A 55,577-nucleotide genomic window follows, 5' to 3' on the forward strand; every position below is an offset into this window, starting at 1 on the left:
ACACTGTCCGGCACGACGACCACGGTCTGAGGCACCTCGCGAAGAGGCGTGTCGGTACGTGTCGCGCTGACGCTCTCACGAGCAAGGTAGCCATCCACCTTGCGGGGCGGCCCGTTAGCCGTTCCGCTATTGCCTACGACGGACAGCTCGTCGAGCTGCACCTCCTGCGAAGCGTCAGTTGCAAGCTGGGCTACCGCAGAACTGGGTCCGAAGCTAACTAGCGAGCCTGATTGGGCCAATAATACTAATGCGGTTGACGCTGCGAGATGGATTACGCTTCGGAATTTTGGGTGCGGAAGAGTCACAGACGATAACCAACCTTTATTGAGGCGGCTTCGTTACAATCCAGAAACAAAATCGGTCAAGGCGGCATTAATCTATGTGAACACGAGTTGTTTGTAGAAGCTTCAATGTGGGCCATGATGCGTCTGGAATCATTCTAAAAAGCCAGCCCTTATGCATTCGCGTGTGGCCCTAGCGTGACAGTGATCAGGGCGATTGAGGAGCAACGATAAGTCGAGACCCGTCCGCTCTACGACTGGCTTGGGTGAATAGTCGCCGGTCCACTTTCGGCCGGTTTCTTGGCGATGCAGACGCCCAGAGAGCAGGACAGGCCGGCCTCTTAGCCGAGTTTCCCCCTGCGCAGGATACGGCCCGTTGACAACATCGTTCGCGCGTGAATGATTAAGGTCTGAACGGAGCAGCGGTCAGTGCCGACGTCGACGAAGCAAACTCGCCTGCGGCTGGACGACCAGCTTTGCTTCGCCCTCTACGCAGCGACGAACTCGGTCGTGCGCGCCTACCGGCCGTTGCTGGGCGAGCTAGGGCTCACCTACCCGCAGTACCTTGTCATGCTGGCGCTCTGGCAGGACGGCGTGACGGCGGTGCACGACCTGGCTGCCCGGCTGCAACTCACGTCCAGCGCAATCACGCCCCTAGTCGACCGGCTGGAGGCGGCGGGCTTCGTCACCCGGACCCGCGCGGTGGACCGGCGCATCGTCCTCGTCGCCCTGACGGAGATGGGCCGGTTGCTTGAGGACCAAGTCGCGACGGCGCAGCAGGCCGTAGTCTGTCGCACCGGCCTCGGCGACCGCGAACTCGCCGACCTACGCCAGGAGTTGAAGGATCTCGCCGACCGCGTCGCCGCAGCGGGCATGGCCCAGGGCGACGAGCCGGGCTGAGAATGCCCCGCACGCAGACGTGCGGACGAGGCTTCCCGCGGCAACGAACCGATACGCAAGGGTTCAACGGCGGCTTGGCCGGCGGCCCAGGCGAATAAATCGAGGGCCATGCGCAACTGCAGGCGCCTTCCATCCTGTCGGCTCGCGATGAGCCGGACGATGCCCGCACGCCATGCGGGTCGAATACGAGGAGGATACATGGACGCGCAAGCGACCGGGGATCCGGGGGGCGGCCAGCCCTGGGGACCCCACAACACGGTGACGGTGGTCGACCCGTCCCCGGTGAACTGGCTTTCCATCACCTGGAACACGATGGAGGAAGCCAACCGCGTCGACCACGACGGCATCGGCCAGCCGAGCCTCGCCGAGAGCTGGCGCTGGCTCGATGGCGAAACCCTCGAACTCAAGATGCGGGACGCGGTCTACCAGGACGGCGAACCCTTCAACGCTGCGATGTTCAAGCTCGGGTTCGACAAGGTCCAGGAATGGACCAACCCGCACCCGCCTGGCGCTTTCCTTAACTTCGCCCGGGACGTGACTTGCGAGACGGTCGACGACCGCACCGTGCGAATGCGCTTCCCCGGAGGCGACTCAGCGGCGCTGATGAAGCTGCGCGGCATGCACCTGCCCTCGACGCGGTTCTGGAACGAGTGGGGCTTCGTTGACCCAAAGACGGGGTCGGCAGAAGGCCATTGGTGAGTGATCGACGCGCCTGGTCCGTGGGGGACTGGCCCGTTTGTGCTCACCGAGGGCGTCTCGCTCATCGATAGCCGCTCCGACCGCGTGGTCATGGAGCCCAACCCGACGTACTGGAACCCGGCTCGCAGGCCGACGGTCCGGATCGTCTACGACAACGTCATCGGCAAGGACGTGGGCATCAAGTCGGTCGCGGTCGGTGACGGCCAGGTCGACGTCGTGTTCGACCTGACGCCGGACGAGGCGAAGTCCTTCCCGGACAGTGCGCACGGGAGAATCCAGACGAAGAAAGCGAAGGCGATCCTCACAGGCGTCTTCAACGAGAACCGTCCGGACTCGCCTTGGCGCAACCCGAAGGCCCGCCGGGCGATCAACCTCGCCATCGATCAGGCCTTCGTGCTGGAGCACGGAGCGCATGGCTACGGCACGGTGATCCCAGCCTTCATACAGCCCGGCCGCTACGGCGCAGATCCGGACTTGAAGCCGATGCCGCACGACCCCGAGGGTGCCAGACGCACGCTCGACGGCCTGGGGCTCGGGGGAAGGGAACTGGTCTTCGTCGCCTCACCCGCCTGGAAGGGCGTAGTGGACGCCATCGGCCAGTGCCTTGCTAAGGTCGGCCTGGGCTACCGCTTCGTCAGCGCCAAGGACGAAACGCCGGCCGAGTTCGACGTCAAGCTCGAATGGTACTTCGACTGGACGCCGCAATATCCGGTGGCGTGCGTGCACCGGGAGTTCTTCGGACGTGACGCGACCCTGCGCCAGGGTCCGGAGGATCCGAAGTTCGACGCCCTCTACGAGAAGCTCCTGCATACGCCGGAGACCGAAACGGAGGGGGTGGTTCGCGAGGTGGAGCGCTACCTGCAGAACGAGGCCAAAGCCCTGTTCCTGTACGCGCCCTACACGCTGTTCGCGGTGTCGAACCGGGTGGAGTTCACCCCCTACGACACCTGCATGTCCGAACTCGCCGAGACCCGGATCAAGGGTTGAGGCGGAAGGCGGCGCGGGGTTTCCCGCGCCGCCACCTCTCGCGGGCATGAAGGCCATATGATCGTCGCCACCGCCGGGCATATCGACCACGGCAAGACCGCGCTGGTGAAAGCCCTCACCGGCATCGACGCCGACCGGCTGCCGGAAGAGAAGGCCCGAGGGATCACCCTCGACCTGGGCTTCGCTTACGCGCCGAAAGGCGGTCGCCTCCGTATCCCGCTCGGCTTCGTCGATGTTCCCGGCCACGAGCGGTTGGTGCGCACCATGGTGGCAGGAGCCACCGGCGTAGCCTGCGCGTTGCTCGTGGTCGCCGCCGACGACGGGGTGATGCCCCAGACCCGCGAGCACGCCGCCATCCTCGACCTTCTCGGCGTCGACCGCGGCGTCGTCGCCATTACGAAGGCCGACCGCGTCGATCCGGACCGTGTTGCGGCGGTGACCGCGGAGATCCACGCCCTCCTCGCCGAAACTGGGCTCGCAGCAGCGCCGATCGTCGCCTGCTCCGCGCTGACGGGATCGGGCATCGATGACCTAGCCCGCTTGTTGGAGGCCGCGGCGGCCTCCCATGCACCGGCAGGTGCGGATCGCGACTTCCGGCTTGCCGTCGACCGGCGCTTCACCGTGTCCGGTGCCGGTGTGGTCGTGACCGGGGCGGTGCACGCGGGCACGGTACGCGTGGGAGATCGGCTCCTCGTCTCGCCAGGCGGGCGCGAAGTTCGGGTGCGCGGTGTGCGCGTCCATGACACGGTTGCCGAGACCGCGTGCGCCGGGGAGCGCTGCGCCCTGAACTTAGTCGGTCCGCGCCTAACCCTCGACGATGTGGGTCGGGGCACGTGGATCCTCGCACCGTTCCTGCACGGACCAGCGACCCGCCTTGACGTTTCCATGCGCGTGCTGCAGCACGAGGGTCGGCCCCTGCGCCACCGTACACCGGTGCATCTTCATCTCGGCGCGGCCGCGGTGACGGGACGGTTGCTCTTCCCTGGAGCCGGATCGGTCGAACCCGGCGCGTCCGCCCAGGCGGTAATCACGCTCGACCGCGAGATCGGCGCCCTAGCCGGGGACCGCTTCGTCCTGCGCGACGTCTCGGCTGTGCGCACGCTCGGGGGTGGTCGAGTGATAGACCTGGACGGACCGCGCCAGGGCACTTGGACGCCGGAACGCCGGGCGGTCGTCAACGCACTCGACACCCCGGACGACGGTCACGCCCTTCGAGGTCTCCTCGCCTCATCCCGCCCTGGAGTCGACCTCGCCCGCCTCGGCCGCCTTCGCAACCTGCCCGCGGCCACTCTTGATGCGCTCGTTGCGGATGCGGGGGCGGTCGTTGCAGAGGATGGCCGGCAGCTCGCGTTCCAGGGTTCACGGATCGAGGCGCTGGCCGCGTGCGTGGTGTCCGAACTCGCCCAGACGCACATGGCGCAGCCTGACAACCCCGGGCTTACGCGCGATGAGATTGCGGCGACGGTAGAGGCCGGGGACCGTTCGGCCGTCGCGGCCGCCCTCGATGGCCTCGTCCGGGAGGAACTGGTCTTGCGCCGCGGCTCGGTCCTGCACCTGCCCGGCCACACGGCGCGCCTTCGTCCGGCCGACGCTGTCGTCTACAATGCCGTTTACGCTTTGCTGAAGGAGGCGGGCTTGGACCAGCCCCGTCTCACCGTCCTCGCCGACCGCCTAGGCCGCGAGCCGAACGATCTCAGAAACCTCCTCGACAAGGTCGGCCGCCTCGGCTGGCTTCAGCGCATCTCGAAGAGCTACTACGCGTTGCCGGAGGCGGTCGCCGAACTGGCACGGATCGCGGACGCGGTGGCAAGCGAGCATCCCGAGGGCCTGCTGACGGTCGGGCGATTCCGCGAGACCGCCGGCATCGGTCGCAACATGACCATGCCGCTCCTTGAGTTCTTTGACGCGAGGGGTTTCACGGTGCGGATCGCGGAGGGACGTCGCATCAGGGGCGACTGGTGCGTTCTGGCCCCCTCGAACTTGTAGTCATGGCAGTCCAACAGCGACGCCGCCGATCCGTTTTCGGTCGGATATGCGAAGTCTTCTCGCCCGACCCAAACGGACATCATTTCGTGAATTCGGCGACGGGGAAACCGCATGAAAGAAGCTGCCCGGACCGAGCCCGGGCAGCCTCGACAAGCCGCGTCGATGCGAGAGTTACTTCGGCATCAGGACGGTATCGACGACGTGGATCACGCCGTTCGACTGCATCACGTCGGCGATGGTGACGGTGGACATGCCACCCTTGCCGTCGACGAGTTCGATCTTGCCGCCCTTCTCCTCAGCGGTCAGGCTACCGCCCTCGACCGTCTTCAGCATGGCCTTGCCGCCGCCGGCCTTGATCGCCTTCTGGAGATCGGCCGCCGTCATCGTACCGGCCACCACGTGGTAGGTCAGGATTTTGGTCAGCGTCGCCTTGTTCTCCGGCTTCACCAGCGTGTCGACCGTGCCGGCCGGCAGCTTTGCGAAGGCGGCATTCGTGGGCGCGAACACCGTGAACGGACCCTTGCCCGAAAGCGTGTCGACGAGACCGGCAGCCTTCACGGCCGCGACCAGGGTGGTGTGGTCCTTCGAGTTGACCGCGTTCTCGACGATGGTTTTCGACGGGTACATCGGTGCGCCGCCGACCATCACCGTCTTCTCTTCCGCCGCCTGGGCCGCCGTGCCGAACGCGCCGACGCCGCTCAGCGCCATGGCGAGGGTAAGGCTTGCGACCTTGAACATGCGAGTCATGCGTATCTCCGAGCTGCGAATCCGTCATGCGGGTTCGGAGCTCGTTACGGACGTTCGCAGAGAAAGGTTTCAGGCTGATGTCGCGGAGCGGGGTACGACGCCTCGACATCCGCCCCCTTAAGTGGAACGCGGCCGGTCGTCGTTGTCATGGATCTCTGCGACCGGATGCGGGAGGATGACGGGGACGAGATTCAGTTCGAGGTCCGTGTGGTGATGGCACGGTCAACGTTCATATGCGCTGACCAGTCCTTGGTGCCGTCCTGGCCCTTAAGTGCGCGTCCGCACGGAACAACGGAGGCCTATCCTCGGCCATATCGAAGTGGGTCAGGCGGCCTCGATGATGGACCTGATGCGCATCTTAGCTGTGCGGACCGACGTCCGCTTTCGGCAAAGACGAAATTTGCGCGCTATGGCGTGGTTGGGTCGGAAGGAGACCGCCCGCTTTTGCGAACAGTCTGGTTCGAAGCAGACATTCCCCTCAAGGTCAGGTCCGGCCATTCCTGATTGCCCAGCGAGGTGCCGTGATGGATTGAAAGCAGCTTTTCGAGGGTACCCTGTCTAGGCATCGTATGGGTCTGAGCTGGTGGCGGTGTACCAGCTACCAGTCTCCGCTCTCGCCGCCACGAACACGGGTCGCCAACGCCAGTTCGAAGCCCGATTGGTCCGCCCAATCGGGAAGTCAGTGAAACCGGTTTCATTGGGATGCGGCGTAGGTAGATGGCCCATCGGCCGGGATTGATAATTGCTACACCGGGCTGCTACACCGTGAGAGCAGCGCTCCTGTCTAAGTCGTTGATTTCACTGATTCTCGCGGCCGGGGACGATTGTCCCACCCCTTCCGCCACTCCAAAGGTCGCCCGCGTGATCTTTCGGTGGCGAAAGGCGAGCGCCCTATCGCCATGCCGTGATTTCTTTCCGGCAGATCGATCCCTTGGTTCAAGGACGAACGCCGACGACCCTGCGCCGGGAACGAGTCCTCGCGGCGGGCGCTATACTCGCTTGTCCCTCACCTCGGACGCTCCCGCCTTGGATAAGTTCGCCTACTACCTCGTCACGTTGCTCGAATCCGCGCTGGGCGTCTTCGGCGTGCGGTCCTTCTACGATCAGCCGCGCTACGCCGTCGTCGAGCGGCTCGAGCGCGGCGTCGAGATCCGGTCGTACGAGGCGCGGGTCGCCGTCGAGACCGATGCACGTGGCCAGGGGGACGGCGAGGCGTTCGGGCGGCTGTTCCGCTACATCACCGGTGCGAACCGGGACGGCGGGCGCATCGCCATGACGGCGCCGGTGGAGACGGCGGGACGTCGGATCGCGATGACGGTGCCCGTCGAGCAGGGCCCCGCCGGGACGATGCGGTTCTTCCTGCCTCACGACGTCGCGCGCGCCGGCGCTCCGGAACCCACCGAGGCCGGCGTCCGGCTGGTTCGCCTTCCGCCCGAGCGGATCGCGGCGCTGCAGTTTTCGGGCACCATCACGCCGCAGGCGCGGTCGGAGCAGGAGCGCATCCTCGCGGACGTGCTGGCGAAGGCGGGCCGCCGGACCGAGGACGTCCCGCTCCTCATGGGCTACGACCCGCCCTTCGCGATCCCGTTCCTGCGCCGGAACGAGGTGGCCGTGCGGCTGCCGGCCAATTGAGACCGGCGCCGCCGGGATCGGCCGGCGGCGCCAGAGGGGACTTTCGTTCCGCGCCGAGCTTGGCGCGGCCATCGAGGCCGTTGAGTCGGTTCACGTGAGCTGCGCCCGGCGGCCCCTCGACAGGCCTCTCGGGCGAGCCCCGTCCCACCGGATGGCGGGACGGGGGCGCGGGCTGCAGCGCCCTGGTCGATCAGGCGGCCATCGGCCCCTGGCGCCGGTGGCCCTTCACGTCGTAGCGGTCGAGCATCATCACCTTGTCCCAGACCCGGACGAAGTCGGCCACGAAGCGCCTCTGGCCGTCGCTGCCGGCGTAGGCGTCGGCGATGTTGCGCAGCTGCGCGTTCGACCCGAAGACGAGGTCGTTGCGCGTGGCCTCGTACTTGGCCTGCCCGCTCTCGCGGTCCTTCAAGGCGAAGGACGTGCCTGCCGCGTCGGCCTTCTCCCAGATCAGGTTGGTGTCGGTCAGGGTCCGGAAGAAGTCCGTCGTCAGCACGCCGACCCGGTCGGTGAAGACGCCCCGGGTCGAGCCGTCGTGGTTGGCGTTCAGCGCCCGCAGGCCGCCGGTCAGGACCACCCATTCCGGCGCGGTCAGCGTCAGCAGGTTGGCCTTGTCGAGGAACATCTCCTCCGGCGAAAGGCGGGGCGCCATCGCCGCGAACCCGTCGTCGACGTAGTTGCGGAAGCCGTCCGCGACCGGCTTCAGCCAGGTGAACATCTCCACGTCGGTGAGCGCCTGCGTGGTGTCGACGCGGCCCGGCGTGAACGGCACGCGCGCCTCGACCCCGGCGTCCCGGGCCGCCTTCTCCACGGCGACGCAGCCTGCGAGCACGATCAGGTCGGCGAGCGAGACCTGCTTGCCGTCGCCGCGGCCACCGTTGAACCCGGACATCACCCCGCGGAGCGCCTCGACCACGGGTACGGCCCGGCGGTTGACGGCCCAGTCTTTCTGCGGCGCTAAGGCGAGGCGGGCGCCGTTGGCGCCGCCGCGCTTGTCGCTGTCGCGGTAGGTCGAGGCCGCCGAGAAGGCGGTGAAGGCGAGGTCCGAGACCGAAAGACCCGTGGCCAGGATCGCCTGCTTGAGGGCGGCGATCTCGGCCTCCCCCACCGGGGCGTAGGCGGCATCGGGGATCGGATCCTGCCAAAGCAGGCCGTCCTCGATCGTCGCTTCCGGGCCGAGGTAGCGGTGCTTGGGGCCCATGTCGCGGTGGGTCAGCTTGTACCACGCCTTGGAGAAGGCCTGGGTGAAGGCGTCGAAGTCGCCGAGGAACTTCTCGCAGACCTTGCGGTACTCGGGATCGACCTTGAGGGCGATGTCGGAGGTCATCATCATCAAGGGATGCGACTGGCCCGCGACGTGGGCGTCGGGGGTCCGCGGCGCGTTCGGGTCCTTCGGCGTCCATTGCAGGGCGCCGGCCGGGCTCTTGGTCTGCTCCCAGTCGAACTTGAAGAGGTTCTCCAGGTAGGCGTTGTCCCACTTCGTCGGGTCGGGGGTCCAGCTCCCCTCGATGCCGTTGGTCATCGTGTCCTTGCCGGCGCCCTTCGGGTTGTGCCAGCCGAGGCCCATCGCCTCCATCGGCGCCATCTCCGGCGGCGGCCCGATCTCCTTGGCCGGGACCATGCCGTGGCTCTTGCCGAAGGCGTGGCCGCCGGCGATCAGCGCGACGGTCTCCTCGTCGTTCATCGCCATGCGGGTGAAGGTCACCCGGATGTCGTTGGCCGATCCCTGCGGGTCGCCGTTGGCGTAGGGGCCTTCCGGGTTCACGTAGATCAGCGCCTGGTGCGAGGCGGCGAGCGGGTTCTCCAGGTCGTACTCGGCGTCGCCGTTCTTCCCGCGCCAGCGCTTGTCGCGGTTGACCATCTCGTCGAAGCTCGAGACCGAGCCCATCTCGACGACCTCGGGACCCCAGTAGGTCGCGTCGTCCGCCTCCCAGGCGTCGAGGCGCCCGCCGGCGAAGCCGTAGGTCGGCAGGCCCATGATCTCCAGGGCGCAATTGCCGGTGAGCACCATCAGGTCGGCCCAGGAGAGGGCGTTGCCGTACTTGTGCTTGATCGGCTGCAGCAGGCGGCGCGACTTGTCGGTGTTGCCGTTGTCCCACCAGCTCGAGATCGGCGCGAAGCGCTGCATCCCGGTGCCGGCGCCGCCGCGCCCGTCCGCGATGCGGTAGGTGCCGGCCGAGTGCCAGGCCATGCGGATCATCTGCGGGCCGTAATTGCCGTAATCGGACGGCCACCACGACACCGACGAGGTCAGGAACTGCTTGATGTCGCCTTTCAGCGCGTCGAGGTCGATCGCCTGGAAGGCGGCCGCGTAGTCGAAGTCGGGTCCGAGCGGGTCGGCCGCGAGCCCGTTCTGATGCAGCAGCTCGACCCGTAGCCGGTGCGGATACCAGTTCTCCAGGGCAGGACGGCTGCCGAAGGCCCCGCCGATGCGGTCGCCTCCGAACGGGCACTGGCCCGCCATCGGGTAGGAATCGGTGTTGGTCTTGTCGATCGTCGTCGTGCTCATCAACATCCCCCGTGGCGCAGGACCGGCGGCGCCGGGCGTGCCGCTCTCGCGACATGCCACGCTTCTACGATCCTGCATCGCGAGCGACATCAGGCGCCCGCGTCGAAAATCAAGGTGCCGCCGCCTGCGCGCGCGCGACGGCCGCGGATGCGCCTAGGAACGAAGCGCCTCACGTTTGCGCGAGCCGATCGTGGACAATTCAAACGCCCGCTGGGGTTCGGCCAATCACGGCGCGCAGCGGATCGCCGCCCGCGCCGTCCGGGACGACGACCTGCATGGCGATCTCCGGGAAACCGGCATGGCGCAGGTAGAGTGCGATGAGCCGCGCCTGGTCGTCCCCACGCACCGCCTGCCAGATCGCCACCGCCTTGGTCGGGAAGCAGCGATTGGAGAAGGTGACGATGACGGGCGCGCCCGGCACGAGCACCCGGGCGACCTCGCGCAGGACGGCGACGGGATCCTGCAGGTACTGCACGCCGACGCAGATCAGGACGGCGTCGACGCTCGCGGTCGCGATCGGCAGCGACGGGTCGCCGTTGAGGTCCTGGACGAAGGACGTTGTCAGGCGGGGGTTGGCCGCGAGTTCGCGGGCGTTGAGGCCGTGGCCGATCACGGCCGCGAAAGGCACCTCCGGGGGCAGGTGGCTGACCCAGCTCGACATCAGGTCGAGGATGCGCCCGCCCGGCGGCAGCAGGTCGCGGTAGAGGTCGGTGACGGCCTGGATCGCCCCGTCGTCGATATGCGTCACGAAGCGGGGCTGGGCGTAGAACAGGGTGTCCGGCGCCGGGTCCTGCTTAGCGAAGGCTTCGGGCGGTAGCTCGGGCAGGCTGGTCACACGCGGTTCCCTCGTCGTCGGTCTCGCTCCCCAACGCGCGACGCGGCGACGACGGGGCCGCGACCGAATCGATGGCATCCGATCCCTGCGCAGGGCCGGTGTGCCAGGCCGTCAGGCGCCGCGCGCGACGGCGTCGGCCGGCGGCCGGAACGGCAACACAAGCACGTTGCGCCCGCGCAGGTCGTGGACGCTGACCTGCCACCCGCGCCAGTCGGTGCCGTCGTCGAGCGTCACCATCAAGGCCTCGGCGACGCCGCGGGCCCTGTCGGCCAGCCGCCCGGGAACACGGATCTCCTTGCCCACCGCGTCGAAGACGCATTCGAGGCCGTTGGTGCAATGGAAACGGTAGCGTGCCATGGCGGTGCGACCCCCTCGTGACGACGTCAGACATCGTTCACTCTATGTTCCAATTTCGAGAAGGCAAACGCGGGACGGTGGATAAGGTGGCACGGGGCGTGAACAAATCGGTCGCGGCCACGCCCGAGGCGCCGCCTCGGCTCGACGACGGGCGCTCCGCGGCCGGCTCGGCCGACCCCTCGGCCTACGGGCGGCGGCTGGTCCCGCGCCCGCACCAGGTCGAGGCCGCCGAGGCGATGCTGGCGGCGCGCGCGGCCGGCCGGCCCGGCTTCCTGCTCGGCGACGCCACCGGGCTCGGCAAGACGCTGTCGGTCTGGACGGCCCTGGCCGCGATGCCCGAACGCGACGTGCTGATCGTCTGCCCGAAGGGCGCCATGCCGCAATGGCGCCGCACCCTGGCGCTGTCCGGGTTGCCGGAGAAGGCGGTGACGCTCGTCAACTACGAGCGCACCAAGGGGCTGATGGCGCCGCCGGCCGCGGGCACGCGGCGGTCGGCCCGCGCCAAGAACAACGCGCTCGCCAAGCACGGCAGCCTGCGCCGGGCCTGGCCCCTGGTCGTGTTCGACGAGAGCCATCGCCTGCGCAACCCGTACAGCCAGCAGAGCCTCGTCTGCCGGCACCTCGCGGATGCGGCCGTGTTCACGAGCTACGTCAGCGCGACCGCCGGCCAGGCGCCGCACGAGCTGTCCTATCTCGGGCGGCTGCTCGGCGAGGCCGCCGACGCGCCGACGGAGACGCTCGCCGAGTTCAGGGTTCTGATGCAGCGCCTCGGGATCGGCCGGGCCAAGGGGCGATGGGTGAACTGGTCCTGGACCAGCAACGCGCAGGACTGCGCCGTGATGGCCGACCTGCTCTACACCGGCCCCCGCGCCATCGGCCTGCGGCGTCGGCCGGGCGACATCGCCGGCTGGCCGGAGGTGGAGCGCGCGCTCGCTCCGACCGAGCTGACCGCCAACGCGCGCCGCCTCTACGCCGCGACGTGGCGCGAGTTCCGTCGCGAGTTCGGCCTCCTGGGCGGAAGCACCCGGCGTCCGACCGGGTGGGCCGCGGACCTGCGCTTCCGGCAGAAGGCGAGCCTGCTGCGCGTGGACGGGACGGCCGACTTCGTCGAGCTCCTTCTCGGGGCCGGCGAGCAGGTCGCGATCTCCGTCGCCTTCCTGGAGACGGGGGCGGCGCTGCGGGCGAGCCTGGAGACGCGGGGCTGGTCGGTCGGCAGCATCGACGGCCGGCAGGACGCCGAGGCGAACGAGGCGACGCGGCGGGCCTTCCAGACGGGGGCGCTCGACGCGGTCGTGTTCACGGTCACCGAGTCGATCTCGCTCCATCGCAACGAGCTGCCGGGCGGCGAGCGCACCCGTGCCCTGGTGATCCACGACATGCGCCACAGCGCGATCCAGCTGGCCCAGATCGAAGGCCGCTGCCACCGGGACGGGCAGGCCGCGATCATCCACTACGCCTACGCCGAGGGCACGGTGGAGGAGGCGATCACCCACACCGTGATCCAGCGGATGGCGACGATGGGCGCGATGGCCGGCGAGGACACCGACCTGCTCGAGGCGATCATGGCCCGCCTGCTCGAGGACGATCCCGGCGAACCCGGCTGACGGCGATCAGCCGGAGGTTGGCTCAGTCCTCCCAGGACCGCAGCCCGCACACCCAAACCGTCACCACGACGGGGCCGGCGATGAGCAGCGACAGGGTGAGTTGATCCGTCGGGTCGCTGGTGAAGGCGCGGGCCACCGCGGGCCCGATCAGGGCGCAGCCGGCGCCGGCCAGGATCGCGACCGTTCGTGGGGTCATCACGTCACCTCGCAAGCGATCGGCACCTGTCGTCCACGCCCGCCCAGAAACGGGGGAGAAGCTGGGTACGAGGGGCGCGGACGGTCGATCCTCGGACCGACCCTTGCGTAAGCGTCGAAGGCGCGATTCGTTCGCGCCGGCGCGCAGATGCCGCGGCTCCCCGACCGGCCAGGGCACCGGACCGATCGCCGGGACGCCCTGCCGTCGGCAGCGCCCGCGCTACGCCGGAAGGACGACGACCTTGGTCTTCACCGGCGTCCGCGCATAGAGGTGGATCATGTCCTGGCTTAGCAGGCCGACGCAGCCGCTGGTGATGCCGCTGCCGATCGTGTCGGGCTCGCTCGAGGCGTAGATCGTGTAGAGCGTGTAGGCGCCGTTCTGGTAGAGGTGCAGGGTGCGGGCGCCGAGGGGGTTGTCGAGGCCGCCCGGCATGCCGCGGGCGTACTTGGCCGCCTCCGGCTGGCGGCGGATCATCTCCTTGGGCGGCGTCCAGGTCGCCCACTCGGACTTGCGCCCGACATAGGCGTCGCCGTGCCACAGGAAGCCGTCGCGTCCGACGTTGGCGCCGTAGCGGGTGGCGTTTCCGTCGCCCTCGATCCGGTAGACGTAGAAGTTGGCGGGGTCGACCACGATCGTGCCGGCGGCCTCCTTGGTCTCGTAGCGGACCGTGCGGCGGTAAAACTTCGGATCGAGCTTGCTGATGTCGGCCGCCGGGATCGGAAACTTCTCGTCCGGCATCGGCCCGTAGGTCCGCGTCGCCTCGGCGAGCAGGATGCCGTCCGTCGTCGCGCAGCTGCCGAGGCCGATGGCGCCGAGCCCGACCGCCGAGCCGGCCAGGAACGACCGGCGGCTCAGGATCGCCGGCCGGCCGAGTGCGGTGCGATCGCGTTCGCCGGAATCGGCATGCCCACCGTTGACGATCATGATCCCGAACGTCCCATATCCTGCGGTGCGGTTTCGCGCACGCGCAGGGCTGCGTTGGTCCTGGTGTACCGCCGGACCGGACCGGCGAAACCCGACCGTATCGGCAAGCTCGGCTTTTGCGTCGGGAGTGTGGCAAAAGTCCCGCGGCGCCGCGACTGTCCACCGGAGCCGCGCGATCACCGGCAGCGCGGGGCGTCCGGGTCGCCCGGGATCAGGGGCGGCCGTGCTGCCGGCCCGCGAGACGGTCGAGGAGCACGTGCGGCACGCCGGGACCGGCATCTTCCTCGCCGAAATGCAGGACCGACAAGGCCAGGAAGCCGGCGAGCGCCGCAAGCGGCGCGAGCTGCCAGGCGAGGAGGACCAGGGCCGAGAGGCCGAGATAGGGGATGGCGAAGACCCCGAACCACGCCCGGCCGTAGCGGGGACGCAGAAGCGGTGCCGCGATCGCGCCGTCGAGCGCCCCGTGGGGTACACCGAGGACGATCACGACCGAGAGCGCCGCGAGCCAGGAGGCTTCGCGCGGCAGGAACGCGGAGGCGACGAGCCCGAGCGCGACGAGCGCGACGAGCGCGGCGGCCAGGTGTGGCAGCCGGGCCGTCGCGGCGCGAAGGCGGCCCGCGGCGTCGGCCGCCGCGAGGGGCGGACGAGACGCGCGGACCGTCATGCGGTTCAAGCCGCCCGGCGCAGCGGCTTGGCGGCGGCCGTTCCCTCGGCCAGGTCGCGATCGACGGCGCGGGTCGTCTCCATCGTCGCCATGATGCCGTAGGCGACCTTGGCGGTCAGATCGAGGAGCGCGACCACGGCGAGCGCGACGGCGGGCGAGAGTAGGCCGAGGCCATCCTGGCCGACGAGGAGCACCACCGGGTAGGCGCACCAGACTCCGGTGAGGAACACGGCGTTGCGCAGGAAGGCTTTTCGCACGTCGGCCCGCTCGGCGGCGTTTTCCTCGCGCAGCTGCACGAAGATCCCGTAGAACACGGCCAGGAACGCGCCGCAGGAGATGGCGAACCAGGTCCACTTCACCGCGGCGACCTCGGACAGGCCGAAGGCCAGCGCCGTGACGATCATGATCAGGTCGGAGCCGACGAGGCCCCAGACCACGGCCTGCCGGCGCATGCCGGAATGCATCGCGGTGCGCGCGAGCCCGACGAGCAGGAGCGGCGTGGTGAAGGTCCAGTCGATGTAGCGCGCGACGTAGAATTGCCGCGCGACGTCCGCCGCGTCGGGGCCGGCCGGGAGGGTGATGCTGCCCTGCCCCGTCGCCATGGCGAAGTAGGAGCATGCGGCGATGATCGGCACGATCCCGTGGATGATCCCGTCGGCTTCCTCGGTGGGCGTCCGCCGCTTCGCCAGTAACAGGATCGCGGCAGCTCCGGCGGCCATGCCGGCGCAGCCCAGCCACAGCCAGAATTGAGGCGTCATCGTTGTCTCGTCGGTCGGGGGATGAAAGCGCGTCCGGGAACGTGGCAGCGCCCGAGCCCAATCCCCCTCACCCCCGATCGTTGCGCCGGCGCGTTGTCGCGGGCGCGGCACCATCACGGGCGCGGGACCCTCGCGGGCGGACGGGTGCCGAGGTGGTCGCGCAGGGTGCGGCCCGCGTACTCCGTGCGGACGAGGCCGCGCCGGCGCAGCTCCGGCAGGACCAGCTCGATGAAGTCGTCGAGGCCGCCGGGCAGGGTCGCCGGCATGACGTTGAAGCCGTCGGCCCCGCCGGCGCGGAAGCGCGCCTCCATCTCGTCGGCGATCTGCGTGGGCGTCCCGACGATCTGCGAGTGGCCCCGCGCCCCGGCGATCCGCAGGTAGAGCTGTCGCAGGGTCAGGCCCTCGCGGCGGGCGAGGTCGAACATCAGCTGCTGGCGCGACTTGGCGCCCTCGGCCTCCGGCAGCTCCGGCACCGGGCCGTCGGGATCGAAGCCGGAGAGGTCGAAGCTGCCGACCATCCGCTCGAGCAGGGCGAGGCCCACCACCGGGTCGATCAGGTCCTGCAGCGCCTCGAACTTGGCCCGCGCCTCCGCCTCGCTGCGCCCGACCACCGGGAACAGGCCCGGCATCACCTTGAGGTCGTCGGGGCTGCGGCCGAACCGCGGCAGGCGCGCCTTGAGGTCGCCGGCGAACTCGACCGCCTCGACAAGCGTCTGGTTGGCGGTGAACACGACTTCGGCGGTGCGGGCCGCCAGATCCTTGCCCGGCCCCGACGAGCCCGCCTGCACCACCACGGGCTGGCCTTGCGGCGTGCGCGAGATGTTGAGCGGTCCGCGCACCTCGAAATGCGTCCCGCGATGGTTCAGCGGGCGGAAGCCGTCGGGCTTCGAGAACTGGCCGCTCGCGCGGTCGATCACGACCGCGTCGTCGTCCCAGGTGTTCCACAGCCCGAGCACCACGTCGACGAATTCCTCGGCCCGGGCGTAGCGGTCGCCGTGGCGGGCGATGCCGGCCTCGCCGAAGTTGGCGGCTTCCGCGTCGGTGGTCGAGGTGACGAGGTTCCAGCCGGCCCGGCCGCCGCTGAGGTGGTCGAGGGAGGCGAAGCGCCGGGCGACGTTGTAGGGCTCGTTGAAGCTGGTGGAGGTGGTCGCCACGAGCCCGATCCGGTGGGTGACCGCGGCCAGCGCCGAGAGCAGCGTCACCGGCTCGAAGTGGGTGGAGCGGGCCGTGCGCTCGGACGAGCGCAGGTTGCCGTCGCGGATGCCGGAGCCGTCCTCGAGGAAGACGAGGTCGAACTTGGCCGCCTCGGCCCGCTGCGCCCAGCCGACGTAGCGTTCGAGGTTGAGGCCGCCGTCGGCCTCGCTCGACGGATGGCGCCAGCCCGCCACGTGGTGGCCGGTGGCGTAGAAGAACGCACCGAGGCGCATCGTGCCGTGTCTCGCGGTGTCCTGTCCCAAGGTGCCCTACCCCGCCATCCTGTCGTGAAGCTCGCGCGAGCCTGGAGTCCCACCGCCCGCCTTGCGAGAACGCACCGGGCGGCGGGCCGTTTCAGCCGAGCCTGCGCACGCACCGGAGAGCCCGGCTCCAGCCTCGCCTTACGGGTGCTTGTGGATCGGGTCGACCCAGTGGACGGCCTCGGGGCGCTCCACCGGCTCGACGTCGGGGATGTTGACCACCACCGCCTCGTTGTCGGAGCGCACCAGCACGCATTGCAGGGTCTCGTCGGGCGAGGCGTTGATCTCCTGGTGCGGCACGAAGGGCGGCACGAAGATGAAGTCGCCGGGGCCGGCTTCCGCGACGTATTCGAGCCGGTCGCCCCAGCGCATCCGGGCGCGCCCCGACAGCACGAAGATCACGCTCTCCAGGACGCCGTGATGGTGCACCCCGGTCTTGGCGTCGGGCTCGATCGCCACGGTGCCGGCCCAGATCTTCTGCGCGCCGACGCGGGCATGGTCGATCGCCACCTGCCGGAACATGCCCGGCGTCTGCGCGGTGTTGGCGTCGAGCTTGTCGCCGGGGACCACCCGCACGCCGTCGTGCTTCCAGCGCTCGGTGCCGGCGGCCGGCGCCTCGCCTTCGTGCGGATGGCCGTGGGACGTGTCGTCGTGGGGCGTATCTTGGTGAGGCGCATCTTCGTGAGGATCGTGCATCGCAAGGCTCCCGCTCGCCGGCCGTTCGGCGCATCCTAGCTGGTTGCGGGCCGCCGGTGCGAGCGGGGCGTCGTCATCGCCGCCGCGTCCTCAGGGCGAGCGCCAGGGCCGCCGGCCAGAACGCGAGGCTGAGGGCGATTACCGGGCCGACGTTTCGCCCCTTCCACAGCGCGATGCCGACCGGAAGGAACAGGACGGGGATCGCGACCGCGAGAAACAGCCAGAACGCGCGGTCGCCCATGACGTCTTCAGGCATGTCGCGACCGGCTTGGCGTTCTTCGGGGAATGGCCTGAAGGTCCGAGCGTCCGACGGTGCCCGTGATCGAGCGGGCACGCCGAACGCTTCGGAGTCCGCGTCGATCAGTATCTGGCGGCGCCGGCCGGCGGGTCAGCTCAGGCCGTGCTTGCACGCGTTGCGGAATTTCTTGCGCGCCTTGCCGTGCAGACCCTGCTTGTCGGCCTGCATCGAGCAGTCCTTCGACTTGGCGGTCCGCTCCGCACTCGGGACGGCGGGCTTCCCCGTCGGCGCCGGTGCAGACGCCGCCGAGCCGGGCACCACGCCGGGGCTGGGGGCCGTGCCCTGCGCGTAGGCCGGGACCGCGAGGAGGAGGCTGCCGGCGACGACGGCGGCGGCGCGATTGAACGTCATGACGGGATGCTCCGGTGAGGCGCCAGAAACGGCTGCGCGCTGGCCGGCGTTCCACCCCACACGGATCGTTGATCGCCGGCGCCCCTCGCCCACCGTGGAGTCCGGAGGCATCGGTCATCCTTCCGAAACCTGTCCGGCGCATTCTGGTGAACGCTGCATCGCCAGCCGGCAGATCCGCCCGATCCGCTGCGGCGGCCCTGCTCGCTCCGGCGACGCGGGGCCGCCCCGTTCGGGTTTTGGGACGGTCGCCCAGCGGGTCCGCCGGCCACACGCGCCTTACCCCACCGGAATGTCAGGATCGTCCCGTTGCGGCCCGTCCGCTGCGTCGAGGCGTTCCTCGGCCGGCGTCTCCTCCGCGATGGGTGTGCGCAGCCAGGTCGCGATGCGCTGCAGGGCTTCGAGGGACGGGTCCTCCGGGCGGGGGCTGGCTGCGAGCGCCGCGCGGACGTCGCGCAGAAACGCTTCGGTGTCGTCATCGGACATCGCTGCTCGTCGAAGCTTGCGGAACGCCGGTCGCCGGCTTGGTGCAAGGGCGCGTGCCTGGCTGTCGGCCGGCCTCGCCGCGGGCCACGCCGAACGCGTGCGACCCACTATGGAGGCCGCGCGCGTCGCGCGCGGCCCAACTCGCTCGGTCAGGAGGTCGACCACTCGCGCTTGACCTCCTCGGCCGGGCGGTCGAGGCGCACCATGTCGCCCTCGACGGACTGGACGAAGTCGACGGGGATGTAGTGATGCAGGCCGCCGGCCGCGGCGTCCTTCTTCGTCAGCTTGATCTCGCCCTTGTCGACGTGGTCGACCGTGCCGACGTGGGCTCCGTCCGAACCCACGACGTCTGCGTGTTCCTTGATCTCTGCGACGTCGACCATGCGTTTCACTCCCGATCAGGCCCTCTCAACCGGGCCCGCGGGGCCGATGTTCCGGGAGCGTGAACTCTCGGAGGCCGGCGACCGGCCCGCCGCCCGCGGAACCGCCGCCACCGGGTGAGGTTGCGCTCATCGGGGACCCGACGACCCGTGAGGATCATGTGCGCGACAGCCGACGACCGTCACGCCGTGTCCTGCTGCGATCCGGGGGCGCCGTCGCCGCCGGGGCGATGCTCGGGATGGCGGCCGCGCAGGCCGGGGCGCAGGAGCCGGCCGTGACGGAGTCCGGCCGGCGCGCGAAATCCCTCGACACGGACTACTTCAAGGGCATGTACGCCACGGAAGCCGACCCGTGGAAGTTCGCCACCAGCGCCTACGAGCGCGCCAAGTACCAGGCCACCCTCGAAGCCCTGCCCCGGCCGCACTACGCCTCCGCCCTGGACGTCGGCTGTTCCATCGGCGTGTTCACGCACCAGCTCTGCGGGCGCTGCGACGCCGTGCTCGGGCTCGACGTGGTGCCCTCCGTGCTGGAGGCCGCGCGCGCCCGCTGCGCCGACTGCCCGAACGCGCGCTTTCAGCTCGCCGCCGTCCCCGGCCAATGGCCCGACGGGCGCTTCGACCTGATCGTGATCTCGGAGGTGGCCTACTACCTCGACCGCGCCGACCTCGCGCGCTTGGTCGCCCGGGTGGAGGGCGCGGTGCTGCCCGGCGCCGACATCGTCCTGGTGCACTGGCTCGGGGTCGCCCACTACCCGCTCTCGGGCGACGACGCGGCCGAAGGCTTCATCGTCGGCGCGAAGGGATTCGCGCAGGTGCTGAAGCAATCGCGCACCGCCGAGTACCGGCTCGACGTGCTGCGCGCGAACGAGGCGGCGCCCGCGCGCTGATCGCGTCGTGCCGCCTCGTCGCCCCGGCGCCCGGCCCCTGCGCCGGGCATGCCGGTCCGCAACGCGGAACAGTACCAGGCCGACCCCCATCAGGAGCAGGCTCGCCAGCGCCTGGACCGGGCGAGAGGCGACGAGGTGGGCCAGCATGAACAGCGTCACGCCGAGGAAGACCAGTGGCGTGACCGGATAGCCCCAGGCGCGAACCGGCCGCGGCAGGTCGGGCCGCGCGACGCGCAGCCGGATCACGCCGAGGACGGCGAGGAACGAGGACAGGATCAGGCCGAACTGGATGAATTCCAACACCGCCTCGAAGCTCCGCGTGAGGAGGAGGAGGCTGGCGATTGCGGCCTGGAGCAGGGTCGCGGCCACCGGCACGCCGGTTCGGGAACGCCGCGCGAAGAACGCCAGCAGCGGCACGTCCTCGCCCATCGCCACGGTGACGCTCGGGCCGATCCACATCATCGCGCTGATCGTCGGAATCAGGCCGAGGCAGATCAGCAGGCCGACGAGCCGGCCGCCCGCCTCGCCGAACACGTGCCGCCCGCTGATCAGGGCGACCTCGATCTGCCCGGCGAGCTCCGCCGTCGGCGTCGTGTAGAGGAACACCGCGTTCAGGGCGACGTAGAGCACGAGGACAATGCCCGTGCCGACGAACAGCGCACGCGGCAGGCTGCGCGGCGGGTCGGCGAGGTCTCCGACGATGTAGGTCGCCGCGTTCCAGCCGGTGTAGGCGTACATCACGAAGACGAGGCTCACCGCGAAGCTGGCGCTGAAGATCTGCCCCGGGTCGGAGGCGCTCGGCAGGAAGCCGATCGAACCACCCCCGCCGCCGGCAAAGCCCGCGACGATGAAGAGCACGATCAGCGCGAGCTTCACGAGCGTGAAGCCGACCTGGATCGCGTTGCCGTGGTGCCCTCCCCCGAGGCGCAGCGCCGTGGTCGCGGCGATCGCCGCGAGGCCGAGGGGCAGCGGCGGCGCCCCCGGCAGGATCGCCTGCGCGTATTGCCCGAACGCCATCGCCGCCAGCGCCACCGGCGCGCTGAACCCGACCGTCGCCGAGAGCCAGCCGGCCATGAACCCGAAGGCCGGCCCGTAGGCGCGCGTCAGAAAGTTGTACTCGCCGCTCGAGCGCGGAAACATCGCGGCGAGCTCGGCGTAGCTGAACGCCCCGCACAAAGCCACGACGCCGCCGACGAACCACAGCAGCAGCGTGAACCCGGACGTGATGTCCACGACCTGGAAGCCGAGGCTGGTGAAGACGCCGACCCCGACCATGTCGGCGATCACGATCGCCGTCGCCGCCCGGGTCGTGACCGCCGGCGCCGGCTTCGCGGTGGGCGGATCGCCGGCGTCGGACATGGGCGCGATCATCGCCTCGGCGTCGCCCGCGATCAAGCGACATCATCCCGGCGATCCGGTGTTCCCGTCGGCGATGCCGGAATCCCCTGGCTTAGGCGAGGATCGCGACGCCGGCGAAAGGCGGCCACCACGCAGCCGTCGCTGCGCGCCTCGCGGCCCCCCGGCTTTGCTGGCCGGCCCCATACCGCGGTGGCGACAAATGCCGAAGGCCGAGGGCGCGACGCTCGGCCCTTCCGCCCTGTTCGACGGGCGCGACCGCATCTCCGTATCGCCTCTATCGGTGATCGCCCTCGCCGGCCTCGGCGCGGACGTGGCCCTCAGCCGGCGTCGAACGTCTCGATGTCGAGGGAGAGGCGGGCGCGCAGGACCACTTTCCGGTTCTCGTCGCGGACCACGGCGAGGTAGTCCTGGCGCTCGGGCACGGCCGTGAAGCCGAGGGCGATCTTCGACATGATCCGCACCAGCTTCTCGCGCGCGGCGTCGGCGTCGGGCAGGTCGAAGCCCTCGGTGTCGCGCACGAAATGCGCGCCGTCATGCAGGTCGATGGTGTAACGCGGCATTGCGTGCGATGTCCGTGGGATTTTATCCCACAACGATATGGGATTTGCGCGTCCATGGGAACGACCGTTCGGTCGCAGGCGACCGCGATCGGGACGTCCGGTGCCGGACGTCCGCAACGAGAACCGAAGGCTCGGTTAGGAAGAAAGATCGTATCAGCGTGATGGACCGGTGAACAGGCGCGAGGACTGATCTCGCCATCACGAAGCGGCGGGTTCGTCGCGTCTGGACTGAAACCGCGATCCGGCTCGGCCGTATCCATCGCGGCGTCCCGGTGGCATCGAAGGGGCCCGGGCGGTTGCGCCGCGGCGCCCGCCCCGCGATGGTGGTGCGGCTCGACCGATGCGGACCTCGCCCATGGACACCCTCTCGCTCGTCCTCGACGCCTTCGCGCCGATCGCCGGGCGCCGCCTCCTCGACGTCGGCTGCGGTCCCGGCGCGATGGCGGCCGCGCTCGCCGGCCACGGCGCATGGATGACCGGGATCGATCCTGGAGCGGCGGCGATCGCGGCCGCCCGGGACCGCGCACCGAATTGCACCTTCGAGGCCGGCTCGGCCGAGAGCCTGCCCTTCGCCGACGGATCGTTCGACGGCGCGGTGATCCTGAACGCCCTACATCACGTCCCCGACCCGCGCGCCGCGCTCGGCGAGGCGGCCCGGGTCGTCGTGCCGGGGGGCCGGATCGTCGTGGTCGAGCCGTTGGCAGAGGGCAGCTTCTTCGTGGCGCTCAGGCCGGTCGAGGACGAGACCGCGATCCGCGCGGCGGCGCAGGCCGCCATCGCCGACGCGATCGCGGCCGGGCGGTTCCGCTGCCTTTCCGACACGACGTTCGTGCGCCGCGAGACTTTTGCCGACCGCGACGCCTTCCTCGAACGCGTCGCCGCGGTCGACCCGGCGCGGCGGATCGCGATCCGCGACAACGCGGGAGCGATCGCCACCGCCTTCGCGGCTGCGATCGAGCGCGATGCGAACGGGCGTTGCGGGCTATCGCAGCCGCTGCGGGCGCACGTCCTCGTCGCAGTGCGCGAGCCGGCTTGAGGTTTGCAGTTTGCGCCCGGGTCCTACGCCCGCGCCTTGGCCAGCCGATCGAAGGCCAGCAGCTCGGACAGGAGCGCCGGCATGTCCCGCAGCGCCACCATGTTCGGGCCGTCGGACGGGGCGCGGTCGGGATCGGGATGGGTCTCGATGAAGACGCCGGCGACGCCGACCGCGACGGCGGCCCTGGCCAGCACGGCGACGAAGCGGCGCTCGCCGCCCGAGCTTCCCCCCTGCCCGCCCGGCTGCTGCACCGAGTGGGTGGCGTCGAACACCACCGGCGCGCCGCCGGTGACCGCGGCCATGATCGGCAGGCTGCGCATGTCGGAGACCAGGGTGTTGTAGCCGAACGAGGCGCCGCGCTCGGTGACCATCACGTTCGGGTTGCCGGCTTGGGTCACCTTGGCGGCCACGTGCTGCATGTCCCAGGGGGCGAGGAACTGGCCCTTCTTGACGTTGACCACGCGGCCGGTGGCGGCGGCGGCAAGCAGCAGGTCGGTCTGGCGGCACAAGAAGGCCGGGATCTGGAGCACGTCGACCACCTCGGCGGCCGGCCCGCACTGCCCGGCATCGTGCACGTCGGTGAGCACGGGCAGGCCGTAGCGGTCCTTGATCTCGGCGAAGATCGGCAGCGCGCCGGACAGGCCGACACCGCGGGCGGCGCCGCCCGAGGTGCGGTTCGCCTTGTCGAAGGACGCCTTGAACACGAGGCCGAGCCCGTGGGCCTCGGCCATCTCCTTCAGCGCGGCGGCGATCTCGAGGGCGTGGTCGCGGCTCTCGAGCTGGCACGGGCCGGCGATCAGCGCGAGCGGCAGGTGGTTGCCGAAGGCGACCGCGCCGGCGCGGACGGTCTTGGGCTCGTGGGTCTCGGTCGAATCGGGCATGGGCGGAGGCTTAGCCCGCCCTCGCCCCGTGCGAAAGTCCGGCCCTGCGGCGCAAGGCCGGCGGCCGGTTCGGTACCAGGACGCAGACCGTGAGGTCGCCGGCGAGCGCGTCGTCGCGCGGCCCGGTCTCGCAGCGGAGCGCCGCCTTGCCTGCGATGCCCTGGCGCGGCGCGTCGGCGAGCAGCGAATCCTGGTGGACCTGCCGCGCCAGCACCTCGGCGGCCTCGGCGGCCGCGCCGGTGAGCGCGCGCGCAGCCCGGCCGATCAATTCATAGTAGCCTCGGGTCGGCTCGCGGTCGCGGGAGGCGAACACCATCCGCGCCGGCGCCCGGCAATCGAGGCTCATCCGCTCGGCGTCGGTGGCGCGGAACACCGCGAGCGAGCCGGCGCGCCCGGCGAGCGAGGCCCCGGTGGCCCGGATCATCGTGGCGGCGAGCCGGTCGCAGGCATCGACGCGGGGGGCGGCGGCGGCCGGGATCGACGTGGCGAGCACGAGGAAGGCGGCCGTCCGCAGGAGGCCGCTCATTGCTGCGGCGCCGCCCGCACCGCCCGCTCCGATTCGATCGCGGCGAGCAGGATGCAGAGCGCGATCCCCTCGGCCGCCTCGCGGACCTCGGACAGGCTCGGGTAGGAGGGCGCGAGGCGCAGCGCCGCGTCGCGCGGGTCGCGGCCGTTGGGGAAGGTCGCGCCGGCCGGCGTCAGGCCGATGCCGGCGCCCTTGGCGAGCGCGACGATGCGCTCGGCGGTGCCGACGCCGGCGTCGACGCTGACGAAGTAGCCGCCCTCGGGCCGGCTCCAGATCACGTCGGTCCCGGTGAGGTGGCGTTCGAGCGCCTCGGTCACGGCCGAGAACTTCGGGGCGAGGAGCTCGCGCTGGCGCTCCATGTGGGCGGTGAGCCCGGCCGGGTCGCGCAGGAAGCGGACGTGCCGAAGCTGGTTCAGCTTGTCCGGCCCGATGGTGCGCTTGCCGGCCCGCGCCAGGTACCAGCGCACGTTCTCGGGAGAGCCGGCGAAGAACGCCAGCCCCGCGCCGGCCAGCGTGATCTTCGAGGTCGAGGCGAAGACGAAGGCGCGGTCGGGGTTGCCGGCCTGCTTGCAGACATCGAGGATGTCGGGAATTGCGTGGTGCTCGGGCGTGAGGTGGTGGACGGCGTAGGCGTTGTCCCAGAACAGGCGGAAGTCCGGGGCGCCGGCCTTCATCGCCGCGAGCCGCCGGACGGTCTCATCCGAATAGATCTCGCCGGACGGGTTCGAATATTTCGGGACGCACCACATCCCCTTGACCGCCGGGTCCGCGACCAGGGCCTCGACCACCTCCATGTCCGGCCCCTCGGGGGTCATCGGCACCGGCAGCATGCGGATGCCGAACTCCTCGCACAGGGCGAAGTGGCGGTCGTAGCCCGGCACCGGGCAGAGGAAGGCCGGCGCCGCCTCCTTCGACCACGGGCGCTCGGAGCCGGGCACGCCCTTCAGCATCGCCCAGACGATGCAGTCGTGCATCACGGCGAGACTTGCGTTCTCGGCCACGACCACCTGCTCCGGCGGCGCGCCGAGGAGCGCCGGGCCGAACAGCGCGCGGGCCTCGGCCAGGCCCTGGAGGCCGCCGTAGTTGCGCGCATCCTCCCCCGACGCCGTGGTGTGGTCGCCGTTGCCGGGCAGCGCCAGCATCCCCGAGGCGAGGTCGAGCTGCTCGGGCGCGGGCTTGCCCCGGGTCATGTCGAGTTTCAGCCCGCGGGCGCGGAACGCCTCGTAGGCGCCTTGCGCCTGCGCGTAGCGCGCGGCGAGGTCGGCGGGGGACAGGTCTGCGAGTGCGGTCATCGGAACACGGGCCGGGTTGTTCGGGCGTCGGCACGTGTCATAGGCCGATCCGTGTTCCAGCGCACGCGAAAGCCGCGGCCGGGACCGGCCGGCCCTTCCCGGATCACGGATCGGTGATCTAAGCTCGCCGCGAGGGGGCGGTCGATTCGAGAGCGCCATGATCGACGACGTCTTCACCTACGGCGGGCAAGGCCTGGGTTTCGTGGCGATCGGCCTGTGGGCCTGGCTCGCCATGACCGCGCCCGCGCTCCAGGCCTGGATCCTGGCGCGCTACGAGGACGAGCTCGGGTTCGGCGCCTCGCCGTCCGCTTCCGCCCCCGCACGCTCGGCCCGCATGGGGCTCGTCGCCGGCGGGGTGACGATGGTCGCGCTCCTGTGCCAGTCGATCGGGTTCGCGATCCCGGATTGACCTTGCCGCGATTGACCTTGCCCGGATTGAATTTGCCGCGATCGACCCTGCGCCGCCCCGCTCAGCGCCGCCCGAACAGCCGCTCGATGTCGTGGCGGCCGAGCGCGACGTAGGTCGGGCGGCCGTGGTTGCACTGGCCGGAATTCGGCGTCGCCTCCATGGCGCGTAAGAGCGCGTTCATCTCCTCCGGGCGCAGGCGGCGGCCGGCGCGGATCGAGCCGTGGCAGCTCATCCGCGAGAGCACCGCGTCGAGGCGGCGCCCGAGGGGGCCGTCCTCCAGGGCGCCGGCGCCGCCCTCCTCCACCCCGCTGGCGTCGAGCGCGTCGAGGATGTCGGCGACGAGGTCGCGCACCGAGGCGCCGGCGAGCGCCGCCGGCACGGCGCGCACCAGCACCGCGCCGGGGCCGAAGCCTTCCAGCGTCAGGCCGAGCCGTTCGAGTTCGGGGGCCGCCGCGGCCAGCCGCTCGGCGGCCTCGGGCGCCATCTCGATCACGTCGGGGATCAGCAGGCCCTGCCGCAGGATGCCGCCCGACGCGCGCTCGCGCTTCATCCGCTCGTAGACCAGGCGCTCGTGCGCCGCGTGCTGATCGACGATCACCACGCCGTCGCGGGTCTGGGCGACGATGTAGGTCTCGTGCAGCTGCGCCCGCGCGGCGCCCAGCGGGTGGTCGAGGGCGTCCTCGGCCGCGTCGAGGCTGCGCAGGTCGGCGGCCGGCGGCGCCAGGTCGGCCGTCGGTTCCGCCAAGCCGGCCATCGGGTCCGACAAGTCGCTGGCCGGCTCGAACGCCGCCTGCGCCGCCTCGCCGAACCCGTAGGCCGGGTCCGACGCGGGCCGGTGGAAGCCGGACGGCGCCGCGACCGACGGGATGCCGGGCCGGAACGCGCCGGTTCGGGCGGCCTGGAACAGGCTCGGGCTCGCCGCCCCGCCATGTTGAGTCAGGGCATGCTGCGTCAGGGCATGCTGCGTGAGCGGAAGCCCGCCGGAGGGGCGTAGGGCGTCGAGGGTGCGGGCGGCGACGCCGGTCGAGGCCCGCACCCCGCCCCGGCGCAAGGCCTCGTGGATCGCGCTGACGACGAGCGCCCGCACCAGCCCCGGATCGCGGAACCGCACTTCGGTCTTGGCCGGGTGGACGTTGACGTCGACGAGGCCGGGCTCGCAGGCGATCGCCAGCCCGAGCACCGGATGCCGGTCGGAGCGCAGGGTGTCGGCGTAGGCGCCGCGCACCGCGCCGAGCAGCAGTCGGTCGCGGACGGGACGGCCGTTCACCGTGAAATGGATGTGGTTGGCCGCCCCGCGATGGAAGGTCGGCAGCCCGACATGGCCGGTGAGCGAGAAGCCCTCGCGCGCCATCGCCACCGGCAGGGCGTTCTCGGAAAAGTCCGACCCCAGCACCTGCGCCAGCCGGGCGAGGTTGGCCGCCGGGTCGTCCGGCCCGGCGCCGGCGAGCGCCGGCAGCACCAGCGGCGTGCCGCCCTCGCTCGTCAGCGTGAAGCGGATCGCAGGCTGCGCCACGGCGAGCCGGCGCAGGATGTCGGAGACCGCCGCGCTCTCGGCGCGGTCCGACTTCAGGAACTTCAGCCGCGCCGGCGTCGCAGAGAACAGGTCGGTCACCTCGATCCGGGTGCCGCGTGCGGCCGGCGCCGGCCGCACCGCGCCGCGCAGGCCCGCCTCGACGACGAGGGCCGCGCCGGATTCGGCCTCCGCCGTGCGCGTGGTGATCGACAGCCGCGAGACCGCGCCGATCGAGGGCAGCGCCTCGCCGCGGAAGCCCAGCGTGTCGATCCGCGTGAGGTCGCCGCCCGGCAACTTCGAGGTGGCGTGGCGCTCGACGGCCAGGACGAGGTCGTCCGCCGACATGCCGGCGCCGTCGTCGACCACCCGGATCAGCCGCCGGCCGCCGGCCTCGATCGTCACCGCGACCGAGCGGGCGCCGGCGTCGATCGCGTTCTCCACGAGCTCCTTGACGGCGGAAGCCGGCCGCTCGACCACCTCGCCCGCGGCGATGCGGTCGACGAGGACCGGGTCGAGACGGCGGACGGGCGCGGGGGCGGACATGATCGTCCGCTTATAGACCCGCCGCACGCGCCGATCCATCGGCGTCGCGGGTCCGCCCCCATCCGCCGTTGACGCCGCATTAACTACGCCCGGCTAGCCTTCGTTAACCATGCGGAAGCGGTGCGGCGATCCTCGCGCGCCCAGCCAGGGGAGTCGGGATCCGGTGCTGGGGGTGGAAGGCGACGGGCATGCGCGACGGGAGGCAGGCCGTGCCTGCGGCCTCGCACTTCTGCTCGCCGGCCTCCCGGCGGCGCTCGCGACCCTGCCCGGCGCGGCGCAGGCGCAAGGCGCGCGCTTCGAATCCCTCAGTCCCGTCGGCGGCCAGCCCGACAACCCCGGCATCGGCCAGGAGCCCGGCCAGGACGGATTGCCGACCTTGCGCCGCCGCCCCATGGACGGTCCGCCCCGCCTCGGCAACGGCACGTCCGGCGAGACGTCCGGCGGCGAATCCTCCGGCGGCCTCACCTCGGGCGGCGCCAGCCTGTCCGGGCCGACCGGCGCCGAGGCCGGCGCCTCGACCTTCGACACGCGCGTCCGCTCCTCCGGCAGCCGCACCGGCGGCGCCACCTCGGGCGCCAACAACCGCGCGCCGATCAGCCTGCTGCGCCAGCGCGCGGCACCGCCCCGGCGCCAGGGGACGGCGACGCGGCGCTTGACCCAGGACGTCACCCAGATCCCGCCGCCGTCCCTGCGGCTGTCGCCGGTGATCCAGAACCCGGTCGTCGGCGTGCCCCTGCCGCCGGAGGCACCGCGGCCGCAAGGGGCGGGGCTGCCGCTGATCAATCCGCTGAGCGGCGTCCTCACGCCGGGCGCGCTGCTGGCCAACAGCCTGCGGCGGCCGCTCGCCACCGACGACGCCTACGCGCCGCTCGGGCTGAAGCTCGGCAGCTTCACGGTGCTGCCCTCCTTCACCCAGAGCCTCGGCTACGACAGCAACCCGGACCAGACGACGCCCTCCCTCGCCAAGGGCTCGGTGGCGCTGAGGAGCGAGGGCGAGCTGAACTTCCGCTCCGACTGGTCGCGGAGCGAACTCGCGGGCGAGCTGCGCGCCGGTTACCTCGAGACCCCGCAGAACGAGGTGGCGAGCCGCCCGAACGCGGCCGGCACCGTGCGCCTGCGGATCGACGCCAACCGCGACCTGCGGATCGACGCCGAGACCCGCTTCCTCGTCGACACCCAGCGCACCGGCAGCCCCAACCTCCAGGCCGTGACGGCGACCAACCGGCCGATCGTGGCGACCTATGGCGGCTCGCTCGGCGCGACGGAGACCTTCAACCGGCTGTCCGTGTCCCTGCGCGGCTCGGTCGACCGCTCCGAGTTCGAGGATGCGCGGCTGTCCGACGGCACCGTGATCAGCCAGGCCGACCGCAACCAGAACCAGTACAGCATGCGCCTGCGCACGGCCTACGAGGTGTCGCCGGAGATCAGCCCCTTCGTCGAGCTGCTCGCCGACACCCGGGTCTACGACCTGCGCCGCGACGCCAGCGGCCTGCGCCGCGACTCGGACGGCATCGCCGCCTCGGTCGGCGCGACCCTGAACTTCACCCGCTCGATCAGCGGCGAGATCTCGGGCGGCCTGCAGCACCGCACCTACGTCGACCCAGCCTTGCGCGGCCTCGACGCGCCCATCCTGGCCGCCGCCCTGATCTGGGCGGCGAGCCCCCTCACCACCGTGCGCCTCAACGCGCAGGCCGGCGTCACCGAGACGACGGTCCCCGGCTCCAGCGGCATCCGCACCCAGACGGCGACGCTGGAGGTGCAGCACGACCTCCTGCGCAACCTCTCGATCATCGTCGGCGGCGCCTACCTGCACAACGACTACCAGGGGGTCTCGATCCGCGAGACCGGCTTCTCGGCGACCGCCCGGCTCGATTACCGCTTCAACCGCTGGCTAACGCTGCGCGGCACCTATCTCTACCAGGAGATCAACAGCTCGGTGGCGACGGCGAGCTTCTCCGACAACACCTTCCTGCTCGGGCTGCGGGTGAGCCCGTAGCCCCACACGCGGCCGATACCGGACCTCGGTGAGCGCGACTCGTCGCGGTCCGGCCGCCGCGACTACGGGGCGGCGGCAATCCGCCGGACCTCATCGGTCCTGACCCGTGAGACTTGGTGTAAGCCCTCAGCGCACCAGCGCGAGGGAGGCACCGGACTTGGTCAGCGCGCCGTCGAGGGCGCCGCCGCCCTGGCGCAGGCGCGCGGCCACCGTGCCGCCCTGCTGGTACAGGTAGACCTCGCCGTCCCGGAAATCCCAGGCCGTGACCTTGGCCAGATCCTTGTTCGGGCAGCCCGCGGCGGAGGCCTTGTAGAGGTCGAGCGCCGGCGCGCTGGACAGCGTCACCTTGCAGCTCGCCCCGGTCGCATCCTTGGCGTCCCAGGCGCCGACCACCGAGGCGCGCCCGCTCGCCACCACCGGCGGGGCAGGCGGCGGCGCGACCACCGGCTCGGGGATGACGTTGGAGGCCGGCGGCGGGGCGATCGAGGCCTGCGCGCCGATCGGCGCCCCGTCCGGCGCGGCCGAGGCCCCCGGCGGCGGCGCGAGCGGCGCGGAGGTCACGGCGCCCGAGGGCATCGCCGGCGCGATGTTGTCGATGGCGGCCTGCTGTGCCGGCGCGCGGACGCGAGGTCCGTCGAAGCGCTGCGACGAGCAGGCGCCGAGACCCGCGGCCAGCGCGAGGAGGGCGATCGTCGAACGGTACTGGCGCGGCATCGGTCTCGGCTTCCCCGGCGCGCGTGCGGCGCCCCTTGCGGGTCCTTGCGTCGGGGGCAAATGCGATGGCCGCAAGGCGGGGGATCGGGGAACGCCCACCCGAGTGCCCGCGCACGGGGCTTTTCGGGGCGAGTGTGGCGGGGCGGCCTCAGTGCCGCGCCCCGCCGGATCAGACCGTGCGCTCGACCATCATCTTCTTGATCTCGGCGATGGCTTTGGCCGGGTTCAGGTTCTTCGGGCAGGTGTTGGCGCAGTTCATGATCGTGTGGCAGCGATAGAGCTTGAACGGGTCGTGCAGCGCGTCCAGGCGGTCGCCGGTGTTCTCGTCGCGGCTGTCGATCAGCCAGCGGTAGGCCTGCAGCAGCGCGGCAGGCCCCAAGAACTTCTCGCCGTTCCACCAGTAGCTCGGGCACGAGGTGGTGCAGCAGGCGCACAGGATGCACTCGTACAGTCCGTCGAGCTTGGCCCGGTCCTCCGGGGTTTGCGGCCATTCCTTCTCGGGCGCCAGGGTGTCGGTCTTGAGCCAGGGCTCGACCGAGGCGTGCTGGGCGTAGAAGTTCGTCAGGTCGGGAACGAGGTCCTTCAGCACCGGCATGTGCGGCAGTGGATAGATCTTCACCGCGGCGGTCTTCCGGCCCTTGGCGTGCTCCTGGCACTCGTCGATGCCCATGGTGCAGGCGAGCGCGTTCTGGCCTTCGATGTTCATGGCGCAGGAGCCGCAGATGCCCTCGCGGCAGGAGCGGCGGAACACCAGCGTCGAGTCGACCTTGTTCTTGATCCACAGGAGGGCGTCGAGCACCATCGGCCCACAATCGTCGCGATCGACCTGGTAGGTGTCGATCCGCGGGTTCTTCCCGTCGTCCGGGTTCCAGCGGTAGACGCGGAACTCCTTGAGGTTCTTGGCCCCCGTCGTCGCGGGCCAGGACTTGCCCTCGGTGATCTGGGAGTTCTTGGGGAGGGAGAATTCGGCCATGGCTGTCGTTGGCTTCCGCTAGAGTCGATCGAAGCAACGATCGGCAAGACGCATCGAGGGCGCGGCCTCGCCGATCGGCTTTCCGAAGCGCAGCTTAGTAAACGCGCGCCTTCGGCTCGATGTACTGGATCTCGTTCGACATCGTGTAGGTGTGGACCGGGCGGTAGTCGATGTTCACCCGGTGGGCGCTCTCGTCCAGCCACGACAGGGTGTGCTTCATCCACTCCTTGTCGTTGCGGTCGGGGAAGTCCTCGCGGGCATGCGCGCCGCGCGATTCTTCGCGGTTGGCGGCCGATTCCATCGTGACGACCGCCTGGCCGATCAGGTTGTCGAACTCCAGGGTCTCCAGGAGGTCGGTGTTCCAGACGAGCGACCGGTCGGTGATGCGGATGTCGGCCGACGCGCTCCAGACCTTGTGGATCAGGCCCTTGCCCTCCTCCAGCACCTCGCCGGTGCGGAACACGGCGCAGTTGTTCTGCATCGTCTTCTGCATCTCGAGCCGCAGGTCCGCGGTCGGCGTGCCGCCGTCGGCGTAGCGGAAGCGGTCGAGGCGGGTGAGCGCCTTGTCGGCCGAGTCCTTGGCGAGGTCCATCGGCCGGCCGTTCGGCTCGACGATCTCGGCGCAGCGTTGGCCCGCCGCGCGGCCGAACACCACGAGGTCGATCAGCGAGTTCGAGCCGAGGCGGTTGGCGCCGTGCACCGAGACGCAGGCCGCCTCGCCGATCGCCATCAGGCCGGGCACCACGGTGTCGGGGTTGCCGTCGCGCAGCGTCAGCACCTCGCCGTGATAGTTCGTCGGGATGCCGCCCATGTTGTAGTGCACCGTCGGCAGCACCGGGATCGGCTCCTTGGTGACGTCGACGCCGGCGAAGATCTTGGCCGATTCCGAGATGCCCGGCAGGCGCTGGTGCAGGATCGCCGGGTCGAGGTGGTCGAGGTGCAGGAAGATGTGGTCGCCGCCCTTGCCGACGCCGCGGCCGGCCCGGATCTCCATGGTCATCGAGCGCGAGACCACGTCGCGCGAGGCGAGGTCCTTCGCCGACGGCGCGTAGCGCTCCATGAAGCGCTCGCCCTCGGAGTTGGTGAGGTAGCCGCCCTCGCCGCGGGCGCCCTCGGTGATCAGGCAGCCGGCGCCGTAGATGCCGGTGGGGTGGAACTGCACGAACTCCATGTCCTGCAGCGGCAGGCCGGCGCGCAACACCATGGCGTTGCCGTCGCCGGTGCAGGTGTGGGCGGACGTCGCCGAGAAGTAGGAGCGGCCGTACCCGCCGGTGGCGAGGATCACCATCTGCGCGCGGAAGCGGTGGATCTCGCCGGTGGCCTGGTCCATGGCGACGACGCCGCGGCAGCGACCCTCGTCGTCCATGATCAGGTCGAGGGCGAAGTACTCGATGAAGAAGTTGGTCTGGTTCTTCACCGCCTGCCCGTAGAGGGTATGGAGCATCGCGTGCCCCGTGCGGTCGGCGGCCGCGCAGGTGCGCTGGGCGGTGCCCTTGCCGTAATCGGTGGTCATGCCGCCGAACGGCCGCTGGTAGATCTTGCCCTCCTCCGTGCGGGAGAACGGCACGCCCCAGTGCTCGAGCTCGTACACGGCCGCCGGGGCGTTGCGCACCAGGTACTCGATCGCGTCCTGGTCGCCGAGCCAGTCCGAGCCCTTCACGGTGTCGTACATGTGCCAGCGCCAGTCGTCCGGCCCCATGTTGCCGAGCGAGGCCGAGATGCCGCCCTGCGCCGCCACGGTGTGCGAGCGGGTCGGGAACACCTTGGTGATGCAGGCGGTGCGCAAGCCGGCCTGCGAGCAGCCGACGGTGGCGCGAAGCCCTGCGCCGCCCGCGCCGACGACGACGACGTCGAAGGTGTGGTCGGTGATGGAATAGGCGGGTCCCTGCCCGTTCTGTCCGTTGGCGGCCATGGAAGGCTCCTTCAAGATCGCGGGAAGCAGGTCAGACGAGGCGGCCGAGCCCCACGCGCAGGATGGCGTAGAGGCAAGCCACGGCCACGACGACCGCGTAGAAGTTGTTGGCGAACACCGCGGCGATCTTCAGCCCCGGGCTGTGGATGTAATCCTCGATGATCACCTGCATCCCCAGACGCATGTGGATCGCGACCGAGGTCACGGCCAGGATCAGGACGATCGCGACGAAGGGGTGCGACACCAGGGCCACCGCCTCTGGATACGGTCGGCCGGCCATCAGGGCGATGATCACCACGAAGGCGAGCATCAGCGGCGCGTTGGCGGCGGCGGTCAGGCGCTGCATCCACCAATGCCCGACGCCGTGGTGGGCGACGCCGAGGCCGCGGACGCGGGCGCGGGGGGTGCGGATCGAGACCTGCGGGTTCTGAAGGATCTTGGCCTTGGCCATGGCGGGAACTCCTCAGCGCGCCAGAAGGGCGACGGCCCAGACGACGACCGTCAGCGTCGTCGAACCGATCAGGGTGGCGCGGGCCAGCGCCATGCGCTTGTCGCGGTCGAAGCCGTAGCCGGCGTCCCACACGAAGTGGCGCAGACCGCCCAGCATGTGGTGCAGCAGGATCCAGGTGTAGGCGAACAGCACGATCCGCCCGATCCAGGACCCGAAGAACCACGCCACCCAGGCGTAGGCCGCCGGGCCGGAGGCGAGCGCCACGAGCCAGATCGCGACGAGCGCGGTGCCGCCGTAGAGGGCGGTGCCGGTGACGCGGTGGAACACCGACATCGCCATCGTCCAGGTCCAGCGGTAGATCTGGAGGTGCGGCGAGAGCGGCTGGGCCACGGTGGGGCGTGCGGTGGGTGCCATCGTGCGGGGGGCCTCGTGTCGTTCTCGGAATGGGCTTCGAATTGGACCGTCTCTAATCTGTAGCGCTAGAGGTCCAGGCGTTTCGCCGCAATGCGGCATGGCGGGGCGGTGTTGACGATTCCGCCGGGATATCGCCTTCCCATTGCTGTCCCGGGGGCTCTGCTTTCGCGATAGGCTGCCTTGTCATGGCAGCCGTCCGATCAGTCGCCACCACAGGTAGTCGAGGGGTGCGGCGACCAGCAGCCCGGCGATGCCGTAGGCGAAGGTCGCCCGCGTCGCGTCCGCGAGGGACACCCCGCCCAGCTCGCGCGCGAACACGATGGGCGGCGCCTGGTAGGGGAAGAACAGGGTCGCGTAGCCGACCACCTGCACCATCACCACGTCGAGCAACGGCCAACCGCTGGCCTTCGCCATCTCGCCGGCCAGCGCCGTGTAGAGCGCGGGCGCGCCGTTGGCGGTGACGACCAGGGCGAGCGCCGTCGCGATGCCGACGAGCACGGCGAAATTCTGGACCGGGGCGCCGGGGCTGAGGGGCGCGACCGCCAGCAAGGCGTGGCCGAGGCGCTCGCCCAGGCCGGTCTCGTTGACCAGCGCGACGAGGCCGAGGAGGGCGGCGATGTAGAAGCAGGTGCGCAGGGAGACTTGCGTGAACGCCTCCGCCGGCAGCACGCCGACCCGCGGCATCAGGCAGATCACCGCGGCCGAGAGCCCGACCCAGGCCGGGGCGATCCCGTGCAGCCCGTCGGTGGTCCACAGGACCAGGGTGCCGACGAGGATCGCCGCGAGGCGGCGCTCGGCGGGCGAGGCCGGCGGCAACGCCGGCAGGGCCGCGGCCTCGGCCTCGAGCCGGTCGGGGAACAGTTTTACGAGCAGCAGGACGAGGAGCGCGCCCTTGACCAGCGCGAGCACCGGCGCGTGCAGCCAGAGATAGGGCAGGTAGGTGAGGTGCAGCCCCTGGAGCCGCTCGGCGGCGCCGGCCATCACGAGGTTCGGGACGTTGGCCGGCAGGATCGCCGCCGACAGGATCGGGGTCGCGAGCCCGATCGCCATCACCGCGCCGACCCGGCCCTTGCGACCGGGCGCCAGCCCGAACGCGTCGCAGAGCGACAGCGTCACCGGGATCATCAGGGCGATGCGCCCGAGGTTCGACGGCATCACGAAGGCGAGAAGGAAGCTGAACCCCACGAGCCCGGCGATGAAGCGCGCATAGGAGCCCGAGAGCCGGCCGCTCAGGCCCTGCGCCAGGCGCGCGCCGAGGCCGGTCCGGGTCATCGCGAGGCCGACCACCATCCCCGACATCACCAGCCAGAAGGCCGACGACGCGAAGCCCGAGAACACCGTCGCCGCCGCGCCGAGCTTGAGCAGCATCGCGAGCGCGAAGAACAGGAGCGCGGTGACGATCTCGGGCAGCAGCGCCGTCGCCCACAGCCCCATGCAGAGCACGAGCAGGCCGGCGGTCGCCAGGATCGTCGTCTCGCCTCCCATGTTGCTTTGCTCCGCCGCGTTCGGTTCCAGGCTCGTTTAGGGGCCGGATTGGAACGGTTCGCAATACGGCATCCTTTGACGGTGCCTTCGCGAACGGCGAAGGATGTGGACCGCGGTCGCCCGTCGCGCAGGCTCGGCCCAGGGATTCGCACAGGGCGGCTTCGCGCCCGGCGAACAAGGAGGCGTCCTGCGATGATGCGCTTCGACCTGCCCGACCTCACCCTCTTCCGTCACGTGGTCGAGGCCGGCTCGATCACCCACGGGGCTGCGCGGGCGAACCTCGCGCTCGCCGCCGCCTCGACGCGCATCCGGGCGATGGAGACCTCGCTCGGCGCGGCCCTCCTCACCCGCAGCCGCCTCGGTGTGGTCCCGACCCCGGCCGGGCGGACGCTGCTGGCCCATGCCCGCGGGCTGATCGCCGGCATCGAGCGGATGCAGGGCGAGCTCTCGGCCTATTCCGGCGGCACCGTCGGGCAGATCCGGGTCCTGGCCAACACCAACGCGCTCACCGAATTCCTGCCCGATGCGCTCGCCGCCTACCTGACAAGGAACCCCGGCGTCAGCGTCGAGATCGACGAGCACACCTCGGACGAGATCGTCGGCCTCGTCGCCGACGGGCAGGCCGACCTCGGCATCCTGTCGGGCACGGTCGACACCGGCACCCTGCAGACGTTTCCGTTCCGGAAGGACCGGTTCGTGCTCGTGGCGGCCCGCGGCCACGCCCTGGCCGAGCGCGAGACCGTCTCCTTCGGCGAGGTCCTGGCGTACGACCTCGTCGGCCTCGACCGGGCGAGCGCGCTCACGCGCTTCCTCGCCGACAAGGCGGCCCGCGTCGGGCGCCCGATGCGCCTGCGGGTGCAGCTGCGGGGCTTCGACGCCGTCTGCCGCCTCGTCGAAGCCCGCGTCGGGGTCGGCATCGTGCCCGAGAGCATGGCCCGGCGGGTGGCGCGCGGCCTCGACATCGCCGTCGTGCCGCTGGTCGAGCCCTGGGCGACCCGCGCCTTGACCCTGTGCCTCCGCAGCTTCGAGGGACTTCCGGCCTTCGCGCAGGACTTCGTCAGGCACTTGCGCGATGGTGGTGAGAACCGAGCGTAGGTCACAAGCTCTCATTGTTCGAGATAATGAATACATTCTACCTAGGGTAGAATGTTTCCGAATTTTTCAGACCGTGCACGTTTCGTTGATCGCGGAGGACTACGCAAAGACCTTTTTTCGGGATGGAGTCTGCCATCTCTACCGTGCGGGCGTCGCGAAGACGCTGGCTGCCAGACGGATGTCTTCGATGATGCCTGCTCAAACAGACTGCTTCGACGTCGTGGTGATCGGCGCCGGCCTGGCCGGAACCTGCCTCGCCGGCCGCCTCGCCAGCCAGGGCCGCAGCGTGGCGCTGATCGACGCCCACGCCGTCCACCCGCACGATTTCCGTGCGGAGAAGTACGGCTCGGCGCAGATGACGCTGTTCGAGGCGCTCGGCTTCGGCGACGCCACCCGCGGCTGCACGACCCGGACCGATTCCGTCCGGGTCGTCCGCTTCGGCCGCCTCGCCCACTGGGAGCGGACCACCGAATACGGCGCCGCCTATCCCGACCTGATCAACGCCCTGCGCGCCGCCCTGCCCGCCGGGCTGCTCACCGTCGGCCGGGTCGCCGACCTCGACCTCGGCCCGGACCGGCAGGTTGTCACGCTCGCCGACGGGCGCCGGTTCGAAGGCCGGCTCGTCGTGCTGGCCACCGGCCTCGGCGACGTGCTGCGCCGCAAGGCCGGGATCTCACGGCGCGTGATCGGCGAGCGACACTCCCTGGCCGCGGGCTTCGACATGGCCGCGCCGCGTTCCGCCTTCCCGTTCCCGGCGATGACCTACTTCTCCGAGCGCTTCGGCGGCGGCGACGCCTACCTCACGCTGTTCCCCCTCGGCGAGACCATGCGGGCGAACCTGTTCTGCTACCACCAGCCGAACGCCCCCTGGACGAAGGCGCTCCGCGCCGACCCGGAGGGCGCCCTGCGCACGCTGATGCCGGGGCTCGCCGCCCATTGCCCGGACCTCGCGATCGCGGGCGCGGTCGAGGTTCGCCCGATCGACCTGATGCGGGCCGAAGGCCACGTGCGCGACGGGCTCGTCCTCGTCGGCGACGCGTTCCAGACCGCCTGCCCGATTCCCGGCACCGGGATCGGCAAGGTGCTGACCGACGTGCGCCAGCTCGCCGAGGCGCACCTGCCGGGCTGGCTCGCGACGCCGGGGATGGGCGCCGACAAGGTCGCCGCGTTCTATGCCGACCCGGTCAAGGTCGCCTGCGACGCCGCGAGCCTGGAATCCAGCCTCTACGCCCGCGCGCTGGCCACCGAGACGACCCTGCCCTGGGCGGCCCGCCGGGTGCGCAACCGCGTCGCGCGCCACGCGATCCGCTACGCGACCGACGCCTCGCGCGGGGCGATGCGCGCAGCCTCGGTGGTCGTGGCCCACTTGGCGGTGTGAAGCGGGCTTGGCCGTGTGACGCGAACTCGGCCGTGTAATACTAAGTCTCATGGGTCAGGACCCATGACGTCCGGCGGATTGCCGCCGCCCCGCAGTCGCGGGGGCGAGACCTCGATGAGTCGGGCTCATCGAGGTCTGGTATAACGCGGACTCGGCCGTCCGACGCGCGCCGCGCGGTTGCCCCGTCCCACCGTTGGCGTAGCCTCGGTGGCGCGACGGAGGGGACGGCGATGGCGATCACCAATGTGGAGTCTCTGGGCAGCCGCCGCGGGGCGATGGTGCTGCTCGAGGTGCTGCGCTCCGAGGGCGTGCGCTACATCTTCGGCAATCCCGGCACCACCGAGCTGCCGCTGATCGATGCGCTCACCGACACCCCCGACATCGCCTACGTGCTGGCGTTGCAGGAGGCGAGCGCGGTGGCGATGGCCGACGGCTACGCGCACGCCGCGCGTCGGCCCGCCTTCCTCAACCTCCACACCGCCGGCGGCCTCGGCCACGGCTTCGGCAACCTGATCAACGCCCACGTCTCCGGCACGCCGCTGGTGGTGACGGCCGGCCAGCAGGATTCGCGGCACGCGATCACCGACCCGCTGCTGTTCGGCGACCTCGTCAGCCTCGCCACCCCCGCCGTGAAGTGGGCGCGCGAGGTGACGAACGCCGACCAGCTGCCGACCCTGCTGCGGCGCGCCTTCCACGATTGCTCGGCCGCCCCCTCCGGCCCGGTTTTCCTGTCGCTGCCGATGGACGTGATGGAGGCGATGACCCAGGCGCCCGCCGGCGGCGTCTCGACCATCGACCGCTGCGCCGTGGCGGGCTCGCTGGACCGGCTGGCCGACCATCTCGCCGCGGTGGCGCCGGGGCGCCTCGCCCTCATCGCCGGGGACGAGATCGACGCCAGCGACGCGTCCAGCCAGGCCGTGGCGCTCGCCGACCTCCTCGGCGCGCCGGTCTACGGCTCGTCCTGGCCGGCCCACATCCCCTTCCCCACCGCCCACCCGCTCTGGGCCGGGAGCCTGCCGACCAAGGCGACCGAGATCGCGAAGATCCTCGGCGCCTACGACGCTGTGTTCGCCCTCGGCGGCAAGTCGCTGATCACCGTGCTCTACACCGAGGGCTCGGCGGTGCCGGCCGGCACGCAGGTGTTCCAGCTCTCGGCGGACGTGCGCGACCTCGGGCGCACCTACGAGACCACGCTGTCGATGGTCGGCGACGTCCGCGCCTCCCTCGACGCGCTGCTGCCGCTTCTGAAGCCGCGCCTCGCTGGCCGCGCCGACGCCTACGCCGCCCTGCGGGTCGCGGCCGCCCGGAACTACGCCGTCCGACGCGAAAGACTGATGGAAGCGGCCGACGCCGCCTTCGCCGACCCGGTGATCGCGCCGCTGGTGGCGGCCCGCGAGATCGCCCGCGCGGTGGGGGCCGACACCGCCATCGTCGATGAGGCGCCGGCGACGATGGCGCACCTGCGCACCTTCCTGCACAGCGAGCGGACGCACCAATACGCCTCGATGCGCGGCGGCGTGCTCGGCTGGGGCATGCCGGCCTCGGTCGGCACCTCGCTCGGCCTCGACCGCGCGCCGGTGGTCTGCGTCGTCGGCGACGGGGCGGCGATGTACTCGCCCCAGGCCCTGTGGACCGCCGCGCACGAGAATTTGCCGGTGACGTTCGTCGTCATCAACAACGCCGAGTACAACATCCTGAAGAACTACATGAAGTCGCAGACGCACTACGCCTCGGCGCGCGCCAACCGCTTCATCGCCATGGACCTCACCGACCCGCGGATCGACTTCCCGGCGCTCGCCGCCTCGATGGGGGTGCCGGCGCGGCGCGTGACCCGGGCGGGCGACATCGCGGCGGCGATCGAGGCCGGGATCGCCTCGGGCGGGCCGAACCTCGTCGAGGTCGTGGTGCGGGCGACCTGAAGCGTCTCACGGGACCAGCAGGATCGCCCCCGTCGTCGCCCGCGCCTCCGCCGCGCGATGCGCCTCGGCGACGTCCGCCAAGGGGAACCGCGCCCCGATGCGCGAGACGATCGCCCCGGAGGCGATGGCGGCAAAAACTTCGGCGGCGTTGGCCCGCAGGGTCGTGGCGTCGGCGTTGTGCGGGAAGACCGAGGGGCGGGTGAGGAACAGGCAGCCCTTCTTGTTCAGGAGTTCCGGCTCGATCGCCGGCGCCGGGCCGGAGGCGGCGCCGTAGAGCACCACGAGGCCGAAGGGCGCGGCGAGGTCGAGGGAGTGCAGGAAGGTGTCGCGGCCGACCGAATCGTAGACGACCCGCGCCTTGCGCCCGCCGGTGGCGGCGAGCAAAGCCTCGGGCCAGCCCGCTTGCGAATAGTCGATCGCCACGTCGCAGCCGGTCTCGCGCGCCACCGCGCACTTCTCCGCCGAGCCGGCGGTGCCGACGACGACGGCGCCGAGCGCCTTCGCCCAGCGGCACAGGATCTGCCCGACGCCGCCGGCGGCTGCGTGGACCAGCACCATCTCGCCCGGCTGCACCGCGTGGGTGCGCCGGAGCAGGTACTGCGCGGTCATCCCCTTGAACAGCAGGGCGGCGGCGTCATCGTCCGAGACGGCGTCGGGGATGGCCACCAGCTTGTCGGCCGGCACGATCCGCCGGTCGGCGTAGGCGCCGAGGCCGGCGTTCATGGTCGCGACCCGGTCGCCGACCCGGAAGCCCGCGACGCCCTCGCCCAGCGCCTCGATCCGCCCGGCGGCCTCGTGGCCGAGCCCGGTCGGCAGCGGCAGCGGGTAGGCGCCCTTGCGCTGGTAGACGTCGATGAAGTTGAAGCCGATCGCGGTCTGGCGCAGCAGCACGCTGCCCGGCCCCGGCGGCGGCAGCTGGACCGGCTCGAGCCGCATCGCCTCGGGGCCGCCGAAGTCGCGGAGGATGACGGCGTTCGCGTCGGTCATGGCGTTTCTCCGAACTTCGGCCGCGTTCATGGGCGCCGTCTTCGCGTAGACCTAGCCCCGCGCCCGGCCTCTGCCTAGAAGGCGCTCGATGCAACCGGAAAGGGAGAGTGCGATGGCCGTCGCCGACGTCGCCGCGGATTCGCTCGCCGCCCTCGACACCCCCTGCCTGCTCCTCGACGAGGCGCGCCTGACCGCCAACGTCGCGCGGATGCGCGAGCGGCTTTCCGGCCTCGGCGTCGCGTTCCGGCCTCACCTCAAGACCGCGAAGTCGCTCGCCGTCGCGCGGCGCGCGATGACCGGCCCGCACGGTCCGGCCATGGTCTCGACGCTCCGCGAGGCCGCCTACTTCGCCGAGGGCGGCGTCACCGACCTGACCTACGGCGTCGGCATCGCGCCGCAGAAGCTCGACCGGGTCGGCGGCATCCGCCGGCAATTCGGGGCCGACCTTGCGATCATCCTCGACAGCGTCGCGCAGGCCGAGGCCGTCGCGGCCTGGGTGGCGGCCAACCGCGATCCCTCCTGCGCCCCCTCCTGCGCCTCCCTGCCCTGCCTCATCGAGGTCGACGCCGACGGGCACCGCTCCGGCGTCGCCCCGGACGACGCCGGCACGCTCGTCGCCATCGGCCGCATCCTCGTCGACGGCGGCGCCGAGCTGCGCGGGGTGCTGCTGCATGCCGGCGACAGCTACGGCCTCGACGACCCCGAGCGAATCGCGGCGGCGGCCGAGGCCGAGCGCGCGGCGGCCGTCGCGGCGGCCGGGCACCTGCGCGCGGCCGGCCTCCCCTGCCCCGTGGTCAGCGTCGGCTCGACGCCGACCGCGCGGTTCGCCGGGGATCTCGACGGCGTCACCGAGGTGCGGGCCGGCGTGTTCATGTTCGGCGACCTGTTCCAGGCGGGCGTCGGCAGTTGCGGCGCCGACGACATCGCCCTGTCGGTGCTCGCCACCGTGATCGGCCACCAGGCGGCCAAGGGTTGGATCATCGTGGATGCCGGATGGATGGCCCTGTCGCGCGACCGCGGCACCGCGCGCCAGGCCGTGGACCAGGGCTACGGCATCGTCTGCGATCCCGCGGGGCGCCCCTACCCGGACCTGATCGTGCGCGACGCCAACCAGGAGCACGGCATCGTCGCCCTCCGCCCCGGGTCGAGGGCGGCGCTGCCGGAGCTTGCCTTGGGCGCACGCCTGCGCATCCTGCCCAACCATGCCTGCGCCACGGCGGCGCAGTACGCCTGCTACCACGTGCTCGACGCGTCCGGGCGCGTCTCGGCCACGTGGCCCCGCATCGCCGGCTGGTGACCTTTTCCATGACGCATCCAATCGCCAAGACGCATCCAATCGCCAAGACGCATCCGATCGAACGCATCGCGACGAAGGCTGTACCGGAGCCCGCCGGCCATTACGCGCAAGCCACCGCGTGGCGCGACCTCGTCTTCGTCTCGGGCCAGCTCGGGCCTCGCCCCGACGGCAGCCACACCTTCGATCGCCCGTTCGAGGAGCAGGCGCGGCAGGCGCTCGCCAACGTGCTCGCCATCCTCGGCGAGGCCGGATGCGGGCCGGAGCGCGTGCTCAAGGTCACCGCCTACCTCGTCGGAGTCGAGAACTGGCCGGCCTTCGACCGGATCTATGCCGAGGCGTTCGGCGAGGCCCGCCCCGCCCGCGCGGTGGTGCCGGTGCCGGGCCTGCATCACGGCTACCTCGTCGAGATCGAGGCGATCGCCGCCCGGCCCGACCCGGCCTGATCACCGGTCCGCGCGGAGCCACCCCCTCAGAACCCATCGCCTCTCAGTACCGCTCGACCCAGGGGCGCAGCTCCAGCTCCTGGGTCCAGGCGCTGCGGTCCTGGCGCAGCACGTCGCGGTAGCTGCGGGCGATGGCCTCCGGGTCGAGGTGGCTGTCGGGCGCGTCCGGCGCCTCGGGCGCGCGGGCCGGATTCCGGATCGCGCCATCGATGACGAAGTGCGCGACGTGGATGCCCTGCGGCTGCAATTCGCGCGCGAGGCTCTGGGCCAGGCCGCGCAGGGCGAATTTGCCCATCGCGAAGGCCGAGGAGCCGGCGAATCCCTTCACGCTCGCCGAGGCCCCGGTGAGCAGGATGGCGCCGTGGCGGGCGGGCAGCATCCGCTTGGCGGCGGCCTGCGCCACCAGGAAGCCGCCGAAGGCCGAGACCGCGAGCGCCTGCGCGGCGGCTTCCGGATCGAGCTCGGCGATGCCGCCGCGCACGCGTCCGCTGGCGTTGTAGACCACCACGTCCGGCGCTCCGCCGAGCGCCGGCTCGATCGCGGCGAACAGCGCCTCGACCTCGGCCGGCCGACTCGCGTCGCAGGCGTGGACCGACGCACCGGTCTCGCGGGCCAGCGCGTCGAGTTTTTCGACGTTGCGCGCCGCCAGGCCGACCCGCAGCCCGTCGGCGGCGAGTTGCCGGGCGAGCGCCGCACTCAAGCCCGAGCCGGCCCCGACGATCAGGGCGCGATAATAGGTCGGCGTCATGGATGCGGCCTCCGGGCTGTGCGAGCCGGCAACGTCGGGCACGCGGGGCGGTTCGCGCCGCGCGATGGATCAGTCGCGCCGCGCGCGGAAGAAGTTGCGCAGCATCTGCGCCGCCTCGTCCTCGCGAAAGCCCCCATACACGTCCGGCGCGTGGTGGCAGGTCGGCTGGTTGAACACGCGCGCACCGTTCTCGACACCGCCGCCCTTGGGGTCGGCCGCCCCGTAATAGAGCCGCCGGATCCGCGCGAAGCCGATCGCGCCCGCGCACATCGGGCACGGCTCCAGGGTGACGTAGAGGTCGCAGCCCGACAGCCTTTCGTCGCCCAGCGCGGCGCAGGCGGTGCGGATGGCCAGGATCTCGGCATGCGCCGTCGGATCGCGCAGCGCGCGGGGCCGGTTGTGCGCCACCGCGAGCACCACGTCGTCGCGCACGACCACCGCGCCGACCGGCACCTCGCCGGCCTCCGCCGCACGGCGCGCCGCCGCGAAGGCGAGGTCGAACGGCGTCTCGCCCGGCCGGCCGGCGAACGACGTCGTGTTCGCGGCGAGGCGCGTTTTCGCGGGAGGGATCGAGTCGGGCACGACGACGTTCCTAGCGGTCGCCGCCGCCGCCGGGAAGCGCGCCGCCGCCCCCAACACAGGTCAATGTTAATCGGCGGAACATTAATCCGCCTTCCGCCGTTTCTCCCCCAGCGCGGCAAGGCCGCATTCAGGACGAGGAGCCGGCGATGAGCAGCACCACCGACAAGATCAAGGGCGCGGCCAACGAGGCGATCGGCAAGGCCAAGCAGGGCATCGGCAACGCGACCGACAACGCGAACCTGAAGGCCGACGGCGTTGCGCAGGAGGCCAAGGGCAAGGCCGAAGGCGTCAAGGGCGACGTGAAGTCTGCCGTCGGCAAGTAAGCGACAGAAGTAAGCGAGCCGCGGATGCAATTGTCCCGACCCGGACCCGGAGATCGGGTCCGGGTCGGGGCCCCATCAGCCTTGCATTGAAGAATTCGTTTTGAGGAGGTCTGCATGATCGGTTGGGCCATCACCTTTCTCGTGGTCGCGTTGGTCGCGGCGCTCCTCGGTTTCGGCGGCATCGCCGGGACGGCGATGGCGGCGGCCAAGATCGTGTTCTTCGTGGCCATCGCCCTATTCTTGATCTCCGCCGTGTTCGGCGTGATGCGCGGGCGTGCGCCGAGGCTCTGACGGGCCGGATTTGTTCTGCGTCGTGAGAGGGGTGGTCTGACAAGGACCGCCCCTTTCGCGTTCGGGGGTGCGTTGCGCTGCGCCAAGCCTTAGGATCGCGGTCGCGCCACCGCGATCGTCCCCAATGGCCCCCTACCCATGAATCCCCACACCTGGGCGCTCTTCCTCGGCGCCGTCTTCCTGCTGTCCGGCACGCCTGGCCCGAACATGCTGCACGTGATGACGCGCAGCCTCCGCTTCGGGTTCGGTGCCAGCCTGTTCGCCATGGCCGGGTGCCTTTCGGCCGTGGTGCTGGTGCTCTGCGCCTCGGCGACGGGGCTCGGGGCGGTGCTGGCCGCCTCGCCGAACCTGTTCGCGTGGCTGCGCTATGCCGGCGTCGCATACCTGATCCTCCTCGGGATCCAGGCCTGGCGCGGAGTCGGCGGCGCGGTCGAGGTCGGCGCGGACCCGGTGGCGCCGTCGGCCGCCCGCCTGTTCCGGGGCGGCTTCCTGATCGGCGTGAGCAACCCGAAGCTGCTGCTGTTCGCGGCGGCGTTCCTGCCGCAATTCATCGATCCCACCGTCGACCAGGGGCTGCAGCTCGCGATCCTGGTCGCGACCTTCGCCGCCGCGGAAGGCTTCTGGTACGCGGCCTACGCGCTCGGCGGCCGGCACCTCGCGCGCCATCTCGCCAGGCCCGCCCTCCGGCGCCTGTTCGACCGTGCCACCGGCGCGATCTTCGTCGGCTTCGGGCTCGGCCTCCTCGCGGGCCGCCCCTGAGCGACAAGGCCATCGCTCGACAGCGCTGGCCCTGATTGTCTTCGGCCTCAATCGCCGGCGCCCGCCTTCGCGGGCTCAGGCTTTCGCTCCGCGGGGCGCTCTTTGCGCCCTGAAGCCGCCGAACGCGGCTTCAAGTGATCGCCGTGCCCTGGCGACGATCCGTCTCGCGTGGCGGAGCCGGCTCTGTTATGGGCTTGGCGATGAGCGACAATCCGACCACCCCCTCCGCGGACGAGCCCGTTCGCGGGACCGACACCACGCAGGCCCCCGAGACTCCGGCGAAGGCACGGCCCGCACGCCGCACGGCCGCCGCGCGGGACAAGGCCTCGCAGCAGGAACCCGCCTCGCACGAGCCTTCGAGCCAAGAGCCTTCGAGCCAAGAGGCTTCGAGCCCGGCGGCTTCGTCACCGGAGCCTTGGAGCCCGGCCACCGACGCCAACGTCCGCTCCGCCGACGACGAGGCGCCGCGCGAGCGCGTGGCCCGCGCCCGGCCGAAGGACCGCCACGCCAACGAGCGTCCGGCCAAGGACGCGACGAAGGATGCGGCCAAGGAGTCGGCCAAGGCGCCGACGAAGGCCGCCAAGGCCCCGAAGGAGCGCGGCGGCGACGCCCCATTGCGTCGCCGCCCGGCTGCGGCCGTGCCGGCGCCGGCCGATCCGGCCTCCCTCGACCCAGCCTCGGTCGACGCGGCCCCCGCCGACTTGGCTCCTGTCGATTCGGCTCCCATCGACCTGGCCCCCGCCGCCATGTCTCCCGTCGATTCGGCTCCCGTCGAAACCCATGCGGACGCGGACTTCGACGACGCGCCGGAGACGGTCGCCGTCGAGGCCGCTCCGAAGGCCGAGACCGCCGCGAAGGCAGAACCTGCCGCGCCCGAGACCTACGAGGGCGAGCGCATCGCCAAGGCGATCGCGCGGGCCGGCATCGCCTCGCGCCGCGACGTCGAGGCGATGATCGCCGAAGGCCGCATCACCCTGAACGGCCGCGTCCTCGACACGCCGGCGATCAACGTCACCGATTCGGACGCCATCACCGTCGACGGCGAGCCGCTGCCGACGCGCGAGCGCACCCGGCTCTGGATCTTCCACAAGCCGCGGGGCCTCGTCACCACGGCCCGCGACCCGGAAGGCCGCCAGACCGTGTTCGAGGTGATGCCCGAGGAGATGCCGCGCGTCGTCGCGATCGGCCGCCTCGACATCAACACCGAAGGCCTGCTGCTGCTCACCAACGACGGCGGCCTCGCCAAGGTGATCGCCCACCCCGACACCGGTTGGCTGCGCCGCTACCGCGTCCGCGCCTTCGGCGACATCACCCAGATGGAGCTCGACCAGCTCCGCAAGGGCGTGACCATCGACGGGATGGAATACGGGCCGGTCGAGGCGACCCTCGACCGCGCCACCGGCGACAACGTCTGGCTGACGCTCGGCCTGCGCGAGGGCAAGAACCGCGAGGTCAAGCGCATCCTCGAGCATCTCGGCCTCTCGGTGAACCGGCTGATCCGGCTGTCGTTCGGGCCGTTCCAGCTCGGCGACCTCGAGGTCGGGCTGACCGAGGAGATCAAGACCAAGGTGCTCAAGGAGCAGCTCGGCAAGGGCCTGTCCGCGCAGGCCGGCGTCGACTTCGAGAGCCCGGTGCGCGAGCCGATCGCACCCTTCGGCGCGCCGAAGAAGGAGGCGCAGGCCGAGCGGCCGCGCCGGGACGAGGCCCCCCGCGGCCGTGCGCCCTCCGGCGGCGCGCGTCCCATGCGTGCGGCGACGCCGGCCCGCGTGCCGACCGGCGGCATGGGCGCGGGCCCGCGCCGTTCGGTCTGGCGGGCCGACGAATCCGACAACCCGGAGGGCTTCCGGCCCTCCAAGGTGCCGCGCCGCGGCGCCGACCCGAAGGCCGAGCGGGCCGCCGCCGCGGAGAGCCGCGGGCGCGAGCGCGTCGGCGCGATCAACACCGGCGACCGGCGCGTGCTGGTCGAGCGCCTGTCGGCGAGCCCTGCGCCTGCCGAGGAGGCGGCGCCGCAGCGCCGCTACGCCCGCGACGAGAACGGCGCCAAGCCGCAGCGCCGCCGGGACGACCGCGACGCGGGCGCCCGCCCGGACCGGCCCTACACGCCGCGCTTCAACGAGGGCGCCGACCGCGGCCCGCCGCGCAGCGACCGCGGCACGGGGTTCCGCGGGCAGGATGCGAACGAGCGTCCGCGCGAGGCCCGCGGCTACCAGGGCGAGCGCCGCGACGGCGGCCGCACCGAGGGCGCCCGCCCGGAGGGACGCGGCTACCAGGGCAAGAAGCCGGCCGGCCAGCCGAGAAGTTTCGAGGGCAATTCCGGTGGGTTCGGCGGCAAGCCATCCGGCGGGTTCGGGGGCAAGCCCGGCGGGTTTGGGGGCAAGCCGTCCGGCGGGTTTGGGGGAAAGCCATCCGGCGGGTTCGGTGGCAAGCCCGGCGGTGAGCGCGAGACCGGCTACAAGGGCCGCGTCGAGGGCAGCTTCAAGCCGCGCAGCGAAGGTGGCTTCAAGGGCGGCCAGGGCCGGCCCGGCGGCGGGGCCGGTCGTCCGGCAGGCAGCAAGCCCGGCGGGTTCGGGGGCAAGCCCGGAGGGTTCGGCGGGAAGCCATCCGGCGGGTTCGGCGGCCGGCCCGGTGGTGGTCGTCCGCCCGGCCGCGGCGGGCGGTGAGGATCGTCGGCGGGGATTGGCGCGGCCGGCGCCTCGCCACCCCGCGCTCCGACGCGATCCGCCCGACCACGGACCGCCTTCGCGAGGCCCTGTTCAACGTGCTGGCCCACGCCTACGACGACGCGGTGCCGGGCGCCCGCATCCTCGACCTGTTCGCCGGCACCGGCGCCCTGAGCTTCGAGGCGTTGTCGCGCGGCGCGGCCTACGCGCTCCTGGTCGACGAGGGGGCTGAGGCGCGCGGCGTGATCCGTGAGAACATCGAGCAGTTCGGCGCCGAAGGGCGCACCCGGCTGTTTCGGCGCGACGCGACCAAGCTCGGCCCCTCCGGTACCACTGGGCGCTTCTCCCTGGTGTTCTGCGATCCGCCCTACGGTCGCGACCTCGCGCCGGCGGCGCTCACCGCGGCCGCCGAGGGCGGCTGGCTGACGCAGGACGCCCTGGTGGTGGTCGAGGAGGTCGCCAGCGCCGTCGTCGCCCTGCCCCCAGGGTTCTCCGAGCTCGAACGGCGGACTTACGGCGACACGGCGGTGACGCTGGCGCGCTTCACCGGCTGAGGTCCGCATACGGCGCGTTCGCACCCGGTGAGAAAGGCGCTTCCTTGACCCCTCCGTCCATCGCCCCCTTGCCCCTCGTCCTCCTGACCAACCCGATCCACGCCGACGCGGTCGCGATGCTGGCGCCCCATGCCCGCGTCGTCGTCGCCCCCGACACCGCCGCGGCGACGCTGCGGGCGCTCGCCCCCGACGCCGCCGGGATGATCGTGCGCGCGCAGCTGCCCGACGACATCCTCGACCACGCCCCGAACCTCCGCGGCATCGTCCGCCACGGGGTCGGGCTGGACTTCGTGCCGCTGGAGGCCGCCACCGCCCGCGGGATTCCCGTGGCGAACCTGCCCGGCAGCAACACCGGCGCGGTGGCCGAGTACGTCTTCTCCGCCCTGTTCGCCCTGCGGCGGCGGCTCGCCGACCTCGATGCCGGCCTGCGCCGGGACGGCTGGCTCGCGGCCAAGACCCGCGCCAACGACCTCGCCGAGGTCGGCGGCTCCACCCTCGGCATCCTCGGGATGGGCGAGATCGGCCGCCGCGTCGCCGGGATCGCCCGCCACGGCTTCGGCCTGCGCGTGCTCGGTTCGTCGCGGACCGCCTCGGACCATGGCGGCCTCGTCGAGCCGGTGGACGTCGCGACGCTGTTCTCGGAGAGCGACGCGGTGGTGATCGCCTGCCCCCTGACGGATGCGACGCGGGGGCTGGTCGACGCGGCGCTGATCGGGCGGATGCGCCCGGGCGCGGTGCTGATCAACGTCGCCCGCGGGCCGATCGTCGTCACCGACGCGGTGGCGGCGGCCCTGAACGCGGGCCGGCTCGGCGGCGCGGCGCTCGATGTGTTCGAGCACCAGCCGCTGGCGCCCGACCACCCGCTCCACGCCTGCCCGAACCTGCTGCTGACGCCGCACGTGGCCGGCACCACCGCCACGAGCCTGCGCGCCATGGGCCTGGGCGCCGCCGAGGAGATGCTGCGCATCCTGGCGGGCGAGCGCCCGCGGAACCTCGTGAACCCGGCCGCGCTGGAGCGTTGAGGGCGATCGCCGGCGGCCTGGGTCCGAAGTGCGCTCGGGGGCCGTGACGGTGCGCGGGGCGACAGGATTCGCGCATGCCGGTACTGGCGGTTCGCTTTGCGCGCATCCCCTCGCCCCGCGTGGATCTCGGGCTTGCCCGAGATCCGAACCTACCTGCCGAAATCGGGCAGGCCCGACTTCGGTGGGGGAGAGGGCTTTGCCGACCTCGTCGTCGGCGAAGCGAGGCGGCAGCCGAGGGTGAGGGGGCTGCCACGGAGGAACCACATCCGTTCGCACCCCCTCACCCTCGCTTCGGCGTTGCCTTCGCTTCCCGCACGGACGACGAGGTCCGTGCGGGCCTCTCCCCGCCCGCGGGGAGAGGGGAACCCGCGCGTCGTCCGACGCCATGACGAAACGTGCGAATACGGTGGCCCGTTCGCGATAGGGCGCGCGCTTGTCCGGATCGAAGGAGCAGACGATGAGCAAGGGCCTGCGGAAGGGTCTCACCAGCTACGGCGATGCCGGGTTCTCGCTGTTCCTGCGCAAGGCCTTCATCAAGGCGGCGGGCTATTCCGACGACGCCCTCGACCGGCCGATCGTCGGCATCACCGACACGGCCAGCGACTTCAACCCGTGCCACGGCAACGTGCCGGCGCTGATCGAGGCGGCCAAGCGCGGGGTGATGCTGGCCGGCGCGATGCCGATGGTGTTCCCCACCATCTCGATTCACGAGAGCTTCGCGCACCCGACCTCGATGTTCCTGCGCAACCTGATGGCGATGGAGACCGAGGAGATGATCCGCGCCCAGCCGATGGACGCGGTGATCGTGATCGGCGGCTGCGACAAGACTCTGCCGGCCCAGATCATGGCGGCGGCGAGCGCCGACCTGCCGACGGTGGTGATCCCCACCGGGCCGATGGTCGTCGGCCACCACAAGGGCGAGGTGCTCGGCGCCTGCACCGATTGCCGCCGGCTCTGGAGCGCGCACCGCGCCGGCCAGCTCGACGCGGCCGAGATCGCTGCCGTCGAGGGCCGGCTCGCGCCGTCCGTCGGCACCTGCATGGTGATGGGCACGGCCAGCACCATGGCCTGCATCACCGAGACCCTGGGCCTGTCGCTGCCGATGTCGGCGACGATCCCCGCGCCCCATGCCGAGCGCATCCGCCTCGCCGAGGCCAGCGGCCGGCGCGCCGCCGAGATGGCGGTCTCGGGCGGTCCGCGCCCGAGCGCGCTGCTGACGCCGGACGCGTTCCGCAACGCGCAGGTGGTGCTCCAGGCGATCGGCGGCTCGACCAACGGGCTGATCCACCTCACCGCCATCGCCAACCGCACGCCGCACCGCATCGACCTCGACGCCTTCGACCGGCTCGGCCGCGCGGTGCCGGTGCTCGTCGACCTGAAGCCGTCCGGCGAGCACTACATGGAGCATTTCCACCATGCCGGCGGCGTCCCGAAGCTGATGGCGCAGCTCGGCGACCTGATCGACCTCGACGCCGGGACGGTGGCCGGCGGGACGCTCCGCGACGTGGTCGCGGCGGCCGAGGACGTGCCGGGCCAGGACGTGATCCGGCCGCGCGACAACCCGATCAAGCCGCTGGGCGCGATGGCGGTGCTGCGCGGAAACCTCGCGCCGCGGGGCGCCGTGATCAAGCACAGCGCCGCGAGCCCGGCGCTGCTCCAGCACGAGGGCCGGGCGGTGGTGTTCGCCTCGATCCCCGACATGACCGCACGGATCGACGACCCCGACCTCGACGTCGGCCCTGACGACGTGCTCGTGCTGCAGAACGCCGGCCCCAAGGGGGCGCCCGGCATGCCGGAGGCCGGCTACCTGCCGATCCCGAAGAAGATCCTGGCGACCGGGGTGAAGGACATGGTCCGGATCTCCGACGCGCGGATGAGCGGCACCGCCTTCGGCACGATCGTGCTGCACGTCACGCCGGAATCGGCCGACGGCGGCCCGCTCGGCCTCGTGCGCACCGGCGACCGCATCCGCCTCGACACGGCGGGCCGGCGGATCGACCTCCTGGTCGAGCCGGCCGAGCTGGAGCGCCGCCGGTCGGAGGCCGGGCCGGCCGAGCGCCCGGCCTGGGCCGCCCGCGGATACAGCCGCCTGCTCTACGAGACGGTCGAGCAGGCCGACGAGGGCTGCGACTTCGGTTTTATGCGCGCGACGCCCGAGGCCGGCTGACCGCTCCCAACCTTAGCCCTCCGCGCCCGGCAGGACGATTTCCGCGCGCAGGCCCCCCTGCGGCAAGGTCGCGAGCCGGATCTCGCCGCCATGCGCGCGGATCGCCGAGCGCGCGATGGCCAGCCCGAGCCCGGTGCCGCCGGTCTCGTCGTTGCGCGAGTCGTCGAGGCGGGCGAAGGGCTCGAACATCGCCTCGACCCGGTCCGCGGGGATGCCCGGCCCGTCATCCTCGACCCGGATGCGCACGTCCGCCCCGTCGCGGTCGAGGGCGATGCGGGCGCGCGCCCCATAGCGAACCGCGTTCTCGACGAGGTTGTCCAGCGCCCGCCGCAGGGCGTCGGGCCTCCCTGCGAAGGGCAGGGTTTCGGGCGCCGACAGGGTGACGTCGCGGCCGAGCGCCACGTGGTCCGAGACCAGGGTGCGGGCAAGCTCAGTGAGATCGAGGGGGCCGCTCGCCTGCGAGGCGGCGTCGTCCCGGGCAAACGACAGGGTCGCCTCCACCATCCGCTTCATGTCGCCCAGCGTGCGCACCATGCCGGCGCGCAACGCCTCGTCCTCCACCATCTCGGCGCGCAGCCACAGCGAGGCGATGGGCGTACGCAGGTCGTGGCTCACGGCGGCCAGCATCCGCGTGCGGTCGTCGACGTAGGCCCGGAGCCGCGCCTGCATCCGGTTGAAGGCGATCGTCATCGTCTTCAGCTCCGCCGGCCCCGGCTCCGGCAGGGGCGCGACCAGGGTGCCGCGCCCGGCCTCCTCGGCGGCCTGCGCCAGGGCGGTCACCGGCCCGACCACCCCGCGCAGCCCGAGGCCGACGGCGACGAGCACGGCGACGACGCTGGCGACGATCTGGAACAGGCCGATCCGCATCCAGGGCGGCGTCGGCAGCGCGACCGGCGCCTCGCCGTTGAGCCAGCGCCCGTCGGCGAGGTGCACCGAGACCTGGAGCGCCTCCGGTTTGGCCCGGCGCTCCTCGGCGCCGGGAGCGTCCGCGACGTCGCGCTCGACCGAGTCGTGTTTGACCAAGTCGCGCTTCACCAAGAGGAGCCGCGCCTCGCTCGCATCCGCCTGGAGCCTGCGGTCGAGGCCGTGCGCCAGCCGCGCCTCGTCGGCGTCCATCGCCCCGTCGGGGACGAGGCTGGCCTGGCCGATCGAGAAGTGATGGCGCGGCGAGTTGAAGGCCGCGATGGTGCCCGGCACCGCGTCCGCCGGCACCGTGTCGAGCAGTCGCACGAGGATGGCGATGCGGTCGATCACCTGGGTGCGTCCCGCGGCCCGCCCGACGCGGGTCGCCTCGCTCGCGAACATCGCGAAGGCGGCGGCCTGCGCCGCCACCACCGCCAGCACGAGCAGCAGCGCCAGCCGCCAGACCAGCGAGCGCGGCACCAGGCGGATCACCGGACCTCCCGCACGTCGGCGGCGAAGACGTAGCCGCCGCCCCACACCGTCTTCAACAGCTCGGGATGGGCCGGGTCGCGCTCGAGCTTGCGCCGCAGCCGGCTGACCTGGTTGTCGATGCTGCGATCGAAGGCCTGGGCCGTGCGCCCGCTCGTCAGGTCGAGGAGCTGGTCGCGCGACAGCACCACCCGCGGGCGCCGCACCAGCGCTGCGAGCAGGCGGAACTCGGCGGTGCTGAGCACCACCGCCTCGCCGCCCTCGCCGACGAGTTCGCGCCGGTCGCCGTCGAGGACCCAGCGGTCGAAGGCGAGACGCCGGGCGCCGGGCTCCGCGCGCTCCCGCGGCAGGGCGGCGGCGCGGCGCAGCAGGTTCTTCACCCGCGCCAGCAGCTCCCGCGGGTCGAAGGGCTTCGTCACGTAGTCGTCCGCGCCGATCTCCAGACCGACGATCCGGTCGGTCTGCTCGGCCATCGCAGTCAGCAGGATCACCGGCGTGTCGTGCACCTCGCGGATGTGGCGGCAGAGCGAGAGCCCGTCCTCGCCGGGCATCATCACGTCGAGGACGACGAGGTCGATGGCGCTGGTGTTGAGGATCGTGCGCGCCGCCGCGGCGTCGGCCGCCACGCTCACCCGCAGGTCGTGGCGGCGCAGGTAGGCGGCCAAGGGATCGCGGATGTCGCGGTGGTCGTCCACGACCAGCAGGTGGGCAGCGTCCATGTCGTCGAGCCTTTCGCCGCCGATCCTAGCGGCGGCCCGCGCGCGGGCGCGGGAAACAACGTCGCAAGATGTATCCGGCGCTCCGGCCTGCGACAGCTCGACACGAAAGTCCGTCGGCCCGGGATCGTTGCGCGACAGGCCGAGGCCAAGGTTCGTTCCAACCCGATTTGCCAGGCCGATTCGCCGAGCAGATTCGCCAAGCCGCCGGTGCGGTGCGCCGCGGGGGGATCGAAGGATCGAAGCGATGACCACGGACGCCGTCCTGGCGCTCAACCGGTTCGGAGTCGGCGCGCGGCCGGGGGAGGTCGCCCGCATCGCCGCCGACCCCCGCGGATGGCTTCGCGCGCAGCTGTCGCAGCCCGCCGCGGCCCTGATCGACGACCCTGCGCTCCCGTCCTCCGATGCGGCGGCGAGGCAGCTCGCGCAGGCCCGCCGGGCGAAGCGCGATCCGGCGGCCGAGCCTGCGGCGCAGCCGGTCGATCCCGGGCAGCCGGTCGATAAGGCGAAGGCAGCCGATCCGGGGCAGGTCCGGCGAACGATCGGGCGATCCGAGGTCGCGGCGCGGCTCGCGCACGGCGTGGCGACGGAGGCCGGCTTCGTCGAGCGGCTGGCGCTGTTCTTCGCCAACCACTTCGCGGTATCGGCAGACAAGGGGCCGGTCCGCGTGCTCGCCGGCGCCTTCGAGCGTGAGGCGATCCGCCCGCACGTGCTCGGGCGCTTCGCCGACATGCTTGGGGCCGTGCAGCGCCACCCGGCGATGCTGGTCTACCTCGACAACCAGCGCTCCGTCGGCCCGGGCTCGGTGGCCGGCGCGCGCCGCGGCCTCGGCCTCAACGAGAACCTCGCCCGCGAGACCCTGGAATTGCACACGCTGGGCGTCGACGGCGGCTACGGCCAGGCCGACGTCACGGCGCTGGCCGCGGTCCTCACCGGGCGCGGCTGGGTGCCGCCGCTGGCCGACCGGCCGGATGCCGGGCGCTTCCTGTTCAGTCCCAACCGGCACGAGCCGGGCCCGGCGACGATCCTCGGCCGGACCTACGAACCGGGCGGGCTGGAGCAGGGCGACGCGGTGCTGGACGCGCTCGCGCGCCACCCGGCGACCGCCCACCACCTCGCCCGCAAGCTCGCGACCCACTTCATCGCCGACGACCCGCCGGACGGCGCGGTGGCGCACCTCGCCACCGCCTACCGCGAGGGCGACGGCGACCTCGCCGTGGTGGCCGCCGCCCTCGTCGCGACGCCGGAGGCGTGGGACCCGGCCCCGCGCAAGTTCAAGACGCCCTACGAGTTCGTGCTGAGCGCGGCCCGCCTCGTGCCCGGCATCGGCGCGGGCGACGGCCGCACCCTGCGCGCGCTCGCCGCCTTCGGGCAGCGCACCTTCGCGCCGCCGAGCCCGCGCGGCTGGCCGGACGCCGCCGCCGAATGGCTCGCGCCGCACGCCTTCAAGGCCCGGATCGACTGGGCCGCCGAGGCCTGCGAGCGGGCGCCGCCCGCGGACAACCCGGTCGCGCTCGCCGAGGACGCGTTCGGGCCGCTGCTCTCCGCGGCCACC

General features: G+C 71.7%; 51 protein-coding genes and 2 pseudogenes (1 of these 53 running past the window's edge). 22 read left to right on the plus strand and 31 right to left on the minus strand.

The genetic code is table 11. From position 1 onward, the window contains the following. Nucleotides 1-710: 710 nt before the first annotated feature. The 3 genes and pseudogenes from FV234_RS09940 to selB all read left to right on the plus strand — a co-directional run bounded on the left by FV234_RS09940 (nt 711) and on the right by selB (nt 4,853). Complete coding sequence (locus FV234_RS09940; protein ID WP_147829030.1) at nt 711-1,181, plus strand: MarR family transcriptional regulator; 471 nt, start codon at nt 711-713, stop codon at nt 1,179-1,181. Between the two features lie 312 nt (nt 1,182-1,493). Beyond that, a pseudogene (locus tag FV234_RS09950) lies at nt 1,494-2,867 on the plus strand (ABC transporter substrate-binding protein). Nucleotides 2,868-2,924: 57 nt separating this feature from the next. Continuing rightward, a complete protein-coding gene (gene selB / locus FV234_RS09955; RefSeq protein WP_147829031.1) occupies nt 2,925-4,853 on the plus strand; it encodes a selenocysteine-specific translation elongation factor in 1,929 nt (642 codons plus the stop codon). A gap of 171 nt (nt 4,854-5,024) precedes the next feature. On the opposite strand, the gene FV234_RS09960 is transcribed toward selB, so the two are convergent. Beyond that, nucleotides 5,025-5,561 carry a fasciclin domain-containing protein gene (locus FV234_RS09960; protein WP_246686162.1) on the minus strand — a complete coding sequence of 179 codons (537 nt, stop codon included), beginning with the start codon at nt 5,559-5,561 and terminating at the stop codon, nt 5,025-5,027. 1,065 nt (nt 5,562-6,626) lie between these two features. Between FV234_RS09960 and FV234_RS09965 the strand changes: the two genes are divergently transcribed. Beyond that, nucleotides 6,627-7,232 carry a heme-binding protein gene (locus tag FV234_RS09965; protein ID WP_187273635.1) on the plus strand — a complete coding sequence of 202 codons (606 nt, stop codon included), beginning with the start codon at nt 6,627-6,629 and terminating at the stop codon, nt 7,230-7,232. Nucleotides 7,233-7,422: 190 nt separating this feature from the next. Here FV234_RS09965 and katG read toward each other — a convergent pair whose 3' ends face one another. The 3 genes from katG to FV234_RS09980 all read right to left on the minus strand — a co-directional run bounded on the left by katG (nt 7,423) and on the right by FV234_RS09980 (nt 10,930). Next, complete coding sequence (katG, locus tag FV234_RS09970; RefSeq protein ID WP_147829035.1) at nt 7,423-9,738, minus strand: catalase/peroxidase HPI; 2,316 nt, start codon at nt 9,736-9,738, stop codon at nt 7,423-7,425. A gap of 199 nt (nt 9,739-9,937) precedes the next feature. Next, nucleotides 9,938-10,573: a methyltransferase domain-containing protein gene (locus FV234_RS09975; RefSeq protein ID WP_238272499.1), complete on the minus strand. Its 636-nt coding sequence runs from the start codon at nt 10,571-10,573 to the stop codon at nt 9,938-9,940. Nucleotides 10,574-10,684: 111 nt separating this feature from the next. Further along, nucleotides 10,685-10,930, minus strand: a complete 246-nt coding sequence (locus FV234_RS09980; RefSeq protein WP_147752360.1) for a hypothetical protein — start codon at nt 10,928-10,930, stop codon at nt 10,685-10,687. Between the two features lie 98 nt (nt 10,931-11,028). On the opposite strand from FV234_RS09980, the gene FV234_RS09985 reads away from it, so the two are divergent. Continuing rightward, on the plus strand, nt 11,029-12,534 hold the full coding sequence (locus tag FV234_RS09985) for an SNF2-related protein (RefSeq protein WP_246686157.1): 1,506 nt from the start codon (nt 11,029-11,031) through the stop codon (nt 12,532-12,534). Nucleotides 12,535-12,556: 22 nt separating this feature from the next. Here the strand turns inward: FV234_RS09985 and FV234_RS26150 are convergent, their stop codons facing one another. The 10 genes from FV234_RS26150 to FV234_RS10030 form a co-directional block, all read right to left on the minus strand. Beyond that, nucleotides 12,557-12,730, minus strand: coding sequence for a hypothetical protein (locus FV234_RS26150; protein WP_187273636.1), 174 nt, complete (start codon nt 12,728-12,730; stop codon nt 12,557-12,559). A 219-nt stretch (nt 12,731-12,949) separates the two neighbouring features. Further along, nucleotides 12,950-13,654, minus strand: coding sequence for a L,D-transpeptidase (locus FV234_RS09990; RefSeq protein ID WP_147829037.1), 705 nt, complete (start codon nt 13,652-13,654; stop codon nt 12,950-12,952). Between the two features lie 211 nt (nt 13,655-13,865). After that, nucleotides 13,866-14,318, minus strand: coding sequence for a Brp/Blh family beta-carotene 15,15'-dioxygenase (locus tag FV234_RS09995; RefSeq protein WP_246686158.1), 453 nt, complete (start codon nt 14,316-14,318; stop codon nt 13,866-13,868). 5 nt (nt 14,319-14,323) lie between these two features. After that, on the minus strand, nt 14,324-15,076 hold the full coding sequence (locus FV234_RS10000) for a bacteriorhodopsin (RefSeq protein ID WP_147752363.1): 753 nt from the start codon (nt 15,074-15,076) through the stop codon (nt 14,324-14,326). A gap of 113 nt (nt 15,077-15,189) precedes the next feature. Continuing rightward, nucleotides 15,190-16,503, minus strand: coding sequence for an LLM class flavin-dependent oxidoreductase (locus FV234_RS10005; RefSeq protein WP_147752364.1), 1,314 nt, complete (start codon nt 16,501-16,503; stop codon nt 15,190-15,192). Nucleotides 16,504-16,671: 168 nt separating this feature from the next. After that, nucleotides 16,672-17,226 (minus strand): cupin domain-containing protein, encoded by a 555-nt coding sequence (locus tag FV234_RS10010; RefSeq protein ID WP_147829039.1) that lies wholly within the window; start codon nt 17,224-17,226, stop codon nt 16,672-16,674. Nucleotides 17,227-17,299: 73 nt separating this feature from the next. Beyond that, nucleotides 17,300-17,482, minus strand: coding sequence for a hypothetical protein (locus FV234_RS10015; protein ID WP_147752366.1), 183 nt, complete (start codon nt 17,480-17,482; stop codon nt 17,300-17,302). Nucleotides 17,483-17,614: 132 nt separating this feature from the next. Then, on the minus strand, nt 17,615-17,875 hold the full coding sequence (locus FV234_RS10020; RefSeq protein ID WP_147829041.1) for a phosphate starvation-inducible protein PsiF: 261 nt from the start codon (nt 17,873-17,875) through the stop codon (nt 17,615-17,617). A 276-nt stretch (nt 17,876-18,151) separates the two neighbouring features. Further along, nucleotides 18,152-18,358 (minus strand): hypothetical protein, encoded by a 207-nt coding sequence (locus tag FV234_RS10025; RefSeq protein ID WP_147829043.1) that lies wholly within the window; start codon nt 18,356-18,358, stop codon nt 18,152-18,154. A 149-nt stretch (nt 18,359-18,507) separates the two neighbouring features. Then, nucleotides 18,508-18,741, minus strand: a complete 234-nt coding sequence (locus FV234_RS10030; protein ID WP_147762891.1) for a DUF2171 domain-containing protein — start codon at nt 18,739-18,741, stop codon at nt 18,508-18,510. A gap of 236 nt (nt 18,742-18,977) precedes the next feature. Here FV234_RS10030 and FV234_RS10035 point away from each other — a divergent pair, with 236 nt between their 5' ends. Further along, nucleotides 18,978-19,625: an SAM-dependent methyltransferase gene (locus tag FV234_RS10035; protein WP_147829101.1), complete on the plus strand. Its 648-nt coding sequence runs from the start codon at nt 18,978-18,980 to the stop codon at nt 19,623-19,625. Between the two features lie 60 nt (nt 19,626-19,685). On the opposite strand, the pseudogene FV234_RS10040 reads toward FV234_RS10035, so the two are convergent. Both FV234_RS10040 and FV234_RS10045 read right to left on the minus strand, forming a co-directional pair. After that, nucleotides 19,686-20,984: pseudogene (locus FV234_RS10040) on the minus strand (amino acid permease); the annotation flags it as partial. 317 nt (nt 20,985-21,301) lie between these two features. Further along, nucleotides 21,302-21,544, minus strand: a complete 243-nt coding sequence (locus tag FV234_RS10045) for a hypothetical protein (protein ID WP_147752371.1) — start codon at nt 21,542-21,544, stop codon at nt 21,302-21,304. A 340-nt stretch (nt 21,545-21,884) separates the two neighbouring features. Between FV234_RS10045 and FV234_RS10050 the strand changes: the two genes are divergently transcribed. After that, on the plus strand, nt 21,885-22,580 hold the full coding sequence (locus tag FV234_RS10050; protein ID WP_246686159.1) for a methyltransferase domain-containing protein: 696 nt from the start codon (nt 21,885-21,887) through the stop codon (nt 22,578-22,580). Between the two features lie 23 nt (nt 22,581-22,603). Here FV234_RS10050 and kdsA read toward each other — a convergent pair whose 3' ends face one another. From kdsA to FV234_RS10065, 3 genes are read right to left on the minus strand one after another with little or no spacing between them, the layout of a single operon-like run. Further along, entirely contained in the window at nt 22,604-23,461 is an 858-nt protein-coding gene (gene kdsA, locus FV234_RS10055) for a 3-deoxy-8-phosphooctulonate synthase (RefSeq protein WP_147829047.1), read from the minus strand. A gap of 10 nt (nt 23,462-23,471) precedes the next feature. Further along, on the minus strand, nt 23,472-23,987 hold the full coding sequence (locus tag FV234_RS10060) for a hypothetical protein (RefSeq protein WP_187273637.1): 516 nt from the start codon (nt 23,985-23,987) through the stop codon (nt 23,472-23,474). Further along, nucleotides 23,984-25,279, minus strand: coding sequence for an aminotransferase class I/II-fold pyridoxal phosphate-dependent enzyme (locus FV234_RS10065; RefSeq protein ID WP_147829049.1), 1,296 nt, complete (start codon nt 25,277-25,279; stop codon nt 23,984-23,986). Before FV234_RS10065 ends, FV234_RS10060 begins: the two co-directional genes overlap by 4 nt. 157 nt (nt 25,280-25,436) lie before the next feature. Here FV234_RS10065 and FV234_RS10070 point away from each other — a divergent pair, with 157 nt between their 5' ends. Further along, the gene (locus FV234_RS10070; RefSeq protein WP_147829051.1) at nt 25,437-25,688 is read left to right on the plus strand and encodes a hypothetical protein; all 252 of its coding nucleotides are present in this window, start codon (nt 25,437-25,439) and stop codon (nt 25,686-25,688) included. A 61-nt stretch (nt 25,689-25,749) separates the two neighbouring features. Here the strand turns inward: FV234_RS10070 and mutL are convergent, their stop codons facing one another. Continuing rightward, nucleotides 25,750-27,744 (minus strand): DNA mismatch repair endonuclease MutL, encoded by a 1,995-nt coding sequence (gene mutL, locus FV234_RS10075; RefSeq protein WP_147829053.1) that lies wholly within the window; start codon nt 27,742-27,744, stop codon nt 25,750-25,752. Between the two features lie 163 nt (nt 27,745-27,907). Between mutL and FV234_RS10080 the strand changes: the two genes are divergently transcribed. Beyond that, nucleotides 27,908-29,740, plus strand: coding sequence for an outer membrane beta-barrel protein (locus FV234_RS10080; RefSeq protein ID WP_238272503.1), 1,833 nt, complete (start codon nt 27,908-27,910; stop codon nt 29,738-29,740). 126 nt (nt 29,741-29,866) lie between these two features. Here FV234_RS10080 and FV234_RS10085 read toward each other — a convergent pair whose 3' ends face one another. The 6 genes from FV234_RS10085 to FV234_RS10110 form a co-directional block, all read right to left on the minus strand. Then, the gene (locus tag FV234_RS10085; RefSeq protein WP_147829057.1) at nt 29,867-30,454 is read right to left on the minus strand and encodes an AprI/Inh family metalloprotease inhibitor; all 588 of its coding nucleotides are present in this window, start codon (nt 30,452-30,454) and stop codon (nt 29,867-29,869) included. A 169-nt stretch (nt 30,455-30,623) separates the two neighbouring features. Then, nucleotides 30,624-31,427 carry a succinate dehydrogenase iron-sulfur subunit gene (locus FV234_RS10090; protein ID WP_147753922.1) on the minus strand — a complete coding sequence of 268 codons (804 nt, stop codon included), beginning with the start codon at nt 31,425-31,427 and terminating at the stop codon, nt 30,624-30,626. A 94-nt stretch (nt 31,428-31,521) separates the two neighbouring features. Further along, on the minus strand, nt 31,522-33,339 hold the full coding sequence (gene sdhA / locus FV234_RS10095; protein ID WP_147753923.1) for a succinate dehydrogenase flavoprotein subunit: 1,818 nt from the start codon (nt 33,337-33,339) through the stop codon (nt 31,522-31,524). A 31-nt stretch (nt 33,340-33,370) separates the two neighbouring features. Further along, nucleotides 33,371-33,790, minus strand: a complete 420-nt coding sequence (gene sdhD / locus FV234_RS10100) for a succinate dehydrogenase, hydrophobic membrane anchor protein (protein ID WP_147753924.1) — start codon at nt 33,788-33,790, stop codon at nt 33,371-33,373. 12 nt (nt 33,791-33,802) lie between these two features. After that, nucleotides 33,803-34,204, minus strand: coding sequence for a succinate dehydrogenase, cytochrome b556 subunit (gene sdhC, locus FV234_RS10105; protein ID WP_147762884.1), 402 nt, complete (start codon nt 34,202-34,204; stop codon nt 33,803-33,805). Nucleotides 34,205-34,387: 183 nt separating this feature from the next. Beyond that, nucleotides 34,388-35,689, minus strand: a complete 1,302-nt coding sequence (locus tag FV234_RS10110; protein ID WP_238272505.1) for an SLC13 family permease — start codon at nt 35,687-35,689, stop codon at nt 34,388-34,390. 195 nt (nt 35,690-35,884) lie between these two features. On the opposite strand from FV234_RS10110, the gene FV234_RS10115 reads away from it, so the two are divergent. From FV234_RS10115 to FV234_RS10125, 3 genes are all read left to right on the plus strand, one after another. Continuing rightward, nucleotides 35,885-36,784, plus strand: a complete 900-nt coding sequence (locus FV234_RS10115) for a LysR substrate-binding domain-containing protein (protein ID WP_147829104.1) — start codon at nt 35,885-35,887, stop codon at nt 36,782-36,784. A gap of 190 nt (nt 36,785-36,974) precedes the next feature. Next, entirely contained in the window at nt 36,975-38,162 is a 1,188-nt protein-coding gene (locus tag FV234_RS10120) for an NAD(P)/FAD-dependent oxidoreductase (RefSeq protein ID WP_246686160.1), read from the plus strand. Nucleotides 38,163-38,392: 230 nt separating this feature from the next. After that, nucleotides 38,393-40,081, plus strand: coding sequence for a thiamine pyrophosphate-binding protein (locus tag FV234_RS10125; protein WP_147762882.1), 1,689 nt, complete (start codon nt 38,393-38,395; stop codon nt 40,079-40,081). A 6-nt stretch (nt 40,082-40,087) separates the two neighbouring features. Here FV234_RS10125 and FV234_RS10130 read toward each other — a convergent pair whose 3' ends face one another. Next, complete coding sequence (locus FV234_RS10130; protein WP_147829061.1) at nt 40,088-41,068, minus strand: quinone oxidoreductase; 981 nt, start codon at nt 41,066-41,068, stop codon at nt 40,088-40,090. A gap of 112 nt (nt 41,069-41,180) precedes the next feature. Between FV234_RS10130 and FV234_RS10135 the strand changes: the two genes are divergently transcribed. Further along, on the plus strand, nt 41,181-42,365 hold the full coding sequence (locus tag FV234_RS10135) for an alanine racemase (protein WP_147829063.1): 1,185 nt from the start codon (nt 41,181-41,183) through the stop codon (nt 42,363-42,365). A gap of 8 nt (nt 42,366-42,373) precedes the next feature. Then, complete coding sequence (locus FV234_RS10140; protein WP_147754534.1) at nt 42,374-42,808, plus strand: RidA family protein; 435 nt, start codon at nt 42,374-42,376, stop codon at nt 42,806-42,808. 43 nt (nt 42,809-42,851) lie between these two features. Here the strand turns inward: FV234_RS10140 and FV234_RS10145 are convergent, their stop codons facing one another. Both FV234_RS10145 and FV234_RS10150 read right to left on the minus strand, forming a co-directional pair. After that, nucleotides 42,852-43,556 carry an SDR family NAD(P)-dependent oxidoreductase gene (locus FV234_RS10145; protein ID WP_147829064.1) on the minus strand — a complete coding sequence of 235 codons (705 nt, stop codon included), beginning with the start codon at nt 43,554-43,556 and terminating at the stop codon, nt 42,852-42,854. A 69-nt stretch (nt 43,557-43,625) separates the two neighbouring features. After that, a complete protein-coding gene (locus FV234_RS10150) occupies nt 43,626-44,138 on the minus strand; it encodes a nucleoside deaminase (protein ID WP_281407954.1) in 513 nt (170 codons plus the stop codon). A 146-nt stretch (nt 44,139-44,284) separates the two neighbouring features. Here FV234_RS10150 and FV234_RS10155 point away from each other — a divergent pair, with 146 nt between their 5' ends. The 7 genes from FV234_RS10155 to FV234_RS10185 all read left to right on the plus strand — a co-directional run bounded on the left by FV234_RS10155 (nt 44,285) and on the right by FV234_RS10185 (nt 51,914). Further along, nucleotides 44,285-44,461 (plus strand): CsbD family protein, encoded by a 177-nt coding sequence (locus FV234_RS10155; RefSeq protein WP_147762876.1) that lies wholly within the window; start codon nt 44,285-44,287, stop codon nt 44,459-44,461. A gap of 114 nt (nt 44,462-44,575) precedes the next feature. Next, nucleotides 44,576-44,752, plus strand: coding sequence for a DUF1328 domain-containing protein (locus FV234_RS10160; RefSeq protein WP_147754530.1), 177 nt, complete (start codon nt 44,576-44,578; stop codon nt 44,750-44,752). 138 nt (nt 44,753-44,890) lie between these two features. Next, a complete protein-coding gene (locus FV234_RS10165; protein WP_147829066.1) occupies nt 44,891-45,511 on the plus strand; it encodes a LysE family translocator in 621 nt (206 codons plus the stop codon). Between the two features lie 200 nt (nt 45,512-45,711). Then, complete coding sequence (locus FV234_RS10170) at nt 45,712-48,171, plus strand: pseudouridine synthase (protein WP_246686161.1); 2,460 nt, start codon at nt 45,712-45,714, stop codon at nt 48,169-48,171. Further along, a complete protein-coding gene (rsmD, locus tag FV234_RS10175; RefSeq protein ID WP_147754310.1) occupies nt 48,168-48,725 on the plus strand; it encodes a 16S rRNA (guanine(966)-N(2))-methyltransferase RsmD in 558 nt (185 codons plus the stop codon). Before FV234_RS10170 ends, rsmD begins: the two co-directional genes overlap by 4 nt. 44 nt (nt 48,726-48,769) lie before the next feature. Then, complete coding sequence (locus FV234_RS10180; protein ID WP_238272510.1) at nt 48,770-49,747, plus strand: NAD(P)-dependent oxidoreductase; 978 nt, start codon at nt 48,770-48,772, stop codon at nt 49,745-49,747. Between the two features lie 457 nt (nt 49,748-50,204). After that, complete coding sequence (locus tag FV234_RS10185; RefSeq protein WP_147829068.1) at nt 50,205-51,914, plus strand: IlvD/Edd family dehydratase; 1,710 nt, start codon at nt 50,205-50,207, stop codon at nt 51,912-51,914. A gap of 12 nt (nt 51,915-51,926) precedes the next feature. On the opposite strand, the gene FV234_RS10190 is transcribed toward FV234_RS10185, so the two are convergent. Both FV234_RS10190 and FV234_RS10195 read right to left on the minus strand, forming a co-directional pair. After that, nucleotides 51,927-53,309 (minus strand): ATP-binding protein, encoded by a 1,383-nt coding sequence (locus FV234_RS10190; RefSeq protein ID WP_147829070.1) that lies wholly within the window; start codon nt 53,307-53,309, stop codon nt 51,927-51,929. After that, complete coding sequence (locus FV234_RS10195) at nt 53,306-54,025, minus strand: response regulator (RefSeq protein ID WP_147829072.1); 720 nt, start codon at nt 54,023-54,025, stop codon at nt 53,306-53,308. Before FV234_RS10195 ends, FV234_RS10190 begins: the two co-directional genes overlap by 4 nt. Before the next feature lie 244 nt (nt 54,026-54,269). Here FV234_RS10195 and FV234_RS10200 point away from each other — a divergent pair, with 244 nt between their 5' ends. After that, nucleotides 54,270-55,577, plus strand: partial view of a DUF1800 domain-containing protein gene (locus FV234_RS10200; protein WP_147829074.1) — the 5' portion only. The gene runs 81 nt beyond the window's last position; 1,308 of the gene's 1,389 nt are visible here — the first part of the coding sequence; its start codon is at nt 54,270-54,272; its stop codon lies off the right edge, out of view.

The sequence above is a fragment of the Methylobacterium sp. WL8 genome (assembly GCF_008040045.1).
Taxonomy (GTDB): Bacteria; Pseudomonadota; Alphaproteobacteria; order Rhizobiales; family Beijerinckiaceae; genus Methylobacterium; species Methylobacterium cerastii.

Excerpts from the sequence above, each read along its gene's own strand:
- selB (WP_147829031.1), top strand. The coding sequence starts at position 2,925 with ATGATCGTCGCCACCGCCGGGCATATCGACCACGGCAAGACCGCGCTG.
- FV234_RS09960 (WP_246686162.1), bottom strand. The coding sequence starts at position 5,561 with ATGGCGCTGAGCGGCGTCGGCGCGTTCGGCACGGCGGCCCAGGCGGCG.
- katG (WP_147829035.1), bottom strand. The coding sequence starts at position 9,738 with ATGAGCACGACGACGATCGACAAGACCAACACCGATTCCTACCCGATG.
- FV234_RS09980 (WP_147752360.1), bottom strand. The coding sequence starts at position 10,930 with ATGGCACGCTACCGTTTCCATTGCACCAACGGCCTCGAATGCGTCTTC.
- FV234_RS26150 (WP_187273636.1), bottom strand. The coding sequence starts at position 12,730 with ATGACCCCACGAACGGTCGCGATCCTGGCCGGCGCCGGCTGCGCCCTG.
- FV234_RS09990 (WP_147829037.1), bottom strand. The coding sequence starts at position 13,654 with ATGATCGTCAACGGTGGGCATGCCGATTCCGGCGAACGCGATCGCACC.
- FV234_RS09995 (WP_246686158.1), bottom strand. The coding sequence starts at position 14,318 with ATGACGGTCCGCGCGTCTCGTCCGCCCCTCGCGGCGGCCGACGCCGCG.
- FV234_RS10000 (WP_147752363.1), bottom strand. The coding sequence starts at position 15,076 with ATGACGCCTCAATTCTGGCTGTGGCTGGGCTGCGCCGGCATGGCCGCC.
- FV234_RS10005 (WP_147752364.1), bottom strand. The coding sequence starts at position 16,503 with ATGCGCCTCGGTGCGTTCTTCTACGCCACCGGCCACCACGTGGCGGGC.
- FV234_RS10010 (WP_147829039.1), bottom strand. The coding sequence starts at position 17,226 with ATGCACGATCCTCACGAAGATGCGCCTCACCAAGATACGCCCCACGAC.
- FV234_RS10015 (WP_147752366.1), bottom strand. The coding sequence starts at position 17,482 with ATGCCTGAAGACGTCATGGGCGACCGCGCGTTCTGGCTGTTTCTCGCG.
- FV234_RS10020 (WP_147829041.1), bottom strand. The coding sequence starts at position 17,875 with ATGACGTTCAATCGCGCCGCCGCCGTCGTCGCCGGCAGCCTCCTCCTC.
- FV234_RS10025 (WP_147829043.1), bottom strand. The coding sequence starts at position 18,358 with ATGTCCGATGACGACACCGAAGCGTTTCTGCGCGACGTCCGCGCGGCG.
- FV234_RS10030 (WP_147762891.1), bottom strand. The coding sequence starts at position 18,741 with ATGGTCGACGTCGCAGAGATCAAGGAACACGCAGACGTCGTGGGTTCG.
- FV234_RS10035 (WP_147829101.1), top strand. The coding sequence starts at position 18,978 with ATGGCGGCCGCGCAGGCCGGGGCGCAGGAGCCGGCCGTGACGGAGTCC.
- FV234_RS10045 (WP_147752371.1), bottom strand. The coding sequence starts at position 21,544 with ATGCCGCGTTACACCATCGACCTGCATGACGGCGCGCATTTCGTGCGC.
- FV234_RS10050 (WP_246686159.1), top strand. The coding sequence starts at position 21,885 with ATGCGGACCTCGCCCATGGACACCCTCTCGCTCGTCCTCGACGCCTTC.
- kdsA (WP_147829047.1), bottom strand. The coding sequence starts at position 23,461 with ATGCCCGATTCGACCGAGACCCACGAGCCCAAGACCGTCCGCGCCGGC.
- FV234_RS10060 (WP_187273637.1), bottom strand. The coding sequence starts at position 23,987 with ATGAGCGGCCTCCTGCGGACGGCCGCCTTCCTCGTGCTCGCCACGTCG.
- FV234_RS10065 (WP_147829049.1), bottom strand. The coding sequence starts at position 25,279 with ATGACCGCACTCGCAGACCTGTCCCCCGCCGACCTCGCCGCGCGCTAC.
- FV234_RS10070 (WP_147829051.1), top strand. The coding sequence starts at position 25,437 with ATGATCGACGACGTCTTCACCTACGGCGGGCAAGGCCTGGGTTTCGTG.
- mutL (WP_147829053.1), bottom strand. The coding sequence starts at position 27,744 with ATGTCCGCCCCCGCGCCCGTCCGCCGTCTCGACCCGGTCCTCGTCGAC.
- FV234_RS10085 (WP_147829057.1), bottom strand. The coding sequence starts at position 30,454 with ATGCCGCGCCAGTACCGTTCGACGATCGCCCTCCTCGCGCTGGCCGCG.
- FV234_RS10090 (WP_147753922.1), bottom strand. The coding sequence starts at position 31,427 with ATGGCCGAATTCTCCCTCCCCAAGAACTCCCAGATCACCGAGGGCAAG.
- sdhA (WP_147753923.1), bottom strand. The coding sequence starts at position 33,339 with ATGGCCGCCAACGGACAGAACGGGCAGGGACCCGCCTATTCCATCACC.
- sdhD (WP_147753924.1), bottom strand. The coding sequence starts at position 33,790 with ATGGCCAAGGCCAAGATCCTTCAGAACCCGCAGGTCTCGATCCGCACC.
- sdhC (WP_147762884.1), bottom strand. The coding sequence starts at position 34,204 with ATGGCACCCACCGCACGCCCCACCGTGGCCCAGCCGCTCTCGCCGCAC.
- FV234_RS10110 (WP_238272505.1), bottom strand. The coding sequence starts at position 35,689 with ATGGGAGGCGAGACGACGATCCTGGCGACCGCCGGCCTGCTCGTGCTC.
- FV234_RS10115 (WP_147829104.1), top strand. The coding sequence starts at position 35,885 with ATGCGCTTCGACCTGCCCGACCTCACCCTCTTCCGTCACGTGGTCGAG.
- FV234_RS10120 (WP_246686160.1), top strand. The coding sequence starts at position 36,975 with ATGCCTGCTCAAACAGACTGCTTCGACGTCGTGGTGATCGGCGCCGGC.
- FV234_RS10125 (WP_147762882.1), top strand. The coding sequence starts at position 38,393 with ATGGCGATCACCAATGTGGAGTCTCTGGGCAGCCGCCGCGGGGCGATG.
- FV234_RS10130 (WP_147829061.1), bottom strand. The coding sequence starts at position 41,068 with ATGACCGACGCGAACGCCGTCATCCTCCGCGACTTCGGCGGCCCCGAG.
- FV234_RS10135 (WP_147829063.1), top strand. The coding sequence starts at position 41,181 with ATGGCCGTCGCCGACGTCGCCGCGGATTCGCTCGCCGCCCTCGACACC.
- FV234_RS10140 (WP_147754534.1), top strand. The coding sequence starts at position 42,374 with ATGACGCATCCAATCGCCAAGACGCATCCAATCGCCAAGACGCATCCG.
- FV234_RS10145 (WP_147829064.1), bottom strand. The coding sequence starts at position 43,556 with ATGACGCCGACCTATTATCGCGCCCTGATCGTCGGGGCCGGCTCGGGC.
- FV234_RS10155 (WP_147762876.1), top strand. The coding sequence starts at position 44,285 with ATGAGCAGCACCACCGACAAGATCAAGGGCGCGGCCAACGAGGCGATC.
- FV234_RS10160 (WP_147754530.1), top strand. The coding sequence starts at position 44,576 with ATGATCGGTTGGGCCATCACCTTTCTCGTGGTCGCGTTGGTCGCGGCG.
- FV234_RS10165 (WP_147829066.1), top strand. The coding sequence starts at position 44,891 with ATGAATCCCCACACCTGGGCGCTCTTCCTCGGCGCCGTCTTCCTGCTG.
- FV234_RS10170 (WP_246686161.1), top strand. The coding sequence starts at position 45,712 with ATGAGCGACAATCCGACCACCCCCTCCGCGGACGAGCCCGTTCGCGGG.
- FV234_RS10185 (WP_147829068.1), top strand. The coding sequence starts at position 50,205 with ATGAGCAAGGGCCTGCGGAAGGGTCTCACCAGCTACGGCGATGCCGGG.
- FV234_RS10195 (WP_147829072.1), bottom strand. The coding sequence starts at position 54,025 with ATGGACGCTGCCCACCTGCTGGTCGTGGACGACCACCGCGACATCCGC.